The sequence below is a fragment of the Nostoc sp. genome (genome assembly GCF_036919575.1).
In the GTDB taxonomy this organism is placed as follows: domain Bacteria; phylum Cyanobacteriota; class Cyanobacteriia; order Cyanobacteriales; family Nostocaceae; genus Nostoc.
Genome location: NZ_JBALBY010000056.1, coordinates 1 through 56,117, shown reverse-complemented (window position 1 = coordinate 56,117; position 56,117 = coordinate 1). Strand labels below are relative to the sequence as shown.

The 56,117-nt window shown below is 42.4% G+C and carries 46 protein-coding genes, 2 tRNA genes, 1 other RNA gene and 1 pseudogene; 29 read left to right on the top strand and 21 right to left on the bottom strand.

The window, feature by feature from the left end; genetic code table 11:
* Positions 1-187: 187 nt before the first annotated feature.
* Positions 188-643 carry a hypothetical protein gene (locus V7K27_RS15725; RefSeq protein ID WP_334948717.1) on the top strand — a complete coding sequence of 152 codons (456 nt, stop codon included), beginning with the start codon at positions 188-190 and terminating at the stop codon, positions 641-643.
* A gap of 236 nt (positions 644-879) precedes the next feature.
* Here the strand turns inward: V7K27_RS15725 and V7K27_RS15720 are convergent, their stop codons facing one another.
* On the bottom strand, positions 880-1,014 hold the full coding sequence (locus V7K27_RS15720; RefSeq protein ID WP_334948709.1) for a hypothetical protein: 135 nt from the start codon (positions 1,012-1,014) through the stop codon (positions 880-882).
* Between the two features lie 250 nt (positions 1,015-1,264).
* Between V7K27_RS15720 and V7K27_RS15715 the strand changes: the two genes are divergently transcribed.
* Entirely contained in the window at positions 1,265-1,600 is a 336-nt protein-coding gene (locus tag V7K27_RS15715; RefSeq protein WP_442947622.1) for a type II toxin-antitoxin system HicB family antitoxin, read from the top strand.
* Here the strand turns inward: V7K27_RS15715 and V7K27_RS15710 are convergent.
* Positions 1,589-3,406 carry a tetratricopeptide repeat protein gene (locus tag V7K27_RS15710; RefSeq protein WP_334948707.1) on the bottom strand — a complete coding sequence of 606 codons (1,818 nt, stop codon included), beginning with the start codon at positions 3,404-3,406 and terminating at the stop codon, positions 1,589-1,591. The two genes, V7K27_RS15715 and V7K27_RS15710, sit on opposite strands and share 12 nt — an antisense overlap.
* Positions 3,357-4,700 (bottom strand): P-loop NTPase fold protein, encoded by a 1,344-nt coding sequence (locus V7K27_RS15705; RefSeq protein ID WP_334948705.1) that lies wholly within the window; start codon positions 4,698-4,700, stop codon positions 3,357-3,359. The genes V7K27_RS15710 and V7K27_RS15705 overlap by 50 nt, the downstream gene beginning before the upstream one ends.
* 315 nt (positions 4,701-5,015) lie before the next feature.
* Between V7K27_RS15705 and V7K27_RS15700 the strand changes: the two genes are divergently transcribed.
* The gene (locus V7K27_RS15700) at positions 5,016-6,920 is read left to right on the top strand and encodes an adenylate/guanylate cyclase domain-containing protein (RefSeq protein WP_334948703.1); all 1,905 of its coding nucleotides are present in this window, start codon (positions 5,016-5,018) and stop codon (positions 6,918-6,920) included.
* Between the two features lie 182 nt (positions 6,921-7,102).
* Here the strand turns inward: V7K27_RS15700 and V7K27_RS15695 are convergent, their stop codons facing one another.
* Positions 7,103-8,278, bottom strand: coding sequence for a homospermidine biosynthesis protein (locus V7K27_RS15695; RefSeq protein WP_334948701.1), 1,176 nt, complete (start codon positions 8,276-8,278; stop codon positions 7,103-7,105).
* 356 nt (positions 8,279-8,634) lie between these two features.
* On the opposite strand from V7K27_RS15695, the gene V7K27_RS15690 reads away from it, so the two are divergent.
* Complete coding sequence (locus V7K27_RS15690; RefSeq protein ID WP_334948699.1) at positions 8,635-9,519, top strand: ParA family protein; 885 nt, start codon at positions 8,635-8,637, stop codon at positions 9,517-9,519.
* Positions 9,520-9,599: 80 nt separating this feature from the next.
* Here V7K27_RS15690 and ileS read toward each other — a convergent pair whose 3' ends face one another.
* Positions 9,600-12,542, bottom strand: coding sequence for an isoleucine--tRNA ligase (gene ileS / locus V7K27_RS15685; RefSeq protein WP_334948697.1), 2,943 nt, complete (start codon positions 12,540-12,542; stop codon positions 9,600-9,602).
* 96 nt (positions 12,543-12,638) lie between these two features.
* The gene (locus V7K27_RS15680; RefSeq protein ID WP_334948695.1) at positions 12,639-13,805 is read right to left on the bottom strand and encodes an RNA-guided endonuclease InsQ/TnpB family protein; all 1,167 of its coding nucleotides are present in this window, start codon (positions 13,803-13,805) and stop codon (positions 12,639-12,641) included.
* A 376-nt stretch (positions 13,806-14,181) separates the two neighbouring features.
* Here V7K27_RS15680 and V7K27_RS15675 point away from each other — a divergent pair, with 376 nt between their 5' ends.
* The 7 genes from V7K27_RS15675 to V7K27_RS15640 all read left to right on the top strand — a co-directional run bounded on the left by V7K27_RS15675 (position 14,182) and on the right by V7K27_RS15640 (position 20,595).
* The gene (locus V7K27_RS15675) at positions 14,182-14,550 is read left to right on the top strand and encodes a cyclic nucleotide-binding domain-containing protein (RefSeq protein WP_334948693.1); all 369 of its coding nucleotides are present in this window, start codon (positions 14,182-14,184) and stop codon (positions 14,548-14,550) included.
* A gap of 115 nt (positions 14,551-14,665) precedes the next feature.
* Complete coding sequence (locus V7K27_RS15670; RefSeq protein WP_334948713.1) at positions 14,666-15,031, top strand: Lin0512 family protein; 366 nt, start codon at positions 14,666-14,668, stop codon at positions 15,029-15,031.
* Positions 15,032-15,257: 226 nt separating this feature from the next.
* Entirely contained in the window at positions 15,258-16,133 is an 876-nt protein-coding gene (locus tag V7K27_RS15665; protein ID WP_334948691.1) for a M48 family metallopeptidase, read from the top strand.
* Between the two features lie 253 nt (positions 16,134-16,386).
* The gene (locus V7K27_RS15660; protein WP_334948690.1) at positions 16,387-17,319 is read left to right on the top strand and encodes a hypothetical protein; all 933 of its coding nucleotides are present in this window, start codon (positions 16,387-16,389) and stop codon (positions 17,317-17,319) included.
* A 19-nt stretch (positions 17,320-17,338) separates the two neighbouring features.
* Entirely contained in the window at positions 17,339-18,484 is a 1,146-nt protein-coding gene (locus V7K27_RS15655; RefSeq protein ID WP_334948688.1) for an alpha-hydroxy acid oxidase, read from the top strand.
* Positions 18,485-18,588: 104 nt separating this feature from the next.
* Positions 18,589-18,672, top strand: a tRNA-Leu gene (locus tag V7K27_RS15650).
* A 1,125-nt stretch (positions 18,673-19,797) separates the two neighbouring features.
* Entirely contained in the window at positions 19,798-20,595 is a 798-nt protein-coding gene (locus V7K27_RS15640) for a WecB/TagA/CpsF family glycosyltransferase (RefSeq protein ID WP_334948685.1), read from the top strand.
* A 26-nt stretch (positions 20,596-20,621) separates the two neighbouring features.
* On the opposite strand, the gene V7K27_RS15635 is transcribed toward V7K27_RS15640, so the two are convergent.
* Positions 20,622-20,783 (bottom strand): hypothetical protein, encoded by a 162-nt coding sequence (locus V7K27_RS15635; RefSeq protein WP_334948683.1) that lies wholly within the window; start codon positions 20,781-20,783, stop codon positions 20,622-20,624.
* A 205-nt stretch (positions 20,784-20,988) separates the two neighbouring features.
* On the opposite strand from V7K27_RS15635, the gene V7K27_RS15630 reads away from it, so the two are divergent.
* Positions 20,989-22,176, top strand: coding sequence for a glycosyltransferase family 4 protein (locus tag V7K27_RS15630; RefSeq protein WP_334948681.1), 1,188 nt, complete (start codon positions 20,989-20,991; stop codon positions 22,174-22,176).
* 263 nt (positions 22,177-22,439) lie between these two features.
* Positions 22,440-22,511: transfer RNA gene (locus V7K27_RS15625), tRNA-Gln, on the top strand.
* 92 nt (positions 22,512-22,603) lie between these two features.
* Here V7K27_RS15625 and V7K27_RS15620 read toward each other — a convergent pair.
* Entirely contained in the window at positions 22,604-23,083 is a 480-nt protein-coding gene (locus V7K27_RS15620) for a hypothetical protein (RefSeq protein ID WP_334948679.1), read from the bottom strand.
* A gap of 607 nt (positions 23,084-23,690) precedes the next feature.
* On the opposite strand from V7K27_RS15620, the gene V7K27_RS15615 reads away from it, so the two are divergent.
* A complete protein-coding gene (locus tag V7K27_RS15615) occupies positions 23,691-24,980 on the top strand; it encodes a hypothetical protein (protein WP_334948677.1) in 1,290 nt (429 codons plus the stop codon).
* Positions 24,981-25,090: 110 nt separating this feature from the next.
* On the opposite strand, the gene V7K27_RS15610 is transcribed toward V7K27_RS15615, so the two are convergent.
* From V7K27_RS15610 to V7K27_RS15600, 3 genes are all read right to left on the bottom strand, one after another.
* Positions 25,091-26,293 (bottom strand): FtsW/RodA/SpoVE family cell cycle protein, encoded by a 1,203-nt coding sequence (locus tag V7K27_RS15610; protein ID WP_334948675.1) that lies wholly within the window; start codon positions 26,291-26,293, stop codon positions 25,091-25,093.
* A 422-nt stretch (positions 26,294-26,715) separates the two neighbouring features.
* Positions 26,716-27,444: a TenA family transcriptional regulator gene (locus V7K27_RS15605; RefSeq protein ID WP_334948673.1), complete on the bottom strand. Its 729-nt coding sequence runs from the start codon at positions 27,442-27,444 to the stop codon at positions 26,716-26,718.
* A complete protein-coding gene (locus tag V7K27_RS15600; RefSeq protein ID WP_334948671.1) occupies positions 27,441-28,202 on the bottom strand; it encodes a class I SAM-dependent methyltransferase in 762 nt (253 codons plus the stop codon). The genes V7K27_RS15605 and V7K27_RS15600 overlap by 4 nt, the downstream gene beginning before the upstream one ends.
* A gap of 380 nt (positions 28,203-28,582) precedes the next feature.
* Between V7K27_RS15600 and V7K27_RS15595 the strand changes: the two genes are divergently transcribed.
* Positions 28,583-29,608, top strand: a complete 1,026-nt coding sequence (locus tag V7K27_RS15595; protein ID WP_334948669.1) for a hypothetical protein — start codon at positions 28,583-28,585, stop codon at positions 29,606-29,608.
* Between the two features lie 52 nt (positions 29,609-29,660).
* Here the strand turns inward: V7K27_RS15595 and V7K27_RS15590 are convergent, their stop codons facing one another.
* From V7K27_RS15590 to apcA, 4 genes are all read right to left on the bottom strand, one after another.
* On the bottom strand, positions 29,661-30,155 hold the full coding sequence (locus tag V7K27_RS15590) for a hypothetical protein (RefSeq protein ID WP_334948667.1): 495 nt from the start codon (positions 30,153-30,155) through the stop codon (positions 29,661-29,663).
* Positions 30,156-30,440: 285 nt separating this feature from the next.
* Positions 30,441-30,647, bottom strand: coding sequence for a phycobilisome linker polypeptide (locus tag V7K27_RS15585; protein ID WP_334826620.1), 207 nt, complete (start codon positions 30,645-30,647; stop codon positions 30,441-30,443).
* Between the two features lie 223 nt (positions 30,648-30,870).
* Positions 30,871-31,359, bottom strand: a complete 489-nt coding sequence (apcB, locus tag V7K27_RS15580; protein ID WP_334948665.1) for an allophycocyanin subunit beta — start codon at positions 31,357-31,359, stop codon at positions 30,871-30,873.
* A gap of 65 nt (positions 31,360-31,424) precedes the next feature.
* Positions 31,425-31,913, bottom strand: coding sequence for an allophycocyanin subunit alpha (gene apcA, locus V7K27_RS15575; RefSeq protein ID WP_292760851.1), 489 nt, complete (start codon positions 31,911-31,913; stop codon positions 31,425-31,427).
* Between the two features lie 317 nt (positions 31,914-32,230).
* Between apcA and V7K27_RS15570 the strand changes: the two genes are divergently transcribed.
* Positions 32,231-32,365 carry a hypothetical protein gene (locus V7K27_RS15570; RefSeq protein ID WP_334948663.1) on the top strand — a complete coding sequence of 45 codons (135 nt, stop codon included), beginning with the start codon at positions 32,231-32,233 and terminating at the stop codon, positions 32,363-32,365.
* Here V7K27_RS15570 and V7K27_RS15565 read toward each other — a convergent pair.
* Positions 32,350-35,655: pseudogene (locus tag V7K27_RS15565) on the bottom strand (phycobilisome rod-core linker polypeptide); the annotation flags it as partial. The gene V7K27_RS15570 and the pseudogene V7K27_RS15565 sit on opposite strands and share 16 nt — an antisense overlap.
* Before the next feature lie 494 nt (positions 35,656-36,149).
* Here V7K27_RS15565 and V7K27_RS15560 point away from each other — a divergent pair.
* Positions 36,150-36,680, top strand: coding sequence for a hypothetical protein (locus V7K27_RS15560; protein ID WP_334948661.1), 531 nt, complete (start codon positions 36,150-36,152; stop codon positions 36,678-36,680).
* Here V7K27_RS15560 and V7K27_RS15555 read toward each other — a convergent pair whose 3' ends face one another.
* Genes V7K27_RS15555 through V7K27_RS15540 form a run of 4 tightly spaced genes read right to left on the bottom strand, consistent with a single transcriptional unit; the run spans position 36,681 to position 40,730 of the window.
* Positions 36,681-37,469, bottom strand: coding sequence for a 2-phosphosulfolactate phosphatase (locus V7K27_RS15555; protein ID WP_334948659.1), 789 nt, complete (start codon positions 37,467-37,469; stop codon positions 36,681-36,683).
* A 36-nt stretch (positions 37,470-37,505) separates the two neighbouring features.
* On the bottom strand, positions 37,506-38,036 hold the full coding sequence (locus V7K27_RS15550) for a hypothetical protein (RefSeq protein WP_334948657.1): 531 nt from the start codon (positions 38,034-38,036) through the stop codon (positions 37,506-37,508).
* The gene (locus V7K27_RS15545) at positions 38,033-39,622 is read right to left on the bottom strand and encodes an LlaJI family restriction endonuclease (RefSeq protein WP_334948655.1); all 1,590 of its coding nucleotides are present in this window, start codon (positions 39,620-39,622) and stop codon (positions 38,033-38,035) included. Before V7K27_RS15545 ends, V7K27_RS15550 begins: the two co-directional genes overlap by 4 nt.
* A 52-nt stretch (positions 39,623-39,674) precedes the next feature.
* Positions 39,675-40,730 (bottom strand): restriction endonuclease, encoded by a 1,056-nt coding sequence (locus tag V7K27_RS15540; RefSeq protein ID WP_334948653.1) that lies wholly within the window; start codon positions 40,728-40,730, stop codon positions 39,675-39,677.
* A gap of 159 nt (positions 40,731-40,889) precedes the next feature.
* Here V7K27_RS15540 and V7K27_RS15535 point away from each other — a divergent pair, with 159 nt between their 5' ends.
* The 10 genes from V7K27_RS15535 to ssrA all read left to right on the top strand — a co-directional run bounded on the left by V7K27_RS15535 (position 40,890) and on the right by ssrA (position 50,126).
* Entirely contained in the window at positions 40,890-42,071 is a 1,182-nt protein-coding gene (locus V7K27_RS15535) for a class I SAM-dependent methyltransferase (RefSeq protein ID WP_334948651.1), read from the top strand.
* Between the two features lie 547 nt (positions 42,072-42,618).
* Complete coding sequence (locus tag V7K27_RS15530; protein WP_334948649.1) at positions 42,619-43,059, top strand: ATP synthase subunit I; 441 nt, start codon at positions 42,619-42,621, stop codon at positions 43,057-43,059.
* 60 nt (positions 43,060-43,119) lie between these two features.
* Positions 43,120-43,881, top strand: coding sequence for a F0F1 ATP synthase subunit A (gene atpB, locus V7K27_RS15525; protein WP_334948647.1), 762 nt, complete (start codon positions 43,120-43,122; stop codon positions 43,879-43,881).
* 152 nt (positions 43,882-44,033) lie between these two features.
* Complete coding sequence (gene atpE, locus V7K27_RS15520) at positions 44,034-44,282, top strand: ATP synthase F0 subunit C (RefSeq protein WP_196521630.1); 249 nt, start codon at positions 44,034-44,036, stop codon at positions 44,280-44,282.
* Between the two features lie 726 nt (positions 44,283-45,008).
* A complete protein-coding gene (locus V7K27_RS15515; RefSeq protein ID WP_334948645.1) occupies positions 45,009-45,440 on the top strand; it encodes a F0F1 ATP synthase subunit B' in 432 nt (143 codons plus the stop codon).
* 163 nt (positions 45,441-45,603) lie between these two features.
* On the top strand, positions 45,604-46,176 hold the full coding sequence (locus tag V7K27_RS15510) for a F0F1 ATP synthase subunit B (protein ID WP_334948643.1): 573 nt from the start codon (positions 45,604-45,606) through the stop codon (positions 46,174-46,176).
* A complete protein-coding gene (atpH, locus tag V7K27_RS15505) occupies positions 46,173-46,727 on the top strand; it encodes an ATP synthase F1 subunit delta (protein ID WP_334948641.1) in 555 nt (184 codons plus the stop codon). Before V7K27_RS15510 ends, atpH begins: the two co-directional genes overlap by 4 nt.
* Positions 46,728-46,990: 263 nt before the next feature.
* Positions 46,991-48,511 (top strand): F0F1 ATP synthase subunit alpha, encoded by a 1,521-nt coding sequence (atpA, locus tag V7K27_RS15500; protein WP_334948639.1) that lies wholly within the window; start codon positions 46,991-46,993, stop codon positions 48,509-48,511.
* Positions 48,512-48,606: 95 nt separating this feature from the next.
* Positions 48,607-49,554 carry a F0F1 ATP synthase subunit gamma gene (locus V7K27_RS15495; protein WP_334948637.1) on the top strand — a complete coding sequence of 316 codons (948 nt, stop codon included), beginning with the start codon at positions 48,607-48,609 and terminating at the stop codon, positions 49,552-49,554.
* A 182-nt stretch (positions 49,555-49,736) separates the two neighbouring features.
* Positions 49,737-50,126: a transfer-messenger RNA gene (gene ssrA / locus V7K27_RS15490) on the top strand.
* Positions 50,127-50,508: 382 nt separating this feature from the next.
* On the opposite strand, the gene V7K27_RS15485 is transcribed toward ssrA, so the two are convergent.
* Entirely contained in the window at positions 50,509-50,964 is a 456-nt protein-coding gene (locus V7K27_RS15485; RefSeq protein WP_334948635.1) for a helix-turn-helix domain-containing protein, read from the bottom strand.
* A gap of 1,156 nt (positions 50,965-52,120) precedes the next feature.
* Here V7K27_RS15485 and V7K27_RS15480 point away from each other — a divergent pair.
* Together V7K27_RS15480 and V7K27_RS15475 are read left to right on the top strand one after the other, a co-directional pair.
* Positions 52,121-53,860: a diflavin flavoprotein gene (locus V7K27_RS15480; protein WP_334948633.1), complete on the top strand. Its 1,740-nt coding sequence runs from the start codon at positions 52,121-52,123 to the stop codon at positions 53,858-53,860.
* 205 nt (positions 53,861-54,065) lie between these two features.
* Entirely contained in the window at positions 54,066-55,778 is a 1,713-nt protein-coding gene (locus tag V7K27_RS15475) for a diflavin flavoprotein (protein ID WP_334948711.1), read from the top strand.
* Positions 55,779-56,117: the final 339 nt, after the last annotated feature.

The window sequence follows — 56,117 nt, the reverse complement described above, 5'->3', positions numbered from 1 at the left end:
GGAGATGAGGGAGATGAGGGAGATGAGGGAGATGAGGGAGATGAGGGAGATGAGGGAGATGAGGGAGATGAGGGAGATGAGGGAGATGAGGGAGAGAAGGAGATGAATTAATAACCAATGCCCCATGCCCAATGCCCCATGCCCAATGACAAATGACAAATGACAAACTAAAAAATGAGGATAAATGATGGATGCTCAATTAAGTCTTACAGAAATTAGTGTTGCACGGGAGATTTTACAAGATTACGACCCTGCACAACACGCTTTAAATCACTTGGAAAAACACAATGGCAAAGTTGAAAGCGCTTTTGAGGATTTGTGGATTGAGAAAAATGGGCAACCGTTGATGCAGCAAAGTAAATCACTTTGGCAAATAACACTAAAGGTATTGCGTGAGGAACTCTGTGGCGATGATGGTTTTCGCGGTCAACTCAAAGAATACACCAAGAATCCAGGGAGTTCGCCTTTGCTGACAGGGTTGATTATCTCTCTTGTTGGTGTAGCGACGGCACACGGTTTAGCAATTGATCCAGCGATCGCAACTGTTATTGTTTTATATATCCTCAAAATCGGCTTAAATATTTTTTGTGAATACACCGAACCACCCGTTGGCAATTCTGCAACTCTAGCGCCAGAAAACTGATGTGCTAGTTTGCAAATCATCACCTTTTTCTGAATGCTTTGTGTATGGCATAGACTTTGACCTCTCTCCAAACCTCTCTCCTTTTAGGAGAGAGGCTTTGAATCTTACTCCCCTTCCCTACAAGGGAAGGGGCTGGGGGTTAGGTCTGTATTGAACTCAACAAGCGCTACTATATTGATGCGATCGCGCTACTTGCTAATGAGTGCATCTTGCCGTTAAGTATTTGCATCGCCGTGTTATCTCAATGCAACCTCTTGCAATTTGATTGTATCGGCTGACAATGCCATTGTATCGACCGACAATGCCATTGTATCGACCGACAATGCCATTGTATCGGCTGACAATGCCATTGTATCGACTGACAATGCCATTGTATCAACTTGCTATGCTTGCCTAATGAGTATGATCTGGTTGCGCCCCTGTTAAATGCCATCACCCGATCACTCTGGTAATCTCTCTAACGCCTCTCGTGCGATCGCCCCCCAATATTCTTCCTTATACTCAACATATATTTCCAACGCTGTCTGCAAATGAACCCTCGCCTCTACGTAGTTTCCTTCTGCAAGCGTTTCTAAAGTGTGGTAGGTGAGTGCTTGGGAATAGCGATCGCCAATCTAAACTTTGATTTTTAGCTTACAATTTAGTCATATAGGCAGTTTTGTACAAAATCTCCAAATGCTGACAGAGTATATTCAAGCAGCTTTGCACAGAGCAAACTATGAAATTTTAGAAGATGGTATTTTTTATGCAGAAGTACCTGAATTGCAAGGGTTATATGCGAATGCCTCTACACTGGAAGCTTGCAGAGAAGAGTTAAAACAATCTTTAGAAGAGTGGATTATTTTAGGACTACAGTTAGGGCATAATTTACCTGAATTAGATGGAATCTCTCTTGCTTTAAAAAAGGGATATGGGAGGCGCTTTAAACAAGCGATCGCCTTGCCATCACTCTGGTAATCTCTCTAACGCCTCCCGTGCGATCGCCCCCCAATATTCATCCTTATACTCAACAAATATCTCCAACGCTGTCTGCAAATAAACCCTCGCCTCTGCGTAATTTTCTTCTGCTTCTGCAAGCGTTTCTAATTGACCGTAGGTGCTGGCTTGGGAATAGCGATCGCCATATTCGATAAAGATAGCCAAAGCTTGTTGGTAATTACGCCGCGCTTCCTCAAATTCCTGCAAATTTTGGGCAACTATTCCCAACTGGTGGTGGGTGCCAGCTTCAGCATAGCGATCGCCATATTCGTTGAAGATAGTCAAAGCTTGTTGGTAATTGCGCCGCGCCTCCTCAAATTCACGCAAATCTTGGGCAACTATTCCCAAGTTGTGGTAGGTGCGTGCTTGGGAATAGCGATCGCCAAATTCGATATTGATAGTCAAAGCTTGTTGGTAATTGCGCCGCGCCTCCTCAAATTCCTGCAAATTTTGGGCAACTCTTCCCAACTCGTGGTAGGTGCGTGCTTGGGAATAACGATCCCCAAATTCGATGAAGATAGCCAAAGCTTGTTGGTAATTGTGCCGCGCCTCCTCAAATTCACGCAAATCTTGGGCAACTATTCCCAAGTTGTGGTAGGTGCTGGCAGAAGAATAGCGATCACCAAATTCAATTTTGATAGCCAAAGCTTGTTGGTAATTGCGCCGCGCCTCCTCAAATTCACGCAAATCTTGGGCAAGCATTCCCAAATTGTGGTATATGCCAGCTTGAGAATAGCTATCGCCTATTTGTTGTTCAATTTCTAGACACTGTTGATAGAAAGTTGTCGCCTGTGTAAATTGTCTCAAGTCTAGATAAGCATTGCCCAGTTTAAACAAAGCAGCAATTTCGCCGCGAGAATTCTGAAGTTGCTGTGAAATACTTAAAGATTTTTGATAATAAGCGATCGCTGTATCAAATTGCCTTTGCAGCCCATAAGAATCTCCTAATGTGTTGAGGACTTCAGCATGGAAGGTGGAATCTTGAAACTCATTAGCTATTTTTTCGGCTTCTTCTAAATATTCTCTAGCTTTGATAGGTTCTATCTTACTTAGATACGCGATTCCTAGCTGATGCAAAATATTACTACAGTTGCGGAGGTTTTCTCCTGTCGCCTGATGTCCAGTAGGGTTATATTCCATTAGCAGGCGTTGTAATAACTCGATCCGCTCTTGCTTTTCTGGAGGTTCTAATCTGTCTATAATTCTCTCAGTATTTTGAGTCTCATTAATCGCATGATCTTTGGTAACTTGAGGAGTTTGAAACCGAAACATCCCCGATTGCCAAGCCCAAAAATCAGGAGCAAATTTGGCTAACCGAGTCAGGGCATAATCTGGCAGAATAAACAGAATCGGATGAGGAACAGTTCTTTTATAAGCATCTCGGACAAAGTTGAGGTCTTGTAAAACTGGCGGATAGTCTCCATAAACGCCAATAGACTTTTCTAACCCTTGTACAATCAAGACTAATTTTTTGTTAGGTTCTATCTCAATAGTTGGTAATATCTTGATAATTTCATCCCGGAGAAATCGCAAATTTGCATCAGAAAAACTCAGACTAATAAACTGAATATCCCGACACTCAGGATTTGTCTTTAGCGCCTCAACTAATATTTCTGCATCTGGGGGAAAATTAATTTCTACAAAACCAATCGTAAACTTTTCTGCAAAGTCCACAAAGGTGAGTAATTGAGCAAATATCTCTTGATTAAGCGCGATAAACGTCCCTATTTGTGAGCTAAGGTTGCGCTGCGAGTGCGGATTCGATGGCTTTCTGGAAGAATTCATTTTGCTTCACCACTGGATTGGGATAATTCCACCGTTTCTCGCCGTTGTATTCCAAAACTGAAGTGTTAAACAGCATTAACTGACCGATATCATCTTTGCTGACATTCTTGGTGATGCACACTTGGGCTAAAAACGCATAATGTTCTTCAGGAATAAACCTTTCAAAATTAAATTGCTGTTGTTTGACAGCATAGATAATATCTTCGGCAATAATTTTGGGATGTTTGCGAGTACTAGCAGTTAGGCAAGCAGTCTGTATCATCTGCATTAATTGGCGGACATGACCGCCACTGGCTTCTGCTAAATTTAGCAATTCCTGGCGAGATTCAAATACAGCATCAATATCTACCCGCTTTTCAATGACGCTGGCAACTGCTTCTAGTCCCGTTTGATTGTAGTTTAAATCGCAGCGATCGCGTTCAAATTCATAAATATTCACCATTGGTACAATATGAGGATCACTATTAAACTGATTGAGTGGGTTTTTTGGGGAACAAAGTACAGAAATTGGCACTGTATAAATTATCGTGCAATCTAATTCTTGTAACTGAGCCGCATAATCAAAAAATAAATGTTCTGCAATCGTCGGTGGTACACGATCCATGTTGTCAAAAATAATTAATAAACCCTTATATTGAGGGAATTTTTTTCGGAGTTTAACGTAAGCATCTCCTAATAAAAGGTTAATATCTGCTTTGAGACGTGATAGGTCTTTTTCTAAAGTTTGGCGAATAGTAGTTTTTTGTTTATCAGAACCTTTAATTTGTGCTAGTAATTTGACCATCAATTTAGCGATAAATGGAGCTTCTGGTTTTAGAGTCGCTTCTCCTTCAATACTGACAGACCTTTCCACACTTTCTTCGGTTTCTTTAGTAATATCCTTAAACCAAGATTCAAAGTTTCCCAGAAGTTGAGGATCAAATTTTAAACCTAATTTACGCAACTCAAATTCTACTTGTTTAATGACGATTAAATATAAATCTGTATAACGAGCATCATTAATATCTGTTTCTTCGTTAACTTCTAAATAAATTACGTGGTATTGTTTTTCCCATTGGTTGTGAATGCGTTTTAACTCTGTACTTTTGCCACAGCCGCGATGTCCGGTAAACAAAATTGTGCGGAAATCTGCGGGTTCTTGAAACTCTAAAATCTTACTAACGCTGTCAATTGCTGAAGTTTTGCGTACTGCTGATAAATCAACATAGTAACGCTCCATGTTTGCACCCTCTAACGGTTCAACATTACAAACTTGAAATGCATCTCTTAGAGTATTAGCACGCTGGTGATTCATTGGGTTTTGACTAACTTTATAGATATGATTTTCTCAATCTTAAATTTTAGGCGATCGCACTGCAATTTTACATCTGAATTTGACGCTTGAATACATTGTAATATCTTATACATTAAAAGCCTAGATAATAACCTGAAAAATTTTTACCGGATGGCTGCGATCGCGCTATGTTGAAAAATCGACTTTCAAGTATGCGAAACTGATAATCTGCTGCTAAAGCCGATGTGGTAGCTTTGACAAAGGCGATCGCGGATGCAACTAAAGATAAATATTATATTCAATTGTCAATCCTCCAAAAGAAATATAAATTTGAACATGGAACAAGTAATTACTGCAATGGCAGATGCTTTGTTTATAACCAGTAAAATCGGAAAAATAAAAAAAGTAAATCGTGCTGCTCTAGAATTATTTGGTTATAGTGAAGAAGAATTAATTAATCAACCAATATCACTGATAATTGATGATAATCAACTATTAATCTCAGCCATTCACCACCATTCTTCTTTTCAGAAAAATTTTCAGAATTTCGAGGTAGTTTGTCGAACAAAGACTAGAGAAAAGCGATTGATTGCTTTTTCTTGTTCAGTAATTCCGAAAACAATCAAAGAATTAGAAGATATTGTCTACATTGGTCGAGATATTACTGCTCGGCAGCACCGGGAACAGCGTACAAGTACCCAGTATGCTATCACTCGGATATTATCAGAATCCCAGAGCGTAAAGCAGGTAATTCCGCAAATTTTGCAGTCGATTTGTCAAAACTTAGAATGGGATTTAGGCGAACTTTGGACACCAAATCAATATATTGGCACTTCGGTACAGGGACATAGCATCAATGCAGTACTAAGGTGTGTGGAAATTTGGTCAAGTCGGGTAATTTGTGTCCGGGAGTTTAAAGGAATCACCTGGCAAACTACCTATATACCGGGTGTTGGCTTACCTGGTCGAATTTGGATCAGACGTTTGCCTTTGTGGATTCAAGATATCACAGAAGATGGAGACACTCGGCGATCGCAACCTGCGGCTGAGGCTGGATTACACGCTGCTTTTGGCTTCCCCATCTTAGACAATAGTGAAATCTTAGGAGTGATGGTTTTCTTCAGTCGGGACATACAACCAAAAGATAAAGACCTATTGCAAATGGTCGGTTCTATTGGTAGTCAAATCGCTCAGTTTATCAAACGTAAACAAGCAGAAGATGCTCTTGTAGAAAGTGAAGAACGATATAGAGATTTATTTGAAAATGCTAATGACTTGATTCAATCCGTCAATGCATCTGGTCGTTTTTTGTATGTCAATCGTGCATGGCGAGAAACTTTGGGATATAGCGAAGCTGAAATTGCGAATATGAATGTTTTTGAGATTATACATCCAGAGTTTAAACAAGACTGTTTGCAAAGATTTTATCGCGTGCTATCAGGAGAAAAGTTTGGGCAAGTAAAAGCCGCATTCCTTACTAAAGACGGTCAAACAATCTTTTTAGAAGGTAACATTAACTGTAAATTTATCGAAGGTCATCCAGTTGCGACTCGCGGCATTTTTCGCAATGTCACCCAGCGACTAGCAGCAGAAGAAGCGCTGCGACATCAGCAGGAAGAAACCGAACGTTTATTGCTGAATATTTTGCCCGTCGCAATCTCGAAACCCTTGAAAGAAGAACCGGCTAAGATTGCCGAAGACTTTGCTGATGTCACAGTTTTATTTGCAGATATTGTCGGTTTTAGCGAAATTGCTGCTTCTGTGAGTGCAATTCAACTGGTAAACTTACTCAACCCAATTTTCTCAGCTTTCGATCGCCTCACCGAGCGATATAGTTTAGAGAGAATCAAGACCATTAGCGATGCTTATATGGTAGTTGGTGGCTTACCCACGCGCCACCCAGATCATGCTCAAGCGATCGCTCAAATGGCACTGCACATGCAAACTGCGATCGCTCTATTTAATACTGAGAATAACCAAAACTTCAGCATTCGTATTGGCATTCATAGAGGTTCCGTAGTGGCGGGAGTAATTGACCTCAACAACTTTACTTATGATCTCTGGGGAGACACGGTAAACATCGCTAGCTGTATGGAATCCCAAGGTATTGTTGGTAAAATCCAGGTTACAGAAGATACTTATAAGTGTTTGTGTGATGAATTTTTATTTGAAAAGCGGGGCGAAATCGAAGTTAAAGGTAAAGGGAAAATGACAACTTATTTGTTGATTGGACGGAAGTAAAACCTCACCCCAACCCTCTCCTTGGTAAGGAGAGGGAGCAAGAATCTTGTTTCTCATCTGGTATATTTGCAAAATTGTGTCCTGACGGACATCCCTCTCCTTAATAAGGAGAGGGACAGGTTTTGCATAGCAAAACCAGGGTGAGGTTTCTTTGGGCTATTCGATAAATTTTGACGCACTCCCTAGTGAGTATTCGGAATCAGCCGACCACAGGGATAAGTCGCTGTTTGCTTTTCAGCACTATCAGCCACTCCTGCTGGAATCTGATCCGATGGTCGGGTTTTGGCTGCTAGATAGTCTTTTTGCAGTTTGTCGAAAATGGCTTCTCGCCTGTCGTAGATTCGCTTCAGGGGGCGAGGCTGGCACTTATTCAAGACGTATGCTGTTACCAAAGGTAGAGCGATCGTGCTATCGGTATAACAAACAATTGTGTTAGGTAACTCCTCTGGGTCAATCTTACCCCAGCTGACGGCTTCCGATGGGGTTGCTCCAGACAAACCGCCTGTATCTGGACGCGCATCGGTAAACTGTACAAAGAAATCGTGTCCTCGTTCTTCTAGTCCCAATACTTCGTGAAGTTGCGGTTGAGTTTGTAGCAAAAAGTTTTTGGGACTACCGCCACCGAGAATTACAGCTGCACTTTTTCCTCCTGATTCACGGGCATTATATGCGATCGCAGCCGTCTCATTTACGTCAATTGATGGATCTATCACCAACTGCGAACCTTCCAAAGCTAAAGCCGCCACGTTCATCCCAATTGAGCTATCTCCTGGAGAAGACGTATATATCGGCACGCCATACTCATAAGCTGTCGCCAGCAAGCAGGAATGTTGCACACCCAACTGCTTTTCTACTTCCCGAACATACTTACCCAATAAATAGTGAAACTCAGCAGTTCCCATCCGCTTCTGAAACGCTTCCCCTTGCAGAATCTTGCGGATGAACGCATCAGTTTCCAGCAGCACATCGTAACCAAAGATAATGTCATAAATGCGAATAGTGCCTTCCTGGCGCAGTTTCACATCATCCAAAAACGGATTACCAGCAAAGAGTTCAAAACCCAAACCGTAGTGCATATCGTGGTAAAGATTTGCACCAGTGCTAATCATCCAGTCAATAAAGCCGTTGCGAATTAAGGGTGCAAGTGCTGAAACCCCAAATCCTGCTGGTGTCATTGCACCGGAAAGGCTAACTCCCACCGTGACACCATCCTTTAGCACATCACGACTCAGAAGTTGGCAGATTTCCCGCAACCGCGCTGAGTTGTAAGCGGTAAAGTATTGATCAATCAAATCCACCACATTGATATCATTTGATATCGGTGTCGGTGCGATTTTTTGACCCAGCTGTTTAGACATTTTGGCACTCCCGAACTAGTAAACACGCCCGAATCTAATGTTATCTAGCTTTCAACCAAAGTGACAGCAATTTAACTAGCCCATTTCATTAAAAAACAGTACAACGGCTGAGATTAGGGACTTCCAAATAAAAAAAAATATCCAAAAAACTCTCTCTTCCTCATTCCTCTGTGTTCTCTGCGTCTCTGTGGTTCGTTGATTTAGGTAATTTATTTCTTGGAAATCCCTTAAATCGTCTCAATTACCTCAACGCTTACAAATGAGTTTGCGGAAATATTAAATTTAATGGAAGATTTAATGGATCGAGATAGGTGTACGCTACCTAGATGGGAATGCGTCAACAGAGGACTCAGCCAATGGGATATGTAATTGCTACTGCAAATATGAAAGGTGGCGTTGGTAAAACCACCCTCACTGTCAACTTAGCTACCTGTTTAGCTAAAAATCATGGTAAGCGGGTGCTTGTTCTTGATTTAGACAGCCAAATTAGCGCCACACTTAGTTTAATGTCGCCTTTAGATTTTGCCAAGCGTCGTAAACAAAGTAAAACATTTAGATATCTGATAGACGAAGTTATCAATCCAGACCCACAAGCAAAACTGACAATTAAAGATATCATTCAATCGCAGGTTTGTAATCTTCCAGGACTGGATTTATTACCAGGAGATATCGACTTGTATGATGAATTTGTTGTGTCAGAAATGCTGCATCAACAAGCAACTGCTTTGGGTGAACAGGACTTTGAAATGATTTGGAATCGCTTTGAAAGAGTCCTGATTAATAACATCTTAAAACCAGTACGTGAAGAATATGATTTTATCCTTCTCGATTGTGCCCCTGGCTATAATCTATTGACTCGTAGCGCTTTAGCCGCTAGCGATTTTTACATACTTCCTGCTAAACCAGAACCTTTATCTGTAGTGGGTATTCAACTGCTGGAAAGACGCATTGCCCAATTAAAAGACAGTCACGGACATGAAAGCAAGATAGATATAAAAATGCTGGGAATTGTATTTAGTATGTCCAGCGCTAACCTTCTGACTGGCAGATACTATAAACAAGTGATGCACCGCGTTGTTGAAGATTTCGGTGTAGAAAAAATTTGTAAGGTGCAAATACCAGTTGATGTCAATGTTGCTAAGGCTGTTGATAGTTTTATGCCAGCTGTTTTAATTGCTCCCCAATCAGCTGGTTCAAAAGCGTTCTTTCAGTTAACTCAGGAGTTGTTGCAAAAGCTTTAAGGGAGTGGGGAATGGGGAATGGGGAATAGAGAATGGAGAATGGGGAAATTCCCTACTCCCTACTCCCTACTCCCTACTCCCTAAAAATTTCCGGCTAAGGCTGCAACACATCGATCGCAAATTAGCGGATGTTCTGCTGATTCTCCCACATGAATGGAGTAGTTCCAACAGCGATCGCATTTTTCTCCGTCTGCTTTGTGAACCTCAAAATATATGTCAGCATCATCTCCTTCCTTAGAAATGGGTTCAGATGGCACTTCTACTTGAGAAGCTAAAAATAGATAACGTAACTCATCTACACCATTACTTTTTTCAACTGAACCGTGAGTATTGGGATTGAGAGCTTGTAAACGTTGACGCAATCTCTCATCAAAGACATGCACGACAACTTTTGCTTCTAAAGAAGATCCGATTGTCTTTTGCAATCGATATATTTCTAGAGTTTTGTTGACCTTATCACGAATTTTCCGTAACTCTGTCCAAAATTCCGCTAATTCTGGATTACGCCATTTTTCCTCTAGCTGCACCCAACCAGCTTCAAACACCGATTTGTAAGGTGTTTTATAAGGGAGATATTGCCAGATATCCTCGGCGGTGTGGCATAATACTGGAGCGATCGCTCGTGCTAAATTTTCTAACGCTATCTTCAGCACTGTTTGGCAACTGCGACGGCGGAAAGCATTGGTTGCACTGATGTACAGCCTATCTTTGGCAACATCTAAATAAAAGTTAGATAAATCCACCACGCAGAAATTCTGCACTGTTTGGAAAAAGCGGAAGAATTGGAAACTCTCAAAGGCTTCCGTCACTTCCTCAAACACTTCGGTGATGCGGTGTAGCATATAACGGTCAAGTTCTGGCAATTCCTCGAAAGCTACTGCATCTTTTTCGGGGTCAAAATCATCCAAGCTACCCAACAAGAACCGCGCCGTATTGCGAATCTTACCTCTGACATCATTCAGCTGCTTGATGATGTTTTTACCAATGCGGACATCGCCGGAGTAGTCTACCGATGATACCCACAGTCGCAATACATCTACACCGTAGGCCGGTTCTACTTTTTGATTTTTCCCGCCTTCAATGATTATATTTGGGTCAACCACATTTCCTTCGGACTTACTCATCTTTCGCCCTTGTTCGTCCAAAGCGAAGCCGTGAGTTAGCACAGTTTTGTAAGGCGCAATGTCATTCACTGCTACACTGGTGAGCAAGCTTGATTGGAACCAACCGCGATGTTGGTCGGAACCTTCCAAATAGATATCAGCAGGATAGCGTAACTCTGGACGCTGTTTGGCCACAGCTGCCCAAGATGAGCCAGAATCAAACCATACATCCATTGTGTCTGTACCTTTGCGGTAAGACTTACCATTTTGGCGATAGGATTGGGGTAATAACTCCTCAACCGACAGTTCCCACCAAGCATCAGAACCAATTTCTGCGATAATTCCTTGAACGTGGTTGATAATTTCTTCATTCAGCAATGGTTCTCCCGTGGCTTCATCGTAGAAAACGGGAATGGGTACACCCCAACTCCGCTGACGAGAGATACACCAATCAGAACGTTCCGCCACCATTGGGGTGATGCGATTTTCACCTTGGGCTGGAATCCATTTTACCGTGGCGATCGCCTTTAATGCTTCTTCTCTAAATCCTTCCACCGAAGCAAACCATTGTTCAGTCGCGCGAAAAATCGTTGGCTTCTTCGTCCGCCAATCATAAGGATATTTGTGGGGGTATGCTTCTTCCTTCAACAAAGAACCAGCCGCAGTTAATGCATCAATTACCGCTTGATTCCCATCACCCAGCACATTCAACCCCGCAAATTGTCCCGCTTCTTCGGTAAAATTGCCATTGTCATCCACTGGTGCAAGGATAGGCAAACCGTAACGCAGACCTACAATGTAATCTTCTTGACCATGACCGGGGGCAGTATGTACCAACCCCGTACCCGATTCAGTGGTAATGTAATCACCACCTACAACAATCGGACTTTCGCGGTCAAATAAAGGATGACGGTAAGTAGTATGTTCTAAATCATTCCCCTTAAACGTGGCTTTGAGAGTTAACTTAACTCCCAACGTCGAAGATAAACGTTCCACTAAATCAGCAGCAACGATGAGATAGCGAAACCTCACTCTTTCCGTTAACGGAGAATGAGAAGAAACTTCCTCACTCCCCCTAAGAGCTTGCGGGGAGGGGGTTGGGGGGTGGGGTTCCACTTCCACCACTGCATAATTCAAATCTGCATTTACCGCCACAGCCAAATTCGCCGGAATTGTCCAAGGTGTAGTTGTCCAGATAGCCACACCCAAATCTGACAGATATTCCGCCAACAGTGGTTTTACAGCTGACGCCAAACCTGTGATGGGAAAAGCTGCATAGATACTGCGGGAAACGTGACCTTCTGGATATTCCAACTCAGCTTCCGCCAAAGCGGTTTTAGAACTCGGACTCCAGTGAACCGGCTTCAAACCGCGATAGATGTAGCCTTTCAAGAACATCTGACCAAATACGCCAATTTGAGCCGCTTCATATTCCGGCTTCAGAGTTAGATAAGGGTTGTCCCAATCTCCCCAAATACCGTAGCGTTTAAAATTTTGGCGCTGCTCATTTACGGTCACTAAAGCAAATTCTTTCGCTTTTTGCCGCAGTTGTAAAGGCGTTAAGTTTTGCCGTTCTGCTGACTTCATGTTCTGCAAAACTTTTAACTCAATTGGCAATCCGTGACAATCCCAACCAGGGACGTAACGAACTTTACGCCCTTGTAGCAGTTGGTAGCGGTTAATAATATCTTTGAGAATTTTATTTAAAGCGTGACCAATATGCAGAGAGCCATTAGCGTAGGGAGGCCCATCGTGCAGTATAAATAATTCGCCGGGGTTATTTTCGGAGAGGCGATCGTAAATTTTATTATCTTCCCAAAATTTTTGGATTTCCGGCTCCCGCTTGATGGCGTTTGCCCGCATCTCAAAGTTAGTCTTGGGTAGGTTTACAGTATCTTTGTAACTTCCTGATTCGGTCACAGTCTCATGCCTAGAAATAGGTGTGCAGGTTTTATTAATTATAGAAGTTGACTACTCTCAGCGAGTCACCGCGACTGAGATTCCAAGAATCACTTCTTAGAGTTTCTGCTTCATAGCACCAGCCTTCCGAGATTTACTCTCTTCAGGTCTTACAGTCGCTCCACAGACATTCACCGCAAGCCCTGCGGCAAGAATATTTTTAGCAGCATTCACATCTCTATCGTGATGTGTACTGCACTTAGGACAGTCCCACTCTCTGATATTTAAGGGCAACTTATCAACGATATGTCCGCAATGTCCACACCTTTTGGAGCTAGGGAACCAACGGTCAATTTTGACAAAAGTACGACCATACCAGTTGCACTTATATTCAAGTTGCCTGACGGTTTCACCCCAACTAGCATCACTAATCGAGAGAGCGAGTTTTTTGTTTTTAACCATATTCTTCACGGACAAATCCTCGACTGCAATCACTTGGTTTTCACGAACCAATCGAGTTGTCAATTTGTGAAGAAAATCATTACGAGCATCGCTAATTTCTGCATGAACTTTAGCGACTTTCAATCTTGCTTTGTGGCGATTGTTAGATCCTTTTTTCTTGCGACTAAGCGCTTTCGTAGCTCTACGCAATTTACGGCGCTTTGCTTTGAAGGTTTTAGGATTAGCAATCTTTTCACCATTACTCAAAGCCATCAAGCTAGTAATACCCAAATCCAAGCCAATTTGATTAGGAGATTCAGGTAATGTTTCAATCTCAACATCTACAAGCATTGCAACTGTCCACCGACCAGATGGCGAGAGCAACACCTGTATTGTTGATGGTTCTGCGCCTTCTGGGAGTTGGCGGCTCCAAACAATAGGCAACGGTTGAGAACATTTAGCCAAGAATACTTTGCCATCTTTCCACTTGAAAGCCGACTTAGTAAATTCAGCATTGCCACCGTGATGCTTTTTCTTGAAGTTAGGGTATTTTGCCCTTCCTGCAAAGAAATTGGTAAAAGCGGTTTGTAGATGCCTCAATCCTTGTTGTAATGGCACACAGCTAACTTCATTGAGAAACTGCAAGTCTTCTTGCTTTTTCCAGCCAGTTAGCATTTTTGAGGTTTCAGCGTATCCGACTCGCTCAAGTCGTTCATACCATGCTTCTGTCCTTGCAGCTAATGCACGGTTATAAACTAATCGAGCGCAACCCATCGTTCTTCTAAGTAATGTTTCTTGCGACTGTGTTGGATAAAATCGGTACTTGAAAGCTTTTTGTGTCATACTCACATTATAGCATTTATTCTGTGAAAATAGCCAATTAAAAAAGACTAAAGGCAATAAATTGCCTCGCGCCGTTTCCCTCTCAGGGCTAAAGCCGCGCTCGTTTCCTACATCCCGTGAGGTTCTATGACATGAAAACCAAAATTTGCTATCTTATCTTCTCCCTCCCTTAAACTAAAGTTCCAGTCTTTCCCTCTCCGACTCGGAGAGGGACGGTTTTACGTAGTAAAACCAGGGAGAGGTCTTTTTTCCTCTGGACAATCAGGAATTTTGCGGAGGTTGAGAGTTAATCAACACAAAGTAGTATACTTTTCTAGGTTCGCCTAAAGCTATCCAAAGGTTTCGTTTAAAAACAATTAATTTTGGGGTTGCTCTAATGCTAAGTCCTGTAGTAACAATCAGTATCTTTCAAAAACAACCTGATCCTCAAGCATTTTCAGCAGGCCAAGTCATTTTTGAAGAAGCACAAACTGGTGATAAAATGTACGGCATTCTCGAAGGAGAGGTAGATATATTAGTCAATGGCAAAGTTATAGAAACCATTGAGACTGGCGAAGTTTTTGGTGTTGGGGTACTTGTAGGAGTCAAAAATAGAACTTACACTGCGATCGCTAAAGTAGATACTAAACTGGTTTTCCTTAATGAGGAAAGGTTTCTCTTTGCCGTTGAGGAAACACCCAGGTTTGCTCTACAGGTGATGAAAAGTTACTCAGAGCGTCTGAGTCGCTTGCAGCATATAGTTTAAAGCACCTCAGAAGACAAGGGGCAGGAGGGTGCAATAGGTAGCACGGTTTTCTCCCAAGTGGCTTCTCTGCCTTCTGCCTTTTTAATCAAAGATGCAAGATTTACCGGAGATAGCAATGGTGCGTAAACGCTTAATTATTGAGATGGGGATGGGAATAGATCAGCATGGACAAGATCCAACAGTAGCAGCATCTAGGGCGGTACGCAATGCGATCGCTCACAATGCCTTACCTGGTGTTTGGGAAGTTGCAGGTTTAAGTCACCCCAATGAAATGATTATAGAGGTTCAGGTAGCAGTACCATATCCAGAACAAGTTAGAGAAGAAGAAGTACTAGCTGTACTACCATTTGGTCGGAAAACCCTCACCGTAGAATCTGGAGGGATGATAGTTCAAGGGCGGGCGATTCCCGAACTCAACGATAAAAATGACGAAATGTTGATTGCGATCGCAGCCGTAACAGTTCTGGTTGAAAATGAGTAGCTGAAGTCAAACCCATAGAACGCCGATGCTCGACTAACCTTCGTAATCAGTTACAAGAATCGGTTTTGCTCTCGTGCGCGATTGAAAAAATCCCACTTAGGAACGTGGATTCTGTACCTTTGGGTGTCCCCTGCTCACCCTACTGAAATCGTTATACTAACTGTGGGAGGCTGTGAATCTAACCAGCCAGCTTCCATAGTTGTGTTTTTTTATAGCTTGCTGCACTATGTCCTTCATCCAAACCCCGCTAATTGGTTTAAAAGCTGACTCATTTCGTCATCCATTAGACCTGGAAGCTACCAGAGCGCTCAAGCAGATACCAGGCATAGATATGTTGGTGCGAAATTGGCTTGGGCCAATGGCAGAGCAGGTTTTCTATGTGGAAAATATTGCCTCCAGTATTCTGGTGGGTGAAAAGCAACTGCCCGATTTATACAAACTGTTGTTAGATGCCTGTAAAATCCTGGATATAGAGCCTCCCCAATTGTACGTCCGGCAACATCCGGCTCCCAATGCCTATACTTTTGCTGTGCGGGGTAAGCAGCCCTTTGTTGTGCTACACACATCCCTGATTGATATCCTCACACCAGTAGAAATACAGGCAGTAATTGCCCACGAGTTGGGGCATCTTAAGTGTGACCATAGCGTTTACTTGACTCCTGTAAATTTATTAATATTAGCTGCGGCGATTGTGCCCAATGTCGGAACCTTCGTTGCTCAAGCGATACAGGCACAGCTTTTAGAATGGGTACGTTGTGCTGAGTTTACCTGCGATCGCGCCGCATTACTAGCAACCCAAGACCCGAAAGTTGTCATGTCAGTATTGATGAAGTTGGCGGGTGGTTCCCCCACCTTAGCGCCACAACTGAATCTCGATGCCTTTGTTGCCCAAGTCCGCGCTTACGATGATATTAGCAAGACCGAACTAGGCGAAATGGTCAAAGCCGCCCGCACAGCCCAATTAACCCATCCAGTACCAGTGCTACGGGCGCGAGAAATTGACCGATGGGCAAGCAGCACAGAATATCAAACTCTGTTACACAGTCACGGGCTTAAGTATACTAATGAAGTTACACCCAAAGGCGGGTGGCGCAATTGGTAGAGTTAAGCTAAAACACATCTAATTTGCATATTAAAATTTTCTCAATATCTTGTGGGGTGGGCATCTTGCCCGCCCTGATTATGCAACTTCAATGCCGATTAGCTTACCAATCATAACCACTGCATTAATTAGTGCATTTGTCAATATTATGAATGCGATTCTGGCGACAAGCCGTTTCTCGACGAGACGCTCTGCGTAGGAATATGCGTCTACGCACTCATGTAAAATATTGGTACAGCTAGAAAATCAGCTAATGACCAGGTTTCCCTACGACCAGTTCGCAAAAGACTATCTTAAAGAATTGTTACAGCCATTGGGAGAAGTGGAAACAAGTCGAAAGGTTCCGGCGGAGATTCGAGAGATTGATGTTTATTTTGTCCCTTCACCGCAATCTGCAAGCGATACAATAGCATTAGGACTGTTAGGGAAATTTGCGGCTGAACCTGCATTAATTGAACCATTTAGAAATGCGGCTACAATTGCGGAAATTCGTAGTTGTATGAATAAATTATTTGATATTTTCGCCGAAGTAAAGCGTCAAAGTAAAGGTGATAAAAACCGGATTGTGGAATCAGATTTACCACGCTTATGGATTTTTTCACCTACAGCTTCTGAGTCTATATTGGATGGTTTTAGAACTAACCTAGATCAAGAGAATTGGGGAATAGGAGTACATTTTTTAGGCGATTATTTGAGAACAGCAATTGTGGCAATTCACCAATTACCGTGTACAGAAGAAACACTATGGTTGAGAATTTTAGGTAAGGGAAGAGTCCAGCAACAAGCAATAGATGAACTAGAAGCACTTCCCCAAAATAATCCCTTACGTTCCAAAGCAATTGATTTATTATTGAGTTTAAAGACCACCTTAGAATTCAATCAAAATATAGACGAGGAGGATAGAGATTTAATTATGCGCTTATCACCTATTTACGAGCAAAAATTAGCAGAAGCTAAACAAGAAGGAATCCAAGAAGGAATCCAAGAAGGAATTCAAGAAGGAATTCAAGAAGGAATTCAAGCAGAACGTCGTAATGTTATAGAGAATTTGTTGCGAGTTCGCTTTGGTTCTTTAGATGCCGAAATAAGAGTAATTATTGAAGCTTTGTCGGCATTATCTCCAGAGGAATTTACTCCTTTATTACTGCAACTATCCAGGGAAGAATTATTAGATAGGTTCCTTTAGAAGAACCTTACATTTAATTATGTCTACCGACTTATCCAACGACGATCGCTTTCAACCCATAAATCTCTTTGAGTACGAAAAGTTAGCAAAAGAGTATTTGTCTCAAATTACACTTGATTACTATAGCAGTGGTGCTTGGGACGAAATCACATTGCGGGATAATCGTGCGGCCTTTGAGCGAGTCAAGCTGCGACCTCGGATATTAGTTGATGTTAGCGATGTCTACGACGGGCGTAGCTGCCGCAATCTAACTACATCCATCTTAGGACAACCCCTGCAACTACCTTTATTAATTGCGCCAATGGCTTTTCAATGTCTAGCCCATCCAGACGGAGAAGTTGCCACCGCCCTAGCTGCCGCCTCAGCAGGTGTGGGCATGGTGTTAAGTACAATGGCAACAAAGAGCATTGAAGAAGTAGCGACTGCATCTGATAAATTTCCAGATTCTCTGCAATGGTTCCAGCTTTACATCCATAAAGATCGGGGATTAACTCGTGCTTTGGTAGAAAAAGCCTATAAAGCAGGCTACAAAGCACTTTGTCTGACTGTAGATGCACCTGTTCTCGGACAGCGCGAGAGAGATAGACGTAACGAATTTGCCTTACCCCTAGACTTACATCTGGCTAATCTTGCCAGCATCTCAGGGCTAGATATTCCCCATGAAAAAGGCGAATCTGGGTTATTTACCTATTTTGCCCAACAGCTAAACCCAGCAGTAACTTGGCACGATTTAGAATGGTTACAGTCTTTATCCCCACTACCTTTAGTCATCAAAGGAATTTTACGGGGAGATGATGCTGTGCGGGCTGTAGAATATGGAGCCAAAGCAATTATTGTTTCCAATCATGGTGGCAGACAACTCGATGGTGCGATCGCTTCTTTAGATGCCCTAGCTGAAATAGTCGCCGCAGTTGATGGTAAAGTAGAAGTGCTGTTGGATGGAGGCATTCGTAGAGGTACAGACATACTCAAAGCTCTGGCATTAGGAGCAAAAGCGGTACTGATCGGACGACCCATTTTGTGGGGACTAGCAGTAGCAGGACAAGCCGGTGTATCTCACGTTATCTCACTGCTACAAGATGAGTTAAATGTGGCAATGGCACTTAGCGGCTGTGCAAAACTACAGGATATTGACCCTAGTTTATTGACCCTGCCACGCCTTTAAGCCTTAGAATTATCAGAGCTTATTCCACCAAAGGTTTGAAAATTAATTTTCTCACTTGTTACAAAACCCCTCAACTAGAGTATAATAGTTAAGATTGGATATAAGGGCGGGTGGCGGAATTGGTAGACGCACCACACTCAAAATGTGGCGGCCTTACGGTCATAGGAGTTCGATTCTCCTCCTGCCCACTACCAAACAATGGATAGAGAGGGTTAAAAAGTTATGCGCCTAAAAAGATGGGAATCACCCCGTAAAGAAGGTAGGAATGAGAAAGGTAGAGGCGGTTCTGCGAGGAAGCGGCAACTCAAAAAGCAAAGGCAAATGTTACGGCAAAGACTCAAGGAAAGTAACAAACCAGACAACAACAAAAACAATAAAGCAGGGAAAGATAAACTTATCTTTCCCTTATTTTTTTGGCTTTTATTTCATAAAAAAATAAATTTTAGGGATTTTTCAATACATAGGGTAAATTAGATTTTTCATAAATTGGGAAAATCATAAGAAAAAACTATTAGCCTATTATTCAAAATATACTAATTTGAATTGAACCTCTTAAGCGGATACTTACGTATCAAAATCATCAAACCAAATACAACATTTCATTAATTCATAGCGAATTCTCTGCGTGCCTCTGCGCCCCTACCCTCCGGGAAGGCGAAGCGCCTATGCGTTTAAATTTCAACCCTACATTCGCCACGATTTTACGCAAAGCTGTACTAATACCATTTCTTTGTAAAGCTGCGCCAAACCCTTTTAACTTCTTTCTTTCTTTCATTTCTTTCTTCGTGTCCAACTCTTGGAGACGCGTTCGCGTTCGCGTCCAACTCTTGGAGACGCTGCGCGTAGCTTGTCCTCCGCAGGAGTACGCGGTTCGTTTTTCTTTCTTGTACTGAAATATGGTTTAGCGCATCTTCATACAGAATTGGTATAACTGTCTAGTATTTTGCTTCCCCATCTAATTTTTATTTATATGTAGCAAATATCATGCAAATAAACACATATTTATAAGGAATGTATCGCAATTGTAATGCTTAGATGAACAAATCAAAAATTAATTATGAAGGAAGTATGAATTTTACCAAGCAGTGTCTGAAATCCCTTGGTGAAAACGTAAACTAGGACACAACAGCAAATAATTCTAGTATTACCGATAAAGCCAAAAGTATACTAAGAAGGCAATTGCATCTCCATGTGTTAACTTCCAACGATGACACAAGCCTACAAAAAGTCAGGAGTCATCTAATCTGAATTATTCAATATTCGGAATGGTCTAGGTAATCTATGGATTTTTTTCTTGGACACAGGAGTTATTGATGGTGGCGAGAGTGCTTCTACCTACTAAAAAAGTGCTTGATTTTCCTATTACTGCTTTACGCTTTGACGACCAAGTACAAACAATACTTAAGTGGTCGAGTCGGGGTGAGAGTAAAAGTGTATACGTAGCAAATGTACACATGCTCATTGAAGCTCATTGGAATCCAGAGTTTGCCACAGTATTACGAAATGCAGATATAGTTACTCCTGATGGTATGCCTCTGGTATGGATGATGCGAAAAATGGGAGCTATTTACCAAGACCGTGTGGCAGGAATGGATATTTTCCTAGCATTGTGTCAGCTAACTCAAACACAAAATCTGAGTATTTTCTTTCTAGGTTCTCAAACAGAAATTCTTTCTAGGATGCGAAAAAGGTTAGAGCAGGAATTTCCCCAAATGAAGATTTCGGCGATGGAACCTCTACCTTTTCGTCCTCTGAGTGAAACTGAAGACGAAGCTTTGATTCAAAAGATTAACTCTAGTGGTGCTAGCGCCGTCTTAGTATCTCTGGGATGTCCTAAACAAGAAAATTGGATAGCTCAACATAAGGGTAAAATACAAGCTGTAATGATTGGACTGGGCGGAGTTTTCCCCGTTTATGCAGGAATTCACAAGCGGGCACCCCGCATAGTTCGAGACTTAGGACTTGAATGGCTGTATCGATGGATTCAAGAACCGCGCCGACTTTGTGGCCGCTATGCTAAGACTATTCCACTATTTATCTGGCTGGCTACGAAGCAACTACTATCATCAAGTCGAATTGCAGCCGTCTTTCTTCACGAGACTGGCGATTAACAGCTTCTGGAACCATATTTGCGACATTAAGGAAATGTCGGGCATGAAACAGTTAAAATATTCATCCGCTTTTTCGTACAGAATACCCAACTGAATTCTGACGACTGGCGCCAATATTGCTGTTCGATAAATCCTGCTTGAAATTGAGTTAGAGCTATAGCTCTAGCGATGATTAATGATAACGTCATAGTATATATCTTCGTCAATAGCTCCTTTAGCGATACTGGTAGCATACGTAAAAAACTAATTAAATTTCATCAAAAATTAGCTGTAGTGTTGCCGATTGTAGGAAAACTGGCTATAGAACAGTAAAACTACTGTAAATCAGGGTGTAATTGCTTTGCATGATCTACTAGTTGGTTCTTTCCTTCCACTATTCAGAGACTTAACTGCATGAAAGTGCTGTTGATACATAACCATTATCGACTTGCAGGCGGTGAGGATGGAGTAGTGAAAGCTGAACAATCCTTACTGAAAGCAAATGGTCATCAGGTATCTTTACTGGAAGTCAGTAATCTTGACATTAAAAATACCTGGGATAAAGTTGCAACTGCTATTAGTGCAATTTACTCATATTCAGCAAAACAACAAGTTCGCATCAAAATTTCCCAACTCCGCCCTGATGTCGTGCATGTACATAACTTTTTTCCCCTACTCTCTCCTTCGATATATGATGCTTGTCGAGAGCATAGGCTAAGTATTGTTCAAACTCTTCACAACTATCGGCTTGCTTGTCCCAAAGCAATGCCTTTTCGAGATGCAAAGGTTTGTGTGGATTGCTTTGGACAAACAGTGCCGTGGTCTAGTGTTGTACATGGCTGCTACCGCAACTCACGTCTCCAAAGCTCGGTGATAGCAGCAATGAACAGCTGGCATCGGTTGCGAGGTACTTGGCAAGAACAGGTAGATGCTTATATTGTCTTTACCCAATTTCAAAAAGACAAAATGTTACAGGCTGGACTACCCGAAGAAAAGTTGTACATCAAACCTAATTTTGTGTTTGCTCCAGACTCTCGAAACCAAAATGGTGAACATAGTGACTACTTACTTTTTGTTGGTAGATTGTCTGAAGAAAAGGGAGTTTCTGTTTTAATTGATGCATATATACAGAAGAAATTATCCACACCACTAAAAATTGTCGGTGATGGTCCTTGCGGTCAAAAGTTGCAGCAACAGATTAAAAATACCAGTTCCGAAAATTTCATCGAATTTTTAGGCTTTCAGGATAAGCCAACAGTGTTGGCACTAATGCAGAATGCCCAGTTTTTAGTATTTCCTTCCATTTGGTACGAAGGTTTTCCCTTAACTATCGCTGAAGCTTTTGCCTGCGGTCTACCTGTACTGGTGTCCAAATTAGGTAGCATGGTAGAAATTGTCGAGAATGGAGTAACTGGTTTACATTTTGAAGCCGGCAATCATAGGGATATGGCAGCCAAAATTGAATGGGCAACCACTCATCCTGAAGCTATGAGAACTATGGGGAAAAATGCTCGGCAGGTTTATGAGACTAAATATGCTCCTGAAGTTAATTATCGGCAGTTGATGGCAATTTACCAACAAGTCATCAATCAGAAGAAATAGTGTGTTCTTAGTAAAGGAATTGCGATCGCACAATTAATTTTGTCCCTTAACCCGGATTTCATCACTATCGGATAAATTAACATGAGTTCGACGATAGAGCCAAACGTTGATTCAAGAGTTCACCCCAAAGTGATCAAAGAGTCTAAGTGCAAGGATTTCGACCAATCAACGTCCTGTTGTAAAAACCCATTATCTGAAATCAACTATTAAAGTACTTGACATTAACCCACGACTAAGTGCTATATTAACTAGAGTAAAGTCGTTGGGGCGTCGCCAAGTGGTAAGGCAGCGGGTTTTGGTCTCGCCATCCCTGGGTTCGAATCCTAGCGCCCCAGTAAATCTAAAGACAGGCATAACAGCCTGTCTTTTAGAGTATTTAATTACATTTTCAAGATGCGTCTCAATGCATCTAATTTTTTTCTAACCCTTACTTGTCAGGCGATTTGAGAGCTTGATCCAGAGTCTGCCGAGCCTGTTCTGCTTTAGCTCGCGCTTCCTGGTAGCGCACATTAGCTTGGGCAAAATTTTTGAGAACTTTAAAACCTTCCTTGAGTCGAGTAATTTCCTCTTCTGTCACCGACTCGTCGGTGAACAGAACATCAACCGCTTTGCGGATTTCCAACGCTTCAGCTCGTGACTCCTGAACTTTCAGCTTGAGCGTGGCCAGGTTACTTAGAACCTGGACAGCTTGTGTAATGGTATCCTCACCGCTAGCAGGATCAATAATTGACTCTTTAACCTCAATTAATTGTTGAGGGCCAAATCCTTCTTCCAGTTCCGTGGGTAGCTTACCTGCATCCATCAGTTCCATCAGCTGATCCATTGCTTTATCGCGGGCTTTAGCTGAATCTTTTCCAGAAACAGTAAGGATAATTTCTGGGCTTTGAGCGAGAGTGTACTGAACCATATTTGAGCAGAAAATTTGCTGGTTAACCAAGCTGAAGCAAATGATTATAACATGTTGCGCGTCAGGTTATTTGTTGGTTTATCGCAAATTATAGCGGTTCTCGCTTGAGTGAAGTACAAGAACCCCACCCCCAACCCCTAAGAGCAAGCGAGGAGGGGAGTATGATGTACCTGATGTGATTAGGAAACGCCATAAAGGGTTTAAGACCGAACGTCAACATGTCGCAGAGAAGGGGTTAGGCTCCGACTCCGCTCAGTTACCCTGCGGGAAGGAAGCTACAGTGGGAGTTTAAAATAAGAGTCTGAAACTCTCTTCTCTACCTGACTTTTCACGTTATGTGGAAAAGTCCACGAAAACCTAACCCCCTAACCCCCTTCCCGACACGGGAAGGGGGAAAATTCAAAGTCTCTCTCCTAAAAGGAGAGAGACTTTGAAGTGAGGTTTTTCAGATACCGTGAAAAGTCAGCTTCTCTACGAGACGCTGCGCGAACAATTTTGAATTTTGAATTTTGAATTTTGAATTGTTACCCCTACCTCTGCCAAGCCACTCAAAATAAAACTTTATACTTAAGAAAAGGGAAATAAGTTTCAACAGGAGAGGAGAGCAATGGCTCCCAGTCCCACCATCATGCAAGCTGTGGAACAACTGGGCTACCGTGTCACCGTTGGTGATGTGGCAACTCAGGCAGGATTGAACGTTGCTGAAGCTAATCAAAGCTTGTTAGCCCTGGCATCTGATGCTGGGGGACATTTGCAGGTAGCGGATTCAGGTGATATAGTTTACCTTTTTCCACAAAATTTTCGAGCAGTTTTGCGTAATAAATACTTAAAGTTACGATTGCAGGAATGGTGGAAAAAGGTCTGGAATGTTCTGTTTTACCTGATTCGCATTTCTTTTGGAGTTTTCTTAACTGTTTCCATTGTCCTGATAACTATTACCATCTACATTATCATTACCTCTACCAATTCAGACCGGAACGGCAACAATCGGGGCAGTAATTTCGGTGGTGGCGGGTTCTTCTATTTTCCAAATTTATTCTGGTATCTTAGCCCAAATTATGATACCCGCAACCAGGAACGGCGACGTGAAAGGCACCAAGAAAGCAATCTGAATTTCTTTGAAGCTGTCTTTTCGTTTTTGTTTGGCGATGGTAATCCTAACGCCAATTTAGAAGAACGTCGCTGGCAAGAAATTGCTACGGTGATTCGCAGTAACCGTGGCGCAGTGGTAGCGGAACAAATTACCCCATATTTGGATGACATTGGGGAGGGATATACAAGAGAGTACGAAGATTATATGCTGCCCGTTCTGACGCGATTTAATGGGCAACCGGGGGTAAGTCCAGAAGGGCAAATTGTTTATTATTTCCCAGAGTTGCAGGTGAGTGCAACCAAAAAGCGCCGTCATGCAATATCAGATCACTTGGAGGAATTTCCCTGGCGTTTTAGTGCCGCAAGTTCCGGGCAAATCATGCTGAGTGCTGGATTAGGTGTACTAAATTTTGTTGGTGCTTTAGTACTGGGAAGTTTGTTGAGAGATGGCACAGTTGCCGCCCAATTAGGTGGACTGGTAGCTTTTGTGCAAGGAATTTATTGGCTGCTATTGGCTTACGGAGCAGGTTTCTTAGCCATACCGTTGTTGCGTTATTTTTGGATTCGGTGGCGTAATCGCAAAATTGTTGATCGCAACCGCGATCGCATTTCCAGAGCAAGGCTACTGGTAAGTCCTGATGCACCTTTGCAACAAAAAATCGACTATGCTCAACAATTTGCAACAGAAAAAGTCATTGGCAACGAAGATTTAGTGTATTCTAGCGAAACTGACTTACTCGACCAGGAAGTTGAGCGTTCTGCACAAACTGACGCTGAATGGCAACGGCGGTTAGACCAGTCATAAGTAATTCGCTCAGTCAAAATTTAGAATAATCAGAAGGGAACAAAAATGGGCGGGCATCTTGCCCACCCAACTGAGTCTTTCAGGAAGTGCGATCGCTTGAGCGTACTAATTCAATTCCGATTTTTCTCAAAAGCTCGGCGTCTGCGCCCATTTTCAAACAGAGGTTTTCGCAACGGTACTACCTCAGCTTCACTACTTTCGCGTGCTACCCGAATCAGCAACCCAGCAGCTATTAAACTGGCAATCATCGAATTACCACCATAACTAAACATGGGCAAAGGTAAGCCAGTAGTCGGTAGAGAACCTGTAGCAACACCGATGTGGAGCAATGATTGTCCTACCATCAAAATTGTCACACCGATCGCTACCAATCGATGTACTATATTTTTAGCCTTCAGCGCCACGATTAATCCGAGAGTAGCGAATGTAGCTAAAAGTGCCAATAACACCATACTGCCAACAAAGCCAAACTCTTCAGCGAACACGGCAAAAATAAAATCCGTGTCCTGAATTGGTAAATAAAACAGCTTTTGTTGAGAAAGCCCATATCCAGCTCCCCAAGTTCTACCAGAACCCACGGCTAGTAGACTTTGCACCAACTGGTAGCCATCTCCTGTAGCATCCGCCCACGGATTCAGGAATGACATCACCCGCTTACGCTGATATTCTTTAATACTAATACTGAGTATAGCCAACATCACTCCACCAATTGCTGTTCCTCCCAAGTACTTGTAAGGTAAGCCAGCAGCGAGAGCAATTAGCCAGATAGTCATGCCGCAAAGTGCTGTTGTACTCAAGTTAGGCTGGGCAAGAATTCCTAAAAGTACCAGACCGAAAATACCCAACCAAGACAAGCGAACCCGCCAACTGATTCGTTCCCACTGACCAAAAAGCCGCGCACTTTGCAGCACCAAAAAGGGTTTAATTAATTCTGAAGGTTGAATCGGAATTGGCCCGATCGCAATCCAACGCGCTGCATCAAAAGCCTTTTTTCCGAATCCTGGGATCAGTGTGACAAAAATTAACGCCAAAAACAGCAACAAAAACCAATGGGATAGTCCCAAAATTTTCTGCAACGGCAAATTAACAATAATATTGAATCCGATTAAGGAAACTAACACCCAAAGCAGTTGACGCTTAAAGTAGTACAACCCATCATGTTGACGGGCGTCAGCCACGGGATAGGATGCTGAAAATAGCATTATCAAGCCGGCGAACAGCCAAATCAATGTTAACCAGCGCAACAACCGCGCTTCTAATGCCCAGTTGGAGGCAGAAATATCAAAAATTGGAATCAGGCGGCGTAGATTCACGATCAGTACAGGTAAAAAGTTAGGAATTAGGAGTTAGAAATAAAACTCATAAATCATAACTTATAACTCATAAGTAGGCTTTGCAACCATAAATCTGAGAGTTGTTAACTTTCAAGACACCGCTCGATCAATATTTCTGACAAATTGTGTTGGCCATGCCCGCCGTACCCTTTGGGATCTTGCTACGCGTAGCGTCTCGTAGAGAAGGCATTGCTACCAGGGCTTATTAAGTAGTATTTTATACTTTACAAAGCTCCTTTAAGGGACTGACAACAAATAAATTATCCAATCTTGTGGAGTGGGCATCTTGCCCGCCTTGGACTACGGGATCTCGTGTCGCCCACCCCACAAGAAATAGTTGAGTATTTTTTTATTTGTCAGTCCCTAACAGCGATCAATTTAAACTTGACAAACTACTACATCTATGGATTAGAAAGCAGTAATAAATCAGCAGACCAGCTATATTTAGAGATTTTACGCTGAATTCCGTTAAAAAATTGGACACGGGCATCCATAGCTTCTGTAATAGCCAGCTTTACCTTGATATCGTCCTCAATATTGGTGATTCGAGGTTCAATCACTGCTGCTAGCTTCGCTGCATGACTATCATCCACATCAATATGGACTTCAAAAAATATCAGGGATTCTTTGGGTAAGGGAGCAGCACCGACAATTCCTTTGTATAGTTGCGTATACAGTGAGCTAACAATCCCTTCGGAAGCATAACAGACGGCACCCAATGCAGCTAAATAGCCATACTTATGTGGCATCCGCAAGTAGGTTTCAATAAGGGCAAGAGTTTCAGGTGCAGTAGGTAGTGCTGTCAGAGTTTCGTCATCGATACCTAGTGCGCGGGTAAATTGACGAAACAATTCTGGATGGGACTGACTTATATCTCCCTGTCCCATTTCGTCAAATAGGTTTTCCAAGATGACTAACTGACTACTTTCATCTTGGCAGCAAGACAAAATGCTAGCCAAGATACGATTAAATTCTTTGGAGAATTTGTACATCTGAACAGCTAGTATCTGGACATCGGGTAAAAATAAATTTCCAGTCCGACATCGAGTTAAGAACTCATGATTCCATAGAGGATGATTAACTGTTATTTCACGGAAGGAATTTCTAACTAAAAAAGATGTCTGTGTCATCGTGATATTTGTAGGGCTAAATGGAGGGGTTGGTCAAGTAAGGGGCTAAAAAATGATTCATCTATTGCGATATGTTCTGGAGTCACACGCAATTCTTGTAGGATTGGCATGGTATTAAAGCCAGCCATTTTCAGAGCATTAAAGTAATCCTCAAGAGTTTTGTGAATCAATTGGACATTTAGCCAAGAACCATCTCGTTTCCAAATACGACCAGGAAACTGCTGATCTCGCTTGCTGAAGTAGCCTGCACCCTCGACTTGAAAATAAAACGGATATGCTGCCTCCCGCATATACGGGAAAGATGGATGGGGAACGCTGAATACAAATCGACCGCCCGGACGAAGAATACGTACAACTTCTGCCATGCATTCTTGGGTCTGAGCAATTGTCAAATAGTTAAATAGAAATACTGCAACAACTAGGTCAATTTCACCATCCTCAAACTGCTTGAGATTGGTAGCACATCCTACTTCATAGCTAATACCCATCGCATCTTCTACTTCTTGCAAATTTGCTGCTGCAATCATGCCTTGGGAAAGGTCTATTCCATGCACCCATGCAGCACCACGTCGGCTTAATTCTCGGCTGCAATAACCTTCTCCACAACCTATATCAAGTACTCGCAACCCAGCAACAGGCTCACAAAGCTCTAGTACAAAAGGGCGTGCTGTAAAGTCTGAGAGGGAAGTAGGTTCTCCTCTAATCCATTCTGATGCTGTGCGATTATATAAGTTTTTAGTCGAGTTTTTGTGATTCACACTTGATATCATTCAGTATTTATTTATATTTAGCTTACGCTAATTCAATTTAGTCCGATCAGAACTATTATCATCTTGTTCGTTTCTTCAAAAAAAAACCGCTAAATATAATTGAGCTTTATATTTTTTTTGTAGTTACTTAGTCAATCGCTACTTCAGGCATAGCTAGTTCGATTCTTCAGCTATAACTTTATATATGCTTTACTAATAAAGTTCAAATTAACTTTTTTAATCAAGATAAGTAAGTGAAATAAAACAGTATATTTTACGAAGTATAAAGAGAATAATTTTGTTAATTTGTAATAGCCAGATTCGTTTTCAAAACGAAATGGCTTTGGATACATGAGTTATTTAGCCAATTTAGAATAACGTTGGAAGAAATGATGTTAGAAGAACTGTTAGCAGGATCACCAGTGCGCGATCGCCTACAATATGAGCGTGCGATGTCTACGACGGGCGACGCCTACGCATTTTCTGAGCTTGGCGATCGGCTCTTTGATGAGCTTGCTGATAAAATTGCTACGGGACGACAGTACAGACTACTGTTTGAACACAGATTAAAGCCTGAATTATTCCAGCAAATCCGAGTTGCTGCTGCGGGTTATATTGCAGCATGTCTGAATAGTCCGATCATTCTCTCAGAAGCTGAAATGCTTCAACGACTACTGGAAGCAAGAAATACTTTGCCGAACTACACTGGCACTGGTCTTTTGATGCCCAAGCGAGAACACACTCTCGCATTTAACCTCTTTCAAAAGAGCGTCGCTGAGGCTTTCTACCAACTAGGAGCAAATGACCTGATTGATGCAGTGGATTTACCAGTAAATCTCCGCATGGTCTACGGTAACACTGACGCAAAGAAGTTGCATTTGCCCTTCGCTAGCTCAAAATGTCATAGCGATGTCTGGGCAGGTGTTGCTGCTGATGCAACTGTAGTGGTTCTGCCATTATTTGGCGACATCGATAATATAACCATCGAAGCAGGTGAAATGCCCCGCGAAATGGAACTACAAGCTATGCGGGTGATGTCAGACTTTGATGAAGGTGGGGATATTCCAATGGTTGTCTCCTACACGGAAGCACAACTACAACACGGCACAATGTACTTTAATGATGCCCGTGGATTGCATCAAACAGTAAGAAGGAAAACTGAAGGTCTGAGAATTTCAGTAGATTTCCGGTTCCGCAGGAAATTCAATGAAGCTTACCGGGCAATGGTAGCGCCTAATATTGGTGGTGTTGAAGAAGATATGAGTGTGCCCTATGAAGACTGGCTGAAAGTTGGTAAGGAAACGCTGATTGTGTTTGATGAAACTTCTGAACAAGCAAGAAAAAAACAGAATTCTGGCGCTCCAGTTCCGCTATATACTCGCGGGTATCGCCTTGTAGAAATGTTTAACTTTTAACTTTCAGAAATATAAGCAACAAAAACAAAGAGGTCTAATACAGACCTCTTTATCAATGTTTATCGCCTATAGACCTAGATTCGTAAATTTTGGGATTTAGTTGCTCAAAGTATTCTTTTCTATAAAAACTTTTTTGAGCCATTTGATTGTGTAAGTGCGTTATCGGCATTTCTACAAAAATAACTTTAACTTTTGCCTGTGAAGCTAGCTTAATAAAATCTTCTAAATACGTTTTTGAAGGCTCAAATCTCCAGTATTTTAGATTCCTGTATAATTCTTCATAACGACCTTCTTCTGATTTAATTAGCTGAGTAATTGCTTCCTTACGCACAATATTACGGAAATCCTCAAAGCCACCTGCATTGTTATTTATTCGAGACGCTTTGCTAAATCCCAGCAGTAGTAACAACCCCTCTATCTTCCATGTTCCGTAAAAAAAGTAGCTGCTTAAGAGGAGAAAGTAGTTTCGCCATTTATTAGGCAGTAACCAGTACGTGCCAAAAATGATAATCAAGAAGATGGCATATGTAAAACTATTAAATAACATATAACTTTACAAAAGGGAGCTTACGGGTATTGTTGTACCAGTATTGCAGGCAATAAACCGATTGCTGTGGATTTAGTACGAATGCATAAGGCATACCTGAGGCTCAAGGCAGTTGGGCGCTACCTTCTCAGTCAATTGCCTATTTTGCAATTATATGCTCGTGAATATAATAACAACTTCTAGCAGATAGACGATTGCTTTTCAATAGTAGTATCAATTCTCAACAAAAAAGAGGTCTTTGCTGACCTCTTACCAATTCCCTAAAAGAATGTTGTATTTACAGAATTACGACAAGCCAGTATTAGCGCCTTGCTTACCAGTTACTAGCTGTACCTTGATGATTTTGCCGCCTGCTTTTTGAATGCGTTGCTGTTCGCGGAACCAGTTCTCATAGGGAACTAGCTTAGTGAAATAAGTATTTTGCAGTTCGCGTTGGGTACGAATTCGGGTTTGGCTGGGAACTAGAGCAGTAATTTTAAACAAACGGGACATATTCTGAAAATCTCCTGTATACTTTGTGAAAACTTTTTTTATCTCAAAATCTTGAGTGCAAATCTTTTAATCATTCCAAGGCTGGAAATCAAACATCAATACTAGACCACCAACACTCATCAATGATAATTTACCAAGATAAGCAATATAACGTTCTAGCACTCACGACTGATTTCCAGACCTTAATAAAGCCGCACCTAAATTCTTAAGCGCAAACTAGCTCTTAGCTTAAGCCAGAAGAGATATAGTCTAAGTAAACACCGACTTCCTTACCAGCATCAGAACCTACCAAGCTGGCGGCTACTTCCTTGATTGCTTGGATAGCTTGCACGGTAGCACCGACGGGAACGCCTAAAGAGTTGTAGGTTTCCTTCAAGCCATTTAGCACACGCTCATCTAGGATGGAAGGATCTCCAGCCAACAAAGCGTAGGTAGCGTAGCGGAGGTAGTAGTCTAAATCACGGATACAAGCAGCATAGCGGCGGGTGGTGTACATATTGCCACCGGGACGGGTGATGTCAGAGTATAGCAAAGATTTTGCTACAGCTTCTTTGACGATCGCAGCAGCGTTAGCGCTGATGGTGCTAGCAGCACGTACCCGCAGTTCGCCTGTGGAGAAGTAAACTTTTAGCTTTTCTAAAGCAGCGCTGTCAAGGTATTTACCTTGAACGTCTGCGGAGTTAATGACAGCGGTAATTGCGTCTTGAGCCATGTTGTTAATTCCTTATTTCCAACCGTATTGCAATACTTCTGTTTCAGTAGGTAAACAGCTTTACCCTATCCTAGAAGGGCGCCAACTAGGTAGTCGAAGTAGCTACCAGCTTCACTAGCGTCATCACCAGAGAGCAGGCTAGCAGAGACATTCTTCAGCCCACGGATACCTTCAGCAACACCATCGATAGGAGTTCCCAAGGACTTGTACAGTTCACGGGCACCGATAACACCAATTTCTTCGATGGGGGTAACATCACCAGCAACGATACCGTAGGTAACGAGGCGGAGGTAGTAATCGAGGTCACGCAGACAAGTAGCGGTCAATTCTTGACCGTAAGCGTTCCCACCAGGAGACACAACATCAGGACGCTTTTGGAACAGTTGATCGCCAGCTTGTTTAACAAGCCGTTCACGATTTTCTGACAAAATTTGAGCAATCCGCACACGGCGCTCACCACTTGCAACGAAGGATTTGATCCGATCTAACTCACCAGGGCTGAGATAGCGGGCTTCTGCATCAGCATTCACGATAGCTTTCGTGACAATACTCATTAATGGATTCCTCCAATACGAATGAAACCAGGATTTGATTAAACTGGCGCGACTTGAAATTTGGTTTACTGAGTTTGTTTTCTCGTTCTTTTAGACACAACAGTTTGATAACTGCTACGGCTGATAAATTACGAGTTTGCTTGAGTCAACATAAGTTCACAAGCTTTTAAACTCAATTACCTTCCGCAAAACATTTTCCGGCATTCTGTTGAGCATTTATGACTGCTCTTAACACTTTGTAATATTGCTTTTCAGAATTTACTGTTTAACTGCAATCCGAGAGCGTTATTACGAAAGGTTACGAATGGGGATGGGGCATGGGGCATAGGGCATGGGGCATTGGGCATGGGGGATGGGGCATGGGGCATGGGGGATTAACTCCTAACTCCCCACTCCCCACTCCCTACTCCCCACTCCCTACTCCCTACTCAACCCCTACACTACCGAGGTAGTTACCTACTGGCAGAGATGGGAAGCGGTTGTAAGGTACAACATCTTCACCGAAGTAGCAGCTATATTCTGGGCTTTCGACCATTGCTTCTACAGCAGATGACAAACCGCTATCGGCTAGCAGCTTGTTATACTGGCTAATTTCTTCCTGAGTTGCGGGTGTACGCCCCAACAGGTGGCGGAAGAGGAACTCAATCACCTTGGCATGAGGATAAGGTGACAAGAAGCGCTGGCGATAGATTTGGGAACTGGCTAGTTCACGCACAAACTCCCGGACGGAAATTTCACCATTCTGGAGTTTGCCGTCTAGGTCAGTACGGCGGAAATGATCAGGCACTTCACCGCTAAATACATCCAATACTTGCCGATAAATGGCGTTGATTGCCTGTTGTTTTTCGCCTTGGTTGCTACTTTCCGTTAAACGGTAAATGCGTGCATGTTTACGCACATCTAGTTCCACGGATTGTCCGCTACCATCGTTGTAGGAACGACCCAGTTCAGCAAATGATGGCTTGTTCTGGTTTATACTATTTGTTTGGGCTGCGATATCTGCGATCGCCTGTACCACGAGCGGTGTATCGTTACTAGCTCCGACGCGGGCTTGTACTGGCTTAAAGCTCGGCACAACTACGTCATCGTTTTGCTTGGTAAGCTGGTTGTACAGCTTTTCCGTATTCGGGAAGTTTGCCGCAGGTAGGGTCGGGAAACGACGGTAAGGCACCGTATCTTCACCGAACACCTGGTTATATTCCACACTATCTACCAAAGCACCAATAAAGGCACGAATACCTTGAGTAGCCAAAATCTGGTTATACTTGCGGATTTCTGCTTGGTCTAGTGGCGCACGTCCCAGGAAGTGTTTGGTTCCCAACTCAATTACTTTGGTGTTGGGGTAAGGTGTATAGAACTCTTTCAGGTAGAGGTTAGAATAACCCAAACCTTCAATAAATTCCTTCACACTAATTTCGCCATTCCCCAGCTTGCTTTCCCATTTTGTAAATTCGTTTTTGGCGATGTAGGGTGCAATATCCCGCTCAAAAATCTGACGATAGGCAGCGCTAATCAAAGTTTGCACTGCAACTTTGTCACTAGTATTCGCCACCAACTTGAAGATTTTGGTTTGTTCCCGTTGCTTGCTGACACCTTGGTTAATGCGGAACTGAATATCTGGTTCTGACCGATTTTCTGTGACTGTACCCAGTGTCACAAAGCTCGGTGTTACTTCCTTCTGGACTTTCGCAGCAACATCATCACGAATGCTACCAACGCGCAATTGTCGCCCTGATACACCACCAGGAGTCAGATACCGTTCGTAAGGAATTGTATCTTCACCAAATGCTTCGTTGTATTCTACGCTGTTAATAATGGCATCAACTACCGCGTAAAAGCCCTGTTTAGCGGCGATATCGAAATACTTGTTGATTTCTTGACGGCCATAGGTCGGACGACCTAACAAGCGGCGGTGAATATACTCGATCGCTTTACAAACATATAGCGATGTCCAGTAGAGATTGCGGAATACATCCGACTTAGCCAAACCACGGATAAACTCCTTCACGGAGATGTTGCCGTTTTCCAGCTTGATTTCCAATACCTTCTGGCGCTGACCTTCGTAGACATCGCGACCGAAAACTTGCAGGTAAGCAGCTCTAATCACTGCTTGGGTGGAGCTTTCGGAGTATCTGACGCTAGAATTTTTGGCAGCCTTTTTACCAATAGTACCAGGCAGTTGATCTAACTTGAACACCTTCGGTCCAAGAGTACCAGGAGCTTCACCCCGCGCCTTGGGATTACTATTTTGGTTATTAATCCCTGCCCCTTGGTGAATCAGGATGCGTTTGGTATCCTTGCCAAAAGGAGCCGGACTGGTACTGGGGTTGCGAGTTTCTTTCGGGAAAATCGCCCCAAACTGAATTTCCAAGGGGTCATTACCAGAACCGTAGGGATGCTGATCTGGTAGGGGTTGCTCGTAAGCGGCAAATGTGGTAATGAACTGAGGTATCTTGCGGAAAGGCGCACTGTAATTAAACAGGTCTTGCTGCGGCCCCCAGTTGCGACATTCTTGTGCTTCTTGACCCAGACCCCGCAGGTAGGGTACTGTTTCTTCACCAAAATAGTCGCCGTATTCAGCAGAATCTACTAAGGCATCTACCAAGGCTGCTAGACCACCCTTAGAAATAATCGAGAAGTATTTCTGTACTTCTTCGCGGCTACTTGGCCCCCGTCCCAAAATGTGACGGAAAGCTAGTTCGATGACTCGGCTGTTAATAAAAGGCTGGTAAAACTGTTTTTGGTAAAGAGGAGATTTAGCTAAACGACGGACAAACTCTTTTACAGAGATGTCGCCATTCTTCACCTTGGATTCTAGGTCAGATATGGACAAGCTATAAGCACGGGTAATGTCGCGCTCAAAGATTTGCCGATATGCGGCCTTGATTACCTCATTTTTTTCGCTAGCTGATAACCCAGTCTTTAAGACAAACTTGGGACGCCGTTCTGCTGCATTAAAGTAAATTTGTGGCAGTTGCAGCCCTTGCTGGTCGCTAGAGGGGCGTTGGCGCACTTTATTTGAAGGTGTGGCTGCTTTGAATTCTGTTAACAAAACATCCATGTACTGAGACACAATCTCTGTAGCCTCAGCATCGTTGCGGAAAAAAGAAAGTGACCCGGCTTTGATTTCCTGCAAAGCTACCAGCGTTGCTTCACCAGAGCAGGCATTTTCAATTATTTCCCGCAAACCCCGTGTATTCACCGCTATGATGTTGGGGTCGCCAGCAACGATCGCATAAGTAGCGTAGCGCAAGAACCAGGATAAATCCCGCAAGCTCTTGGCCATGTTGCTCGGGCCATAACGGGCAATGTTAATTGGTCTGAAACCTGCGGGTGTAGGACCACTGGGGGATGAGTTAAAGATTGAGCGTAAATTTTCGAGGAACCCACCACGACTTTCAACGTAGGTTACGGTTCCCAGTTGCATCCCTTGTTGAACATTAGCACCACCACCAGCAGTTACTAGTTCTGCTTCTCTGGGCTTTTCTAAAAAAGCCATTGGCGAACCACCGACAAAAATCCGGTTGGCAGCGCGAGATACGATAATCTCGGCATTTTCCGTCAGCGTCTGGGAAATTTCTAGACGCTTTGCACCAGATGCAAAATAGCTTGCCAGTTCATTTAATTCACCATTTCCCAAGAAGCGGTCTTGCTGGTCCGCTTGGGTAATTGTGGCTACAGTTAGGGTTTGATATAGTTGCGGACGCGCAACTGAGCTTCCACCACTCGCCTTAACACTCATCGGATTTGTAAAACTCCCATCATAAGCGTTTATGTGTTAAGTCTGGATCGTTTTGAGGCTTGACACATCGGTGTGTCTATGCTTTATGAGCTTGAGAGTATTGCCTGCAAAACTGCCAGTAAATTAACCCAGTTAGCTTTTAGATTAGAACGTTTTGCGTTCTCAAGGCTGGTTTATTAAGAAGTGTGTAGAACCTCGATCTTGAATGTATCCAGTCTTAAGAATGGATACTCTTATTTGGCTGAGATAAAATATAAGTTTTGTAACTACTTATCGCCAGACAGTGGACACCAGACGATTATTGCAACTGGTGCAAAATCTCTGTTGAAACCAAATTGACTTTAGCAATGTCAGTGGACAGTAGTCATTAGGGGATGTTAAGTTATTTTTGCTACTACTAGCTTTGTCTTAATAAATAACGCCATCCGGGAAATAATTCTCAAATTATGGTGGTTTTAGCTTTAGCTATTAGCATTCTTTAACAGGAAAATACTATGCTCAAAAGTTCTAAATTTAACTATTTATTCAATGTTACCCTGTCTGCGATCGCAATTATCTTAACTGTCACTCCGGCAAATGCCCTTCCAGAACAAAACATCGACACCGTTGTGAAATGGGCAAAGACCAGACCTCAACTACCAACTCTGAGATACAACAGCGAAGCCCACGGCTATGAGGGTACAAAGGGAAAATTATACTTTTACGCTGATGTCACTTCTGAAAATGGGACAGTGACTAAAGAAGGAATAACTGTGAGTGGTGACTCAAGCCTCAAATTCACCACAAAAAATGCTAAAGCAGTGAAATTGTTACAAAATATTTATAATGCCAACATTGCCAATGACTTCCAGAAGTCTCGATATATCACCAAAGTTGGACGTGACCAGTTTTATCGCGGGCAAAAGTTTGCTTACATCACTGCTGAGGTACAGGGCGGGTCATCATTGCAGATAATTTCCTTGAATAAGTTGCAGGGATTTATAGATAATGCCAAATATTGTCAAACCAATCAATGCGACATTTAATTAACCCTGTAGCCTGTAATTTACATAAGCATTATCAGTAAATAAAGGCACGCAATCACTAACGTTGTAGGCGGCGGACAGTTCAACATCTGACTCAAAACCTTTTTCAATCAACTCTTTACCCGAACTGCATTTTTTCAAGTAGCCCGGTAAATCCTGGTGGAAAGCCTGAAATGTTGCCACAGCAACTTCAGATTCTGGTGATAGACTGCCATGTAAATAACTGAGAATTGCCCCAGCACCAATCAAATCTTCAAATGCAGGACGTAGGCTACCATCATCTTTCCACCTCTCACCGGCAGGAATCACAGCGATTTTATCACCATACTTTTGAGCAAACTGCGCCACAGCTTGGCAATTTCGCAAGCAACCCGCCAAAGTTGGTGTATTCCCTGTATGTAAGGTCAGAAAAGAACCATTCGGTGAGGGTAAAACTAGTCTAGTTCCAGCCGGAATCTGAACAACCGATTTTGGCGAGAGAGAATATCCTGTTGTAGTCCAACGTTGTCTATGACTTGCCAACTCTGCTCGCACTGACTTGGCATAATCTATAACAGATTCATCTCTCATTGCGTAGGGAAAAATTATCGCGCCGTTGTTGGTGGCAATTTCCACGCAGGTAGAAAAAGAGAGAACGTCAACTATCACAATTACATCACTGATGGGAGCGAGTTGAGCAACTCCTTGTGGTCCCCATTCACAGCGTAAATCAAACTCTGATTGGTTGTAAATCATTTTACTCTGATATTCATTAATTTCTTGTAAGATGGTGTCTTGCCCATTCCACAATGAATATATTAATCAAAGATGATTTTAGATGCAATTTCAAAATGTTGGGATTTTGGGTATTTGTTTAGCTACATCTAATATCTCTTTAAGTGTAAAGTAAATATAGTAAAAGACTGGGATTCTATTAATTTCTATAATCCCGTATTTTCGACTTTTCACGTCTTTAGAAAACAGTTTATGTTCATACCCACGGTAATTTGGAGGAAGATTTGCTAGTTGAATAGGAGTGCATCTTTCATCAAAAGTTATGCTCCATTTAATTTTTAATTCTAATTTACCATCAGAGCCTCGTTCTAAGTCATGGAATAAGTTTTCATAAAAATAGCTTATTTTTACTTTGTTGGAATCTTTAAAATCTTCTTCTGTAATAAGTTTGGAATACGATAATTGAGTTCTGATGACACCAGCAGGATATATTTTTTGGAAAAATTCATCTACTTGCATAAATATATAATTCTCTATAGCCTTCTTTTGCCCATCGTTAGCAAATGAAATAAACGGAACGTAAGCGCTCTCAAACTCCGCATCTCCTGAAAAAGTTCCTATTATATTTTTCTTATAATTCATAAATTATCTTCTAGATAAATAGTTTGTATTAAAGAGAAGTTTGCCCTAAAGACTGTTATACCTTTAAGGTTCATATCTGGTTCTAATTCCCCCAATGGATCAGATGGTACTACGTCATAATAATAGGGAATAAAAAACTCATTTGCAGAAATATTATGTTTTTTCTGTAGAGCATATTCATATGTAAGTTGCTTAACTAGATCATCTCTATATTTTTTGGCTGACTTTGGAGGCAGTAGTTTATTCTTGTAAAACTCCAGTGGTAAATCTTTATAATCAATTATTTTTATAGTTTTACCCTCCTTAAAGTTATAGTCTACTGTTGTAGCCTTGGCTTCCAAAACTAAATCAGGACGAATAAAACGACGTAGGATTTTAATTTTACTTTGTTTCTCAATCTCATTGGATCTAGAGGATAAATTTCCGATTCTCTCATTTAAATCAAATTCAATACAAAACAGTTCGTCCCATTCAAATTTTTCTGCTTTTTCTGCGACTTTCCCTGAATTCTTGGAAATTCTCAAGGTTTTGCAGTAAACCCATTGATTCCAGTATGCAGTTCCACCATTAGCTTTGCGGTTTCCGACTCGGTTTTTATCTTCTCCTTCTCTTTTTGAGTTCTGATAACCTTTCAGAGGTATGTCCGTATCCGCATAGCAAATTTCCTCGCGGTGTTCTTTAAAGAAATAGGTGTTGCACATATCCTCCCAAATTAGGGAAAATCCATGCACTCCCCAGAATTCACCATCACCTTGCTCAGGATTGATCTCACCGTAGAGGAATATTTCAATAGCTTCGTAAATTCCCCAATAGTCAGCATCCTTATAGTAAGTATTTTTATCTATGTTATCTAGCGTTTCTTTGAGAATACTAATAGTCTCTTCAAAGGTATCTTTGCCAAAAATAGATTGGTTACTAGTGAGATAATCTTCCTTAAAGCGTTGGGCAAGAAAGCGGATATCTTGACTCCGTGCTTTAATGTTATCTGGCACATCGCTATTTAACTGCTCTATAATCTCATCTAGAATATAGCAATACAGATTTACAAGGTCAGTGCTTTCATAGCGTACCGTCGAACGCGGCAGATCCATCGCCTCAACATAGATTACATCGTTATTTAGATTGTCTTTTAGATAAATAGCCCGATCTAGATACTTGTGAATTTGAGAATATTCAATATCTTCACTACGTCTAACTTTCTTTTGGACTGAGTTGATCGCCAGTTCATCGTAGGCTTCCAGAACTCGCTCAATCATTTTAATCTTACTGTAGAGTACACAAACATCTCCTTCTTCTGTTTGGATCTTGACTCCACCAGATGAAAGAGTTGTCTGATCCTGCTCTTGTTGAAAATCAGGTTTATTTATGTTGAATCGTTTTTTGTCTAAATTATCGGCCTCAAACTTCCGAAAAGTGCGATACATTTTGAAAAATAAATTTCGTACTGCGTCGAAGTCACCTTCTGGGAAATTATCAAAGCCATTGGGCAGACAAAACTCGAAGTTATCTTCCAATTTAGACTTACGAATACCAATGAAAAAATCGTTAGTGTTTTTGACTATATTAAGGCTAGAAAAGTCAAACATTGAACGTTAAACATAGAGGCTAGTGTTTCAAATTTAAATTATGACACCCAAATCAATCAGCAAGGTTCATTATATTTTTAATTAAAGTATTATGTAGTTTAGTGAAATCTCCAAAAGTCACAAGATTATCTTTTGTTACCTTCAGAAGATCCAATAGTGGCTTTTTATCACGATTAAAAACACTGTCCCACAAAAAGAACATTAGTTTATTCTGTATCTGTTCAGCAGTTACAGGCTGTTTTATGAAATAATAGCCGATTTGCTTATCTTCAATTCCTCGAATTGAGGCATGATGGCTTTTGATAAAGTTATTTAGGTTTTTAATAAGCTTTTTCCATTCATTTTCATCTAAGATTCCTCCTTTTCCATACGTCGCCGTATTAGGCTTACTCTCATCCCAGTTCACAAATTCCCAATCCCAGCGACGTTTGAATGCACTGTCCATGAAATAAATTGAGTTATCGGAAGTATTCATGGTAGCGAGGATAGAAAGATTAGGCGGAATTCTGATAATTCTATTTACTAAATCAAACCTTAAAAATTCAATTTTCTTTTGTAATGTCTCTAATTTAGCAACTCCATCGTAAGGTTGTAATCTGTACTCATTGATATTTCCTCTTTCATCGTAACCAAACTTTGTTCCTATCAATTCTAATAACTTTAAAAATTCGATAGCGGTTAGATTAATTCCATAACTTGACCAACCATCTTCATTTCTATCTAAAAGCTGAAAAGCAGTACCAAATATAGCTGAGGAATTACCTCTATTAATTTCATCAATTACAAGAGCAACATTTTCTGGTTGGTTGAGTTGTTTACCCTCTTTATCATAGGCTTCCTTAATATTTTTATAAGATTGAGATAGTGCTTTTAAAAAATGTCCTTCATAATAGTTGTATTCTACTTTCCCTGATCTCATGGTGATTGGTACTAATTTACCCATAAAATCCCCATAAGTATATTCTGGGTGAAAAACTGTTTTGATAATGTTTTCAGGATGAGTGAATTCATCTATACCTAAGTAGTTAGGGATAATTTCGGAAACAATTCTGTGGCTTTTGCCAGTTCCCGGACTCCCGAAGAGAATTTTATGAATGGGTTTATTCATTATTGCTGACATTTCAGAAGTAACCAGTTGTTAACGCTGGATGTAGAATTTATACAACAAACCAGTTTAACTCAACTTCCTGCAAACGGGTGGTAAAACTTCTTGGCTGTGAGCAACAAATATTCGATAAACTCAGAATTCCCCCAAGATTTACTTACCATGTCCGATTCTCAAACTGTTAGTGCTGCTGTTGCCAAACTCTACAATACCTACCCCTTTCCGCCAGAAGCTCTGTTGGATGAACCACCTCCAGGCTACAACTGGCGCTGGAATTGGCTAGCCGCTCATAACTTCTGCACAGGTCAAAAACCCCAAAGGCAAGATATTCGGATTTTAGATGCAGGTTGCGGTACTGGTGTGGGTACAGAGTACCTGGTTCACCTCAATCCTCAAGCTTCTGTTGTCGGAATTGACCTCAGTACAGGCGCTTTAGCTGTAGCCAAAGAACGTTGTCAGCGTTCTGGGGCTAACCGCGTTGAATTTCATCACCTCAGCTTGTTTGACGTGGAACAGTTGCCGGGTGAGTTTGATTTAATTAACTGCGTTGGCGTTTTACATCATACCCCTGATCCAATTCGCGGTATTCAAGCCTTGGCGAAGAAGTTAGCCCCAGGCGGCTTGATGCACATTTTTGTGTATGGAGAATTGGGGCGCTGGGAAATTCAACTCATGCAAAAAGCGATCGCACTTATTCAAGGTGACAAAAAAGGCGACTACCGCGATGGTGTCCAAGTCGGGCGGCAAATCTTCGCTTCTTTACCAGAAAATAACCGAATTGTCAAATACGATAAACAACGTTGGTCACTAGAAAACCACAAGGATGAATACTTTGCTGATATGTACGTTCATCCCCAGGAAATTGACTACAACATTGAGACGCTGTTTGAATTAATTGATGCTTCAGGATTGGAGTTTATTGGTTTCTCGAATCCGAGTTTCTGGAATTTGGAGAGACTTTTGGGCAAAGCACCAGAGTTAGTAGAACGGGCTAAAGATTTGAGCGATCGCCAGCTTTACCGTCTGATAGAATTATTAGATCCAGAAGTAACTCATTACGAGTTTTTCCTTAGTCGTCCTCCCCTCATCAAAGCCGACTGGACAGATGATAACGCCCTATTAGCAGCGATTCCCGAACTTAATCCTTGCATTGAGGGATTTCCCAGTCAATGTTTCTTTAATTACGATTACCAGATTGTTAATTTATCAGTAGCAGAGTTTGAATTTATGCAAAGATGTGATAAAAATTTCACAGTTGCAGATATTTTGGCGGGTGTGGAACTGGGATTAGATGGGGTAAAAGCACTTGTCCAGCAGCAGCTGATTTTATTGGCACCTGCTTAATTACACTGCACTTTTATACGGAGTTAGCAAAACAAATTTATACTCGTGGTGATCAGCGATCGCTGATCACCACTTTTAGCAAATTAATGTAGATTAGAAAAGTGCCGAAGAAACGGGGTATTGTACATCCCAAAAGTTGGAGTTTTCTGGAATTCAGCACTGGTGCGATGTTTAACCACAAGCCGCTACTCTACGATTTCTGATTTGCGGTACGTTTATACACTCCTCAAGCACCAGTTGATTTTATTGACACCGACTTAATTCAAACACCAAGATGCTATTTAACGTCTTTGGAGGAAATTATTCTCTCAAAAAATCTGGAATTGGAAGAAATTTTGAATTTTCAGGCAGTGATTCTTGATAATTCACCCCCTCACTCCCTCAGATCATCAGCTGCTCTCTCGCTTCTGGGGGCGCGATTTTACTGACTGTCTAATGTTGATAAGAAGTTAATTGTTTTTTCCTAAAGTATTGTTACCGCATCGTGATATGATTCATCTGACTGAATGTGCAGTCATCATGTTTAACTGTACTGGTTTCAAGTCCCGTGAGCTTGTCAGACGAATCAATTGCGCCCACTCCGACAACGCAACAAGATGCTAAAACTGATTCTGAAGACACAGAATCAGGTAACTCCATGCAAGAGTTCTATCAACTCTTCCAGCGATTGTTGGTAATCACGCTTGTCTTGACGGGGGTTATTTTTATCTCTGTGTGGATTTTTTATTCCTTGAACATTGCTCTGAATTATTTAATTGGGGCGTGTACAGGTGTGGTTTACTTAAAAATGCTGGCTAGAGACGTTGAGCAGCTCGGTAGTGAGAAAACCAATTTGAGCAAAACTCGTTTTGCTCTGTTTATCGGAGTAATGATCGTAGCAACTCAATGGCGTGAGCTACAGATTCTACCCATATTTTTGGGATTTCTCACTTACAAAGCCACGCTCCTCGTGTATATGGTGCAAATTGCGTTCATTACTGATTCTTAAAAAGTCAGGCTCACAAAGACAATAATCCCATCCTCGCTTGTTGGGGAAAATGCTTGAAGAATGCAAATGCTTAGTGTCTTAAACGCCTTTAATTCTTTTCCCCTCGCCGCATTAGAAGTAGGTCATCATTTCTACTGGCAGTTGGGCAATCTTAAAATTCATGGGCAAGTTTTTCTCACCTCATGGTTTGTGATTAGCATTTTAGTAGTGGCTTCAATAGCTGCTACTCGCAACGCACAAAGAATTCCTAAAGGCATCCAAAATTTGATGGAATATGCCCTAGAATTTATTCGTGATTTGGCCAAAAACCAACTCGGTGAGAAAGACTATCGCCCTTGGGTGCCATTTATTGGCACATTGTTCTTGTTTATTTTCGTATCGAACTGGTCGGGTGCGCTAATTCCTTGGAAGCTCATCAAGCTACCTTCGGGTGAATTGGCCGCTCCCACCAATGACATCAATACGACTGTTGCATTGGCACTGCTAACCTCATTAGCGTACTTTTACGCAGGTTTTAGCAAACGGGGTTTGGGCTACTTTAAGAAATATATCGAGCCAACACCTATTCTATTGCCGATCGCAATTCTTGAAGATTTCACCAAGCCCCTCTCCCTAAGCTTCCGGCTATTTGGTAATATTTTAGCCGATGAGCTGGTAGTAGCGGTGCTGGTGCTGCTAGTTCCTCTATTTATACCTCTGCCTGTAATGGCCTTGGGTTTATTTACCAGTGCCATTCAAGCCCTGGTTTTTGCTACCCTAGCGGGGGCATACATTCATGAGGCAATCGAGGGACACGGTGAAGAAGAGCATGAGGAGCATTAAACTTCTCAGTTGATAGCACAGTTCCAAGAGCATATTTGCTCAAAACATCGCAAAAGCGATTTGTCAGAACTCGGTGCAGCAAGCGTGAAAAACACGTTTCTAGTCGTTAACGTACATTTGTTAGTTTTGTAATCAAACCAAGGAAAATCAAAATGGATCCATTAGTGCAGGCTGCTTCAGTTCTCGCTGCTGCTTTAGCGATTGGTTTAGCTGCAATTGGCCCTGGTATTGGTCAAGGAAATGCTGCTGGACAAGCAGTAGAAGGTATTGCCCGTCAACCAGAAGCAGAAGGAAAAATTCGCGGTACTCTGCTATTAACCTTAGCTTTCATGGAATCGCTGACTATTTATGGTCTAGTTATTGCCCTGGTGTTGCTGTTTGCTAACCCCTTCGCAGGATAAGACCTAAAAGTTTTTGTCAGAAACCCCACGCATAAATGCGGGGGCTTGAAAAGCCCTAATCTGACCAGACTAAGTACGATTCAGTACTACGTTAGAGGCAAGAGTTCAAGACCTACCAGGGGATGCGAAGCTAGTCCCTTGCTCTAGAACTAAACGATTAAACAGGCTTAAAAGGGTTAAACCAGTGTCGTTTGGACAGTACCGACCTCTAACATTGTCAAAGCTAACATAACCGCGAAAGCGAGGCTCCTTGGAGCAAACATTATGCGTACAGGGCGAAAAGTTTGAAGCAATAATTGTCTTGCCCAAAGTGCAACACAACAGCACACCAAACCGAGTAACCCCAAGGCGATAATGCTTTCAAAATATTCACCTCGTAAAATTCGCCTGTTCGGTGTACCCCCAAAGGATTTATCCGGGGGCTTCCACGGCGAGAGGTGTTTGGTGAACCATCACGCCTCTAGCATCTAAATATTTTGGGCATTAAATCGTTCTGATGTAGTTGACTAACAATTTTGGATTTTGGATTATCAAGAGTTTTCGGTACATAGCCCTAAGCTTGTCGGTGGAACAAATCTAAAATTGCAAATCGTTCGACTGAGCGCTCACGACGAAGCCTAAAATCCAAAATAGCTTGACCCTTGGTGGCTATGGGTCTTTAAAATATCAAAGGTTGGATAATGTTGCTAGCCAGGAAAACTGCTACTCCAGCCAAAGAGGAGAGAAATGTTTGATTTCGATGCTACCTTGCCCTTCATGGCATTACAATTCCTGCTATTGGCAGCTTTGTTGAATGTAATTTTCTACAAACCACTGACCAAGGTACTAGACGATCGCGATAATTATATCCGAACTAATACTCTTGATGCGCGGGAACGCTTGGCGAAAGCTGAACGTTTAGCTACTGAATATGAGCAGCAACTCGCAGACGCTCGCAGACAATCGCAAGCTACTGTAGAAGCAGCTCAAGTTGAAGCTAAGAAAATTACTGCCGAAAAAATCGCTGAAGCCCAAAAAGAAGCTCAGTCTCAACGAGAACAAGCTGCTGTTGAAATAGAGCAACAAAAGCAGGAAGCTATGCGTACCTTAGAGCAACGAGTTGATGCTCTAAGCAGGCAGATTCTAGAAAAACTATTGGGACCAACTCCAGTTAGATAAACTAACAAGACTGGTTCTCTTGAAAGCATACGCGCAACTGGGCAGTAAGTCCCAGAGCGCTTAATTAAGTGTCAAAAAAGGCACTTTTTCCCTTCAGGGAAAGATACTTTATTTCCCCGAACGGAAAATACAACGTATTAGCAAGCGAGCAGCGCACTTGTAAATGGGTATCATGGGCACATTCTTATTACTTGCCGCAGAAGCAAACGCTGTTCACTCTGAATTGGCAGAAGGCGCAGCAGAAGGTGGTTTCGGTCTAAACCTAGACATTTTTGAAACCAACCTGATCAATATAGCGATTCTGATTGGCATACTATTCTACTTCGGACGTAAAGTTTTAAGCAATATCCTGAACGAGCGACAAGCCAATATTGCCACCGCAATTCAGGAAGCAGAAGGGCGCTTAAAAGAGGCACAGACTGCCCTATCCCAAGCGCAAGAGCAGTTGACCCAATCTCAGGCAGAAGCAGAACGTATCCGCAAATCTGCCCAAGAAAACGCCATCAAGACTAAAGAAGCCCTGTTAGCGAAAGCAGTGCAAGACGTAGAACGACTGAAACAAACAGCAGCAGCCGATTTAAACAGCGAAACAGACCGAGCGATCGGTCAACTGCGGCAACGAGTTGCTACACTAGCATTGCAAAAAGTCGAATCGCAACTCAAAGGCGGCATTGCCGACGATGCTCAACAAAGTTTAATTGACCGCAGCATCGCACAACTCGGAGGCAATGTATGACCAGCAATGTAGCAGCAGCCGAAATAGCCCAGCCTTATGCACAGGCACTTTTGTCAATAGCGCAATCGAAAAATTTGACAGAACAGTTCGGGGAAGATGCGCGTACTTTCCTGGGCCTGCTGAGAGCAGACAAACAGCTACACAACTTCTTCAGCAACCCGTTTATTCAGTCTGAGAACAAAAAAGCTCTGATTAAACAAATACTCGGTGAAGGCGCTAACCCCTACTTACGCAATTTTTTGCTAATACTAGTAGATAAACGCCGCATTGCCTTCTTGGAATCAATTTTTCAACAATATCTGGCGCTGTTGCGGCAGCTGAATCAAACCGTATTAGCGGAAGTAATTTCAGCCGTTCCCCTCACAGAAGCTCAACAGCAGGCAATCATCCAAAAGGTCATTGCCATCACGAATGCTCGCCAGGTAGAACTAGAAACCAAGGTAGACAGCGAGTTAATTGGTGGGGTGATTATTAAAGTAGGTTCGCAGGTAATTGATGCCAGTATCCGGGGTCAGTTGCGCCGCCTTTCATTGCGCTTAACCAGTGGTTAAAAAGTTAGGAGTTAGGAGTTAGGAGTTAGAAGATAGGAGACGCGATTAATCGCGTCTGTACAGGAGTTAGGAGCAGAGACGCGATTAATCGCGTCTGTACAGGAGTTAAGAGTTAAGTAAACAATAATTTATTTTGACTTTTAACTTGTAATTTTTGCATTTTTAACTCATCACTCATCACTCTTAATTCATCACTCCTAACTCTTAATTCATCAGTCCTAACTCTTTAAATTTTCAGTCTCGAAAGCAAAAAAGATAGACACATGAGCATATCAATTAGACCTGACGAAATTAGCAGCATTATCCAACAACAAATCGAGCAATACGATCAAGAGGTCAAAGTTGCTAACGTTGGTACCGTTCTACAAGTAGGTGACGGTATTGCCCGGATTTATGGTCTGGAAAAGGCTATGTCTGGGGAACTCTTAGAATTTGAAGATGGCACAATTGGCATCGCCCAGAACTTAGAAGAAGACAACGTGGGCGCGGTGCTGATGGGTGAAGGGCTGGAAATTCAAGAAGGTAGTTCTGTAACTGCCACTGGTAAAATTGCCCAAGTACCCGTAGGAGAAGCCTTAATTGGACGAGTTGTAAACGCTTTGGGTCTTCCCATCGATGGTAAGGGAGAAATCAAGTCCTCAGAAAGCCGTTTGATTGAATCTCCAGCACCCGGTATCATTGCCCGTCGATCTGTACACGAACCCATGCAAACGGGTATTACAGCTATTGACTCCATGATTCCCATCGGTCGTGGTCAGCGAGAATTGATTATTGGCGATCGCCAAACCGGTAAAACTGCGATCGCGATCGACACCATCATCAACCAAAAAGAAGAAGATGTAGTTTGTGTCTACGTGGCGATCGGTCAAAAGGCTTCCACAGTTGCTAACGTGGTGCAGACATTGCAAGAAAAAGGCGCGATGGATTACACTGTCGTTGTTTTTGCTAGTGCCAGTGAACCAGCAACCCTGCAATATCTAGCTCCCTACACAGGCGCAAGTATTGCTGAGTACTTTATGTACAAGGGCAAAGCTACCCTAGTAATTTATGATGACCTTTCCAAGCAAGCCCAAGCTTATCGCCAAATGTCCCTATTGCTGCGTCGTCCACCCGGACGCGAAGCTTACCCTGGAGATGTATTCTACATCCACTCCCGCTTGTTAGAAAGAGCCGCAAAGCTGAGTGACGAATTAGGTAAAGGCAGTATGACCGCCCTGCCAATCATCGAAACCCAAGCTGGTGACGTTTCGGCATACATCCCCACCAATGTAATTTCCATTACCGATGGTCAGATATTCCTCTCTTCTGACCTGTTTAACGCTGGTATCCGTCCGGCTGTAAACCCTGGTATTTCTGTATCCCGTGTGGGTTCTGCGGCTCAAACCAAAGCAATGAAAAAAGTTGCCGGTAAGATTAAATTGGAACTAGCCCAATTTGACGACCTGCAAGCCTTCGCTCAATTTGCTTCCGATTTGGATAAAGCCACTCAAGACCAGTTGGCACGGGGTCAACGGTTGCGCGAACTCCTCAAACAGCCACAAAATTCGCCACTCTCAGTATACGAGCAAGTCGCAATTTTATATGCTGGGATTAATGGTTACTTAGATGACATCCCTGTAAATCAAATAACCACCTTCACCAAAGGTCTACGGGAATACTTAAAAACTGGGAAAACCCAGTATGCAGAAGGAGTACAAGCATCTAAAGCCCTAGGTGACGCCGAAGAAGCTGCCTTGAAGGAAGCACTCACCGAATACAAGAAGACCTTCAAAGCTACAGCGTAATTAGTCATTAGTCATTAGTCATTAGTCATTGGTAAATAACTAATGACTAGTGACAAAGGACAAATGACAAATGACTAAGGACTAAAAACAAGAATATGGCCAATCTAAAAGCAATACGCGATCGCATTCAGTCGGTCAAAAACACCAAAAAAATCACAGAAGCCATGCGCCTAGTTGCAGCAGCTAGAGTGCGTCGGGCGCAAGAACAAGTGCTAGCGACTCGCCCCTTTGCCGATCGCTTGGCACAAGTATTATATGGTTTGCAAAGCCGTCTGCGCTTTGAAGAAGCAAACCTACCACTACTGAAAAAACGCGAAGTTAAGTCAGTTGGGCTGTTGGTTATTTCAGGCGATCGCGGCCTATGTGGCGGCTACAATAATAACGTTATCCGTCGTGCTGAAAACCGCGCCAAGGAAATCAAGGCAGAAGGTATAGACTATACATTTGTGATCGTCGGACGCAAAGCTACACAATACTTTCAACGCCGCGATCAGCCCATTGATGCTACTTACAGTGGCCTAGAGCAAATTCCCACCGCACCGGAAGCCAATCAGATTGCTGACCAACTACTTTCCTTATTCCTTTCGGAAAAAGTTGACCGCATCGAATTAATCTATACCAGATTCCTTTCCTTGGTTAGCTCCCGTCCTGTGGTGCAAACCTTACTACCCCTCGATCCGCAAGGTCTAGAAGCAGCCGATGATGAAATCTTCCGCTTGACAACCCGTGGCGGTAAATTTGAAGTAGAACGGGAGAAAGTGACTAAGCAAGTTCGCGCTTTGGCTCCTGACATGATTTTTGAGCAAGATCCAGTGCAGATTCTCGATTCTTTGTTGCCCCTGTATCTAAGTAACCAGTTATTGCGGGCGCTACAAGAATCTGCCGCTAGTGAACTAGCAGCGCGGATGACAGCCATGAGTAATGCCAGTGAGAACGCCGGTGAACTGATTAACACCCTCACATTGTCTTACAACAAAGCCCGACAAGCTGCAATTACCCAAGAACTCCTTGAAGTTGTGGGCGGTGCAGAAGCACTAACTTAGAAAAATACTTGTTGTAGATCATGGCAAATAGCCAATTGCTAATGGTTTTAAAATTAGCGATTGGCTATTTTGAGTAATTGGAGCCATATATTCCGACTTTGATAATTACGAATTACGAATTACGACGAATTACAAATTACGAATTACAAAATCGTGTACTATAATTGAAGTATGAAGTGCATGGGTCCGTCACGGTTTCGACAGGTTGGCGAACGCTGCTCTGTGATTCAGGTCGAGAGTGAGTCTCCTCTCGCAAATCAAAGGCTCGAAAAAAAAGTAAATGCGAACAACATCGTTAACTTTGCTCGTCGGGAAGCTCTAGTAGCTGCCTAAACACCTCTTATAGGTTCGAGCGTCTTTAGTTTGACTCCGTTAAGGACTGAAGACCAAACCCCAACGGATGCTCTAGCAAGCGTTCTCTGGTTGGCTTGTTAGCTAAGATTAAATCAGAGCATCCTACGTTCGGGATAATGAACGATTCCCGCCTTGAGGGTCAGAAAGGCTAAACCTGTGAATGAGCGGGGGGTCAATACCCAATTTGGACAGCAGTTCGACTCTGCTCGGATCCACTAAGAATAAGCAACAAATCCACCAAACACTTTAATGTTTAGGTGGATTTTGTTTTATCTAGACAGAATTCAGGAGTCAGGAGTCAGAATTCAGAATGAATTGGAGTCCGATGGTTACTAAGCAGTCAACTTAAGCCCTGGCGAATAGAATTCGCGGCTACACAAACAAAGTCCACCTCCGTGGACTACAAAATCAAGGGATCTTAACCCACGGAGGTGGGTTTTGCCTCGTGTAGACGCGGTTTCTAACCGCCCTTTTAGCCTTAAGTTGACACCAATGGCGAGCGTCTTGCTTCTGAATTCAGAATTCTGACTTCTGACTTCTGACTTCTGAATTCTGACTTCTGAATTCTGACTTCCTCTTCAACAGTTATTCAACAATCAGCTAATTCTTCTGTTCCTGGGGTTGTGTGCGTGGCCTTTCAAACCTCCTTCCCCTTTTTTTAAGTACCCGCCGTAATCGGTCTGCACTCAAGCTTACTTGACGCTCAGATGCCAGTTTTTTTGCCAGTTCTTTTGAGTTATAAGTCTGTGGCTCTTGAGCTAAACAATTTTCTAGATAAACCAAATCTGATTCGGAATATCGGGGTTTTCCCCCCCGACCTGGAGCATCCCACAGACCTGCTAAACCCATCTTTTCCCAGCGATGAAGAGTTTGACGTACTGTTGAAATAGCCCAGTTTAAGCCTTTAGCAATATGCTCATTTTTTAAGCCGCGAGCATTCAGCAATAAAACTTGAGCCCGATCTTTAGTACGTTGAGGAACATCTTTGGCTTTTCTTAACTCTTCTAAAGTCAGCTTTTCTTCTTCATTTAGAAAGACTTTCAATCGGCATCCCATAAACGATAACCTTTCACATAGTCAATTTTTGGCATTCTTATATCTATTCACGTATCTATTCACGCCTCTATATTTACTCCGGTATGTATTGAATAATACATTTGTAACTTGAATGACAAGTATTAAGTATCCGAAGTCTAGCCTTATGGCTGTTATGCGCGAAGTATTAGCTTGAGAACATTGTTAATGTTTGTAATTTATCATAGGTAATGAATTTTCCTAAAAAGTTAGGTACACAAAAAACGACACCCTTAGCCTGTATGGGTATGTACATTGGATAGCCAGACGCTGTTGCTTATGGCTATGATGAAAATAATTTGTTGGCGTTGTTTTGATTAATGGTTAGGTTGATAATAAAGAAACTGTATCATCAAAATTATTAGATTATTCGTATTCTTACGGTCATTCATCGAAACTTTAAAAAGACTTTTACGCTAGTTTATACTTGAATGAGCAGAAAAAGGTATACAGTCCCAGTTCTTTTTATTCAACTCGTCTCAGAAACTTGCCCTTGATTATCTCTAAAAAGACATCTGTTTTCTCGACTTTACATAAAATTTATATTTTACCCAACAAGATTCTTGCTTGAGACAACTATATATATAATACCCATTGGAAAAAATAGTGGGAACTGCTCATTTGAGGGATATTTAAAATGTTGTCCTACCTTTCCTACCTTTCCTACTTAGTTATAAGAAAGGACTTCAAAAAAACTAACTTTTTCTATTCTCTTAAGACATCGATTTTGCGATCGCCCAATATTCTGCGCCACAATTACAAAGTTTCTTTATAAATCCTGTTATGTCCTTAGCATTCATACGTCATTCTCAAAAAGAAAGGTTACTATAACAGTTGTGGATATGTGATATTTTTTGAATTTTGAAGTTTTTAAGTTTTTATTGTCAAATAATATGATGAACATGATATTTTTGAATTAGGATAAAACCAGATAAATAGGAAAATTATATACTCAGTAATTCTTTAGAAAAAATTAATATTTAGGAGATTTTTGGAGTCATGTTTTTGGCTAAAAAACAGCAATAATTGATACAAGTTAAATTTATCAAAAACTGATATTCATTACAACTTAAAATAAAAATAATAGAGACAATGGGGGCAGAAGAAAAACCTGTTAATTTGCGCTCGGAGACGAAGAATGGTAGCGATGTCTACGACCGGCAAGGCCAACGCAGAGAACGTTCAACATCGGCTAACTATACAAACTGTAGAAATTGCCCCTAACACAACGGCGATTCGCTCTCTTGATTGGGACCGCGATCGCTTCGATATCGAATTCGGACTGCAAAACGGTACAACCTACAATTCATATCTCATTAGGGGTGAACAAACAGTTTTGATTGATACTTCTCACCAGAAGTTTCGCAATCTGTATTTAGAGACTCTAAAAGGTCTTGTCAACCCCAAAACAATTGATTACATAATTGTTAGTCACACAGAGCCAGACCATAGCGGCTTAGTAGAAGATGTCCTCCAGTTAGCTCCTAGAGCCACCGTTTTAGCCTCAAAAGTTGCGCTGCAATTTTTAGAAGGTTTGGTACACGATCCTTTTTCTAAGCGGGTTGTAAAAACTGGCGATCGCATCGATATTGGTAAAGGACACGAAATGGAATTCGTGAGTGCGCCTAACCTGCACTGGCCAGATACAATCTTTAGCTTTGACCGCAAAACCCAAACCCTTTACACCTGTGATGCTTTTGGGATGCACTTCTGTGACGATCGCACCTTCGACGAAGATTTAGAAGCGATCGAAGCTGACTTTAGATTTTACTACGACTGTTTGATGGGCCCTAACGCTCGTTCGCTGCTGAATGCGATGAAGCGGATGGGCGATCTAGGGAAGATTAATATTATCGCCAACGGTCACGGGCCATTATTATACCACCATCTCGATGTTCTAACCGGGTGCTACGAAAATTGGAGCCAAAAACAAGCTAAAGCAGAAACAACAGTTGGCTTGTTTTTTGTCTCAGATTACGGATATGGCGAACGCCTCGGTCACGCAATTGCCGAAGGTATACTAAAAACTGGCGTTGGCGTAGAAGTACTGGATCTAAGTACTGCTGAAAGCCAAGAAATTCAAGAACTAGCCGGGAGAGCAGCTGGGATCATTATTGGTATGCCCCCAACTAGCGCCGCCGCCGCCCAAGCTAGTATCAGTTCAGTGCTAGCTGTCGCCAAGAACAAGCAATTTATTGGGCTGTTTGAATGTTACGGTGGGGATGATGAACCCATTGATACACTCCGCAGAAAATTTCTTGACTCTGGCATCAAAGAAGCTTTTCCAGCCATTCGGATTAAAGAAGCTCCCACGGCATCAACATTCCAGTTGTGTGAAGAAGCCGGTAAAGACTTGGGACAATTGCTGGTGCGCGATCGCAACATCAAGCAAATCAAGTCCCTCGATGTGGACATGGAAAAGGCGCTGGGTCGGATTAGCAGTGGACTGTATATAGTCACCACTAAAAAAGGAAATATGTCAAGTGCAATGCTGGCGTCCTGGGTAACGCAAGCCAGTTTGCAACCATTAGGATTGACAATTGCCGTTGCTAAAGACCGCGCCATTGATTCCTTAATGCAAGTAGGCGATCGCTTCGTCCTCAACGTTTTGGAAGAAGGCAATTATCAAGAATTGAAAAAGCACTTTCTGAAGCGCTTGCATCCCGGTGCTGACCGATTTGCCGGAGTGAAAACTCAAACCGCGAAAAACGGTTCGCCGATTCTAACTGATGCTCTGGCATATATGGAATGTGAAATACAAAGCAGCATGGAATGCAGCGACCACTGGATTTTATACTGCACCGTCCAAGAAGGTCGTGTCTCCAAAAATGATGGACTGACAGCCGTTCGTCATCGGAAAGTAGGTAATTACTACTAAAGATTGGGGGAGTGGGGAGTAGGGAGTAGGGAGTAGGGAGTAGGGAATAAAGAAGTAGGGGAGCTTATAAGCAGAGAAGAAATTGTACAAGTCTTTGCCCCACTCCCCATTCCCCATTCCCCACTCCCCATTCCCCACTCCCCATTCCCCACTCCCCACTCCCATTCCCCATTCCCCACTCCCCACTCCCCATTTTCAAACACCTATGACCAATTCCAAGCCACGCGACGTCCAAGTTCTACCAATTGCTACAAATACTAAGGCTCTCAGGGCACGTAGTTGGTCACGTCTGCGGTTTGAAATTGAATACGCACTTGAAAGAGGTACTACCTCCAATTGCTATTTAATTGAAGCTGATAAAACCGCACTTATTGATCCACCGCCAGAAAGCTTCACCGAAATTTATTTAGAGGCATTGCGCCAGACTTTAGATTTGCAACATTTGGATTATATTATCCTGGGTCATTTTAATCCCAACCGAGTTGCAACCATCAAAGCAATTTTAGAACTGGCACCACAGGTAACTTTTGTCTGTTCTCTTCCCGGTGCAAACAATTTGCGTGCTGCTTTCCTAGAGCAAGATTTGAAAGTCTTGGTGATGCGGGGGAAAGAAACTCTGGATTTAGGCAAGGGTCATGTTTTAAAATTCTTCCCCACTCCCAGTCCACGTTGGCCGGAAGGACTTTGTACCTACGACGAGCAAACCCAAATTCTTTACACAGATAAGTTATTTGCAACTCATCTCTGTGGTGATGATGTGTTTGATGATAACTGGGAAGCGCTCAAAGAAGACCAGCGTTACTACTTTAACTGCCTGATGGCTCCCCAATCTGCTCATGTGGAAGCAGCTTTGGAGAAAATATCAGATTTGCAAGTGAGAATGTATGCTGTGGGTCATGGTCCCTTGGTACGCACCAGCTTAATCGAACTTACCAAAGCTTATGGAGAATGGAGTCGCGCTCACAACGATCGCGAGATTTCTGTTGCTCTACTTTATGCTTCAGCTTACGGGAATACGGCGACTTTAGCACAAGCGATCGCTTTGGGACTAACTAAAGGTGGAGTCGCAGTAAAATCAATCAACTGCGAATTTGCCACCCCTGATGAAGTTCGCATTAACCTAGCACAGTCAGAGGGTTTTATCATTGGTTCTCCCACCATTGGTGGTCATGCGCCAACTCCCATTCATACTGCTTTAGGTATTGTCCTATCAAGCGGTGACAACAGCAAACTTGCTGGGGTCTTTGGTTCCTATGGCTGGAGTGGCGAAGCATTTGACTTAATCGAAGGTAAACTCCGCGATGCTGGATATCGCTTTGGCTTTGACACCCTGAAGGTGAAGTTTAAACCTGATGATGTCACTCTCAAATTCTGTGAAGAACTAGGTACAGACTTTGCCCAAGCACTGAAAAAAGCTAAAAAGGTACGCGTACCACAACAAGCCGCGACTCCAGTGGAACAGGCTGTTGGTCGGATCGTTGGTTCCGTCTGCGTGGTGACAGCTAAACTTGGAGAAGTGTCTACCGGAATGTTAGGCGCTTGGGTTTCTCAAGCCACCTTCAACCCACCTGGACTCACCGTTGCGATCGCTAAAGATCGAGCGATCGAATCTTTGATGTATCCAGGCGGGAAGTTTGCCTTAAATATTCTACCTGAAGGCAATCATCAAGATTACATGAAGCATTTCCGTAAATCTTTCGCGCCAGGGGAAGATCGATTTGCCAACTTTCATACAGCAGTTGCGGATAACGGCTGTACCGTCCTTACCGACGCTCTAGCATATTTGGAATGCTCAGTCAAGGAACGTATGGAATGTGGCGATCACTGGGTTGTGTATGCAACTGTGGATGAAGGTAAATTACTCAAGCCCGATGCTGTTACTGCCATCAACCATCGCAAAACTGGCACTCATTATTAATATAGTGAGAAATCCCGGTTAAGCAGCGGCCTGATACCAATTCACGAAAATCCTGATACACATAGATTTTTCGTAGGGGTTTAGCAATGCTAAACCTTTACCCACGTATTTGTATCATTATTAAAGTGAAATGGTACTAGTACAGTTTTGCATAAAAACGTAGCGTTTTTAATGTAGGGGAACGCATTGGCATTGCAGAGCATTGCATTGGCATTGCAGAGTCTTGCATTGGCATTGCAGGGTATTGCATTGGCATTGCAGGGTATTGCATTGGCATTGCAGGGTATTGCATTGGCATTGCAGGGTATTGCATTGGCATTGCAGGGTATTGCATTGGCA

Coding starts and splice junctions, on each gene's coding strand:
- V7K27_RS15725 (WP_334948717.1), top strand. CDS start 188: ATGGATGCTCAATTAAGTCTTACAGAAATTAGTGTTGCACGGGAGATT.
- V7K27_RS15720 (WP_334948709.1), bottom strand. CDS start 1,014: ATGGCATTGTCAGTCGATACAATGGCATTGTCAGCCGATACAATGGCA.
- V7K27_RS15710 (WP_334948707.1), bottom strand. CDS start 3,406: ATGAATTCTTCCAGAAAGCCATCGAATCCGCACTCGCAGCGCAACCTT.
- V7K27_RS15705 (WP_334948705.1), bottom strand. CDS start 4,700: ATGAATCACCAGCGTGCTAATACTCTAAGAGATGCATTTCAAGTTTGT.
- V7K27_RS15700 (WP_334948703.1), top strand. CDS start 5,016: ATGGAACAAGTAATTACTGCAATGGCAGATGCTTTGTTTATAACCAGT.
- V7K27_RS15695 (WP_334948701.1), bottom strand. CDS start 8,278: ATGTCTAAACAGCTGGGTCAAAAAATCGCACCGACACCGATATCAAAT.
- V7K27_RS15690 (WP_334948699.1), top strand. CDS start 8,635: ATGGGATATGTAATTGCTACTGCAAATATGAAAGGTGGCGTTGGTAAA.
- V7K27_RS15680 (WP_334948695.1), bottom strand. CDS start 13,805: ATGACACAAAAAGCTTTCAAGTACCGATTTTATCCAACACAGTCGCAA.
- V7K27_RS15675 (WP_334948693.1), top strand. CDS start 14,182: ATGCTAAGTCCTGTAGTAACAATCAGTATCTTTCAAAAACAACCTGAT.
- V7K27_RS15670 (WP_334948713.1), top strand. CDS start 14,666: ATGGTGCGTAAACGCTTAATTATTGAGATGGGGATGGGAATAGATCAG.
- V7K27_RS15665 (WP_334948691.1), top strand. CDS start 15,258: ATGTCCTTCATCCAAACCCCGCTAATTGGTTTAAAAGCTGACTCATTT.
- V7K27_RS15660 (WP_334948690.1), top strand. CDS start 16,387: ATGACCAGGTTTCCCTACGACCAGTTCGCAAAAGACTATCTTAAAGAA.
- V7K27_RS15655 (WP_334948688.1), top strand. CDS start 17,339: ATGTCTACCGACTTATCCAACGACGATCGCTTTCAACCCATAAATCTC.
- V7K27_RS15640 (WP_334948685.1), top strand. CDS start 19,798: ATGGTGGCGAGAGTGCTTCTACCTACTAAAAAAGTGCTTGATTTTCCT.
- V7K27_RS15635 (WP_334948683.1), bottom strand. CDS start 20,783: ATGACGTTATCATTAATCATCGCTAGAGCTATAGCTCTAACTCAATTT.
- V7K27_RS15630 (WP_334948681.1), top strand. CDS start 20,989: ATGAAAGTGCTGTTGATACATAACCATTATCGACTTGCAGGCGGTGAG.
- V7K27_RS15620 (WP_334948679.1), bottom strand. CDS start 23,083: ATGGTTCAGTACACTCTCGCTCAAAGCCCAGAAATTATCCTTACTGTT.
- V7K27_RS15615 (WP_334948677.1), top strand. CDS start 23,691: ATGGCTCCCAGTCCCACCATCATGCAAGCTGTGGAACAACTGGGCTAC.
- V7K27_RS15605 (WP_334948673.1), bottom strand. CDS start 27,444: ATGACACAGACATCTTTTTTAGTTAGAAATTCCTTCCGTGAAATAACA.
- V7K27_RS15595 (WP_334948669.1), top strand. CDS start 28,583: ATGATGTTAGAAGAACTGTTAGCAGGATCACCAGTGCGCGATCGCCTA.
- V7K27_RS15590 (WP_334948667.1), bottom strand. CDS start 30,155: ATGTTATTTAATAGTTTTACATATGCCATCTTCTTGATTATCATTTTT.
- V7K27_RS15585 (WP_334826620.1), bottom strand. CDS start 30,647: ATGTCCCGTTTGTTTAAAATTACTGCTCTAGTTCCCAGCCAAACCCGA.
- apcB (WP_334948665.1), bottom strand. CDS start 31,359: ATGGCTCAAGACGCAATTACCGCTGTCATTAACTCCGCAGACGTTCAA.
- apcA (WP_292760851.1), bottom strand. CDS start 31,913: ATGAGTATTGTCACGAAAGCTATCGTGAATGCTGATGCAGAAGCCCGC.
- V7K27_RS15570 (WP_334948663.1), top strand. CDS start 32,231: ATGGGGCATAGGGCATGGGGCATTGGGCATGGGGGATGGGGCATGGGG.
- V7K27_RS15560 (WP_334948661.1), top strand. CDS start 36,150: ATGCTCAAAAGTTCTAAATTTAACTATTTATTCAATGTTACCCTGTCT.
- V7K27_RS15550 (WP_334948657.1), bottom strand. CDS start 38,036: ATGAATTATAAGAAAAATATAATAGGAACTTTTTCAGGAGATGCGGAG.
- V7K27_RS15545 (WP_334948655.1), bottom strand. CDS start 39,622: ATGTTTGACTTTTCTAGCCTTAATATAGTCAAAAACACTAACGATTTT.
- V7K27_RS15540 (WP_334948653.1), bottom strand. CDS start 40,730: ATGAATAAACCCATTCATAAAATTCTCTTCGGGAGTCCGGGAACTGGC.
- V7K27_RS15535 (WP_334948651.1), top strand. CDS start 40,890: ATGTCCGATTCTCAAACTGTTAGTGCTGCTGTTGCCAAACTCTACAAT.
- atpB (WP_334948647.1), top strand. CDS start 43,120: ATGCAAATGCTTAGTGTCTTAAACGCCTTTAATTCTTTTCCCCTCGCC.
- atpE (WP_196521630.1), top strand. CDS start 44,034: ATGGATCCATTAGTGCAGGCTGCTTCAGTTCTCGCTGCTGCTTTAGCG.
- V7K27_RS15515 (WP_334948645.1), top strand. CDS start 45,009: ATGTTTGATTTCGATGCTACCTTGCCCTTCATGGCATTACAATTCCTG.
- V7K27_RS15510 (WP_334948643.1), top strand. CDS start 45,604: ATGGGTATCATGGGCACATTCTTATTACTTGCCGCAGAAGCAAACGCT.
- atpH (WP_334948641.1), top strand. CDS start 46,173: ATGACCAGCAATGTAGCAGCAGCCGAAATAGCCCAGCCTTATGCACAG.
- atpA (WP_334948639.1), top strand. CDS start 46,991: ATGAGCATATCAATTAGACCTGACGAAATTAGCAGCATTATCCAACAA.
- V7K27_RS15495 (WP_334948637.1), top strand. CDS start 48,607: ATGGCCAATCTAAAAGCAATACGCGATCGCATTCAGTCGGTCAAAAAC.
- V7K27_RS15485 (WP_334948635.1), bottom strand. CDS start 50,964: ATGGGATGCCGATTGAAAGTCTTTCTAAATGAAGAAGAAAAGCTGACT.
- V7K27_RS15480 (WP_334948633.1), top strand. CDS start 52,121: ATGGTAGCGATGTCTACGACCGGCAAGGCCAACGCAGAGAACGTTCAA.
- V7K27_RS15475 (WP_334948711.1), top strand. CDS start 54,066: ATGACCAATTCCAAGCCACGCGACGTCCAAGTTCTACCAATTGCTACA.